Source organism: Sporanaerobium hydrogeniformans (assembly GCF_002735925.1).
GTDB lineage: Bacteria > Bacillota > Clostridia > Lachnospirales > Cellulosilyticaceae > Sporanaerobium > Sporanaerobium hydrogeniformans.
This window is the reverse complement of record NZ_PEDL01000012.1, coordinates 1-57,671: the sequence shown is the minus strand read 5'-3', so window position 1 is coordinate 57,671 and position 57,671 is coordinate 1. Positions and strand designations below refer to the sequence as shown.

Genomic DNA, 57,671 nt, shown 5'->3' with positions numbered 1-57,671 from the left:
TTCTTTGATTTGCAATACAGATTGCGTTTTGTAAAGCCAAGCCGCACATTCAAAGTGTAAATATAAACTACGATAGTCCATATTAATCGTTCCTACAATGCCTAGCTCATCATCTGCAACAAAAGTTTTAGAATGAATAAAGCCAGGTGTATATTCATAAATCTTCACTCCATTTTCAATAAGCTGAGAGTAGTAGGCTCTCGTTACTATATGCACATACCATTTATCTTCCTTATGAGGTGTTACAATCCTTACATCTACCCCACTTTTAGCTGCTAAGGTAAGTGCTGTAATCATTTCATTATCTACCACTAAGTAAGGTGTGTTTATATAAATATAATCCTTAGCCTGATGAATCATATTTATATAAACATTTTCTCCAATTGTTTCCCCATCAAGTGGACTATCTGCATAAGGCTGCACATAGCCATCTGCATCAAAAGCTTCTGGATGATAAATATGAGGCTTATAAAGATCATATTGACTCATTTTATCTTCTCCAACATCCCATGTTTGCAAAAACATCATCGTTAGATTCCAAACCGCTTCCCCTTCAATGCGAATAGCTGCATCTTTCCAGTGTCCAAATCGTTCTTTCCTATTAATATATTCATCAGCTAAATTCACACCACCTGTAAATCCAATATACCCATCTACAATTGTAATCTTCCTATGATCTCTATTATTCATCATCGCAGAAAGAGCTGGAACGAAAGGATTGAATACTCGGGTCTTTATACCGAGCTTCTCTAAACGCTCATTGTACCTATAAGGTAATGTATTGACACAGCCTAAGTCATCATAAATGAGACGAACCTCTACCCCTTCTTTTACTTTCTCTAACATAATATCTAGTAAGCTCTCCCACATTTCACCTTCTTCAATAATAAAATATTGCATAAAGATAAAATGCTTAGCCTTCCTAAGGTCTTCCTTTAAGCTCTCAAAAAAAACTTCTCCAGGAGAAAGATACTTTGTTGTTGTCTGCTTATAAATAGGATAGGTTGAAAAGTTATAAATATAACTAGATTGATTGGCTATACGCTTATCTTGCTGCTCAAGCTCCTTTACAATCTCCTTATCTTGATGCAAGAATAATAGGGCTTGTTCATAAATAGGAACCATACTTTTCTTAACTTTTCTAGTTAGTCTTGTACGACCTGCCCAGATATAAAAAATCCCACCAAAAACAGGAAAAAGCAAAATAGGAATAGCCCATGCCAGCTTATAAGAGGGATTATCCTGACGATTGATTAAATAGAGTACCACTATAAAACTAATAATGACACATAGTGCATAAAAATAAACAAAATAATTACTAAGTTTCCAAATGACCTGTATGAGTATTCCCAGTTGCAATAAAATAAGTAACCCAATAATCGTTAACCTATTAAATATTTTACTGAGTATCTTTTTCATTCATGTTTCCTCCTTACGTAATTGATCTTTTATAGCTTTCACTACATATCTCTTTGTTATCCTACCCCATCTTCTTTTATATTATTGAAAATAATAACATATTTATAAGTGACTGGTCAAATAATAAACTCCTTTGCTTTATTTAAATTGATTATTTAGTTGAAATACTCTTAAAATGATGCTAATATGTATAATTATAAGCTATAATAAATTTTTATTCACAAGGAAGTGATTGTATGGAATCTAAAAAATATAAAGTTTATGTAGATGGTCAAGCTGGAACGACTGGACTTCAAATTAATGAACGTCTTCTTCGCCATCCTTTTGTAGATATTTTAAAAATCGATGAAGATAAACGTAAAGATTTAGCTACCCGAAAGACTCTTATTAATGAAGCAGATGTGGTCTTTTTATGTTTGCCTGATGCAGCCTCTCTAGAAGCCGTATCTCTTTTAGAACCTTCTAATAATCGAACCAAAATCATTGATGCCAGTACAGCGCATCGCCTTCACTCTAATTGGACCTACGGTATTCCTGAGCTTAGTACAGCCTCTAAAGAAGCCATTGCTCATTCTAATCGCACAAGTGTTCCTGGCTGCTATGCAAGTGCCTTTATCTTACCTCTTTACCCACTTGTAAAGGAAGGACTCGTACCCAGTTATTATCCTATTACCTCTCATGGAATTTCTGGTTATAGTGGTGCAGGAAAAGCAGTCATTGCTGAATATGAAGCTTCTGACTGCCAAACACTTTACCCTTATCACAGTAGTCCTCGCCCTTATGCCCTAGGTCTTACACATAAACATATTCCTGAAATGCAGCAAAGGGTAGGTTTAGATTTTGCACCTATTTTCACCCCTATTATCTGCAACTATTATAAAGGGTTAGCTGTTGCCACACCTTTACATACAAGACTCTTGACACAAAAGCTTACGCCTCAAGATGTCCATAGCTTTTTAGCACATTATTATAAAAATCAAAACTTCGTCAAAGTAATGCCCTTTGACAAAGCAAAATGCCTAGATTCTAACTTCTTCAATCCAATTGCTTGCAATGATACCAACATGGCAGAGCTTTTCGTCTTTGGGAACGATGAGCAAATCATGCTTTATACTCGCCTTGATAACTTAGGAAAAGGTGCCTCTGGAGCAGCCATTCAAAATATGAATATTATGCTTGGTTTAGATGAGACCATTAGCCTTATTTAAAGCCCCTTCCTTTTAACTTTATAAAAGCACATAGATTACTTTACAATCTATGTGCTGTTTATTATTTTATCATTTCATGTTCTATAAACAACTTATTTGCTTTATAATCCGCTAAATTCCAACTCTCCCATGTCTTATGCTCCATCTGTTTCTTTAAATCCCGCATAAGATTAGTAGCATTTTCATTGGGCTCAGGACTTTCATTAATCAGCTCTATTACCGGACCCATTGCACTGGTACTCAAATAAAAACAAAAGCTCAGTGTTTCTGTTTTACCGGATTGATAGAGATAAATATTTTGTTTGGCAACAAGGTAATCCACATTTAAATAATTAAGTCCCAGGTACATTACTATAAAGGCTATAACAATACTTTTTATAAGATTTATCTTTTTATACCATAGTTTGATAAATATCAATAAGGTAATCACTATAATAAAACTTAAAAACCAAGCTACATATACTCTTTTTAAAGTTAAGCCATATTCTTGCATATACATTCCCATTTTAGAAAGAGCACAAACAACCAAAAATAGTGTAAAGCCTGTAATAAACCCCATCATTCCCTTTACATATCTTTTCTTATTGCCTTCTACCCATTTACTCATATAACTTAGTATGGAAAGCATAGCAAGATTAAACAAGGTAAGTGGGAGTGTTTCAAAGAAACCTCTTCTAGCGTACTCCGCATATGTAAAATCGCTTGGTAAAATCCCACTAAAAGCAGAAATAAAATAAGCTAGCTGTGAGAAGCAAAAGACCACATAAACTAAGCAGAATAATGTTGCTACAGTTCCTACCACAATAAAGTCTAGACAGGGCTTGGTGGAACTTTCCTCTTTTCTCATTACTCCCTCTTTTTCTTTTTTGTGTTGTAAGCCATAAAAGTAGCTTATAAAAAAGAAAAAGCTAAAGAGCATAAGAGGTAACTTAATAATAAGTTCAGTCCACCTAAGATTTATATGTTCAAAAATGAATTCCAACATCCCATTAAAGGCTGCATCTGCACTTGCCAATAAAATGATCAGTATACCTATGAAAGGGACTGCAATAAGTAGTCCCAAGAAAACTTTACCTACTGCTTGGAACCACTCTTTTTTTTCATCTCCAGCACTTGCTTTTAGCCATTCTTTAGGCATATTCATATAATCAAAGGGTAAATGTACACCTAAATTTAAGACTTCTATAACTCCTTCTATACTAAAGAATTCCTTATCTGTCCGTATAAACAACTGTATATCCTGCACAACTATAAGACCTATTAAGAAAAGTATATTCAGTACCTTAAGTACTGGATTACTAAATAGTACAAAACACAAGGTACATAAAACAATTGGTATAAACCATAGATAGCTCCTGTTATTTACCTTACTGCCTATTAGCCGAATAGCTAGTAGTCGCCAAATGAAATACATAGTAGCACAAATAACTACACTTACCCCCAAGCCACCAAAAAGTAGCCATTCCACTCCTACAAAGGCCATCAAAAGAGCCCCTATTAACATCCATTTCTCTTGCTTTTGCATTCTTATTCCCCCTTATTTCCTTCCTTTATATATTCAAGAAGTTCCCCAGGCTGGCAATCTAACACCTCACATAAAGCTTCTAAGGTGGAAAAACGTATTGCCTTCCCCTTATTATTTTTTAAAATAGATAAATTTGCTAAAGTTACTCCTACCTTGTCTGAAAGCTCATTCATGCTCATCTTACGTTTTGCCAGCATCACATCTAAATTTACAACAATTGGCATATTGCCTCACCTCTTTAGCTTTAAATAGTCAATTCATTTTCTTCCTTGATTTCTATGGCAAGTCCTACCAATCGATAAAGAATAGCCGCAATAAGAGCAACTACAAAGGAACCTATAGTAATCACTACAATCCCGAGGGTAGCATACACAAATATACTAGCAAACAAATAACATACAAAAATCATGAGTGCACAAAGGCTAATCCCTTTAAGACTACGACAGCTGCTTTCTGAAAAAGGTTCACGATTTATGATGTTATGTGTCAAGTTCTTAGTCATCCATAAAATAAGCCAAGCTGGTATCCCTGTCATATAAAGAAGCAAAAGTACCTTTTTGTGTGATACAACCTCGTAAAAGGTGCTTCCCCTAAATAATAAGTCCATTAACCACGGCAAAGTTACTAAAGCAACACTCATTAGGATTAATCCTATCATAACAAGGGCAAAAAGTAATTTACTCAGACCATCTGTTTTTAATTTTCTCATTTTTATCACCTCTGAGGCTATTATACTCAGTTTAAAATTGAAAAGCAATAAATATTTATTGTTTTTCAATAAATATTTATTGCTTAAATAAAATTTATAACTCATTATCTCAACCTTATACTTTGTTTTAAGCTATATCTAACGTTTTACCTGCTTAATGGATAGGCAGCACTAAAAAATCAGATGCTTTTACTGTCTTCATTCTACCCGCTTCAAGGTTTAACTGAATTTCTATTCCTTTATAAACTATAGATATATTTTTCTTACTTTCTCCTATGAAGTCAGCAGAAATCAATTCCCCCTTATCCCACTTCATTGCAACCTCGATATTTCCTCTTGCTTTAATGCCTTTTATATGTCCTCTTTTCCACTCCTTTGGAAGACATGGCAATAAATGAATCTGTCCATTATGACTCTGCATTAACATCTCAATAATTGCCATACTGCACCCAGTATTACCATCTAGTTCATATACAGGGGCAAACGAACCTGCTCCCCTAGTTGGTGGATGCATTACCATAAGATTGGGATTAAGTAACTTGCTTTGCAAACTATAAAGATGCCTATATGCTTTTTCTGGTTGATGTAACCTGCAATAATACAATAGTACTAGCGCTCTAGCCCATCCCGTATCTTCCCAGTTATCACTAGGTTCTAGTCGTTTTTCAAGAGAATACTCTACTGCCTTAGCTAAATCAGGGTTCCTTTTAGGAGTAATTTGACTATAAGGAAAAACACCTAACAAATGACTCGTATGACGATGTTGTTTATCCCTACTTGTATAGTTATGGTTCCATTCTGCTAAAGTACCATCCTCAAGAATTCTATATGGCAATAGTTCTTTTTCTAATTGTTTAATCCTGTCCCTTCTTTGCTGATCCAATCTATTTAAATCATCATGTGCCTCTAAAATATTTACTATTTCTTCATATTGTCTAAATAACTCCCGAATCATCACAAGCTCATAGGTACATCCATTGGAAAAGAAAAACTCCTTATCTCCTTTCATAAAGGAGTTTTCTGGTGAAATAGAAGGACCACAGCTTAACTTTCCTTCTTTATTATAAAATACATACTCTTCAAAAAAATCTATCGCCTCACTTATAACAGGATAAGCATGTTCTTTTAAGAAGGTATAATCTTGTGTATATCTATAGTGTTCCATATAGTCTGATGCCATCCAAATACCTGAGGTGGGGCAAGGAGAGATAGTATTCGACCAATAAGGTGCTGTAAAGCCCCACGCATTTGAAACAAGATCTGCACTCCATCCAGAAAGTCCATAGCTTTTTTGTGCACTCTCCCTTCCTGAAGGAATAACACATTGCTCCATCCACCGAAACAAAGGATGATGACATTCTGCTAAATTACCTGGTTCAGAAAGCCAATAATTCATTTGTGTATTGATATCTAAATGCATATCACATGTCCACTCTATCTGACATGCTACACTGTCATTCCATATTCCTTGAAGATGAGTTGGCAAAATAGATTGTTCCCTAGATGAAGATAAAAGCAAGTACCTACCATATTGAAACAGAAGCTCTGTTAACTTATTGTTTTTCCCTGTTTTCTCTAAATAATGGAGATACTCAGAAAGAGTCTTATCATTCATATCCCCTTCAGTATCTAAGGTTAATTCGACTCTATCCATGTACTTTGAGAAATCCTTGATGTGTTCTTGTTTAATCGCCTCATACTCTGAAAAGGTATTTAATTTACAAACCCCTAATGCTTCCTTTGGGTCCCTCCCATTAAAATCCGTGCACATTGCTACACATAAAATTAAATCTGAATGTGTATCTATAATCAGTTGTCCCGCTTCTTCCCTACATGTTCCTTCCTCTAAAATAACTTTACAATAACCTTGTAAAGTTGTCCCACTTTTCCCATCACTATGAATCTTTTCCCTTGCTTGTACATCAAAATACAGTGTGTTATTATAAGCATTTACTTGAAAGGGCTTATTATCTGCTCTAAATTCTAATGTTATAGCCATTTTCTCTTTGTCTGGATTAAAAATCCTCATACAAAAACATTGTTTAGGGTAAGATAAAAAAGCTTCTGTTTTAATAGCCTTTCCCTCTACACTGTATTCACTTACTGCTAGGGCTGTATTTAAATCCAAACTTCGTTTATAGCTTTCAATTTTTTTATTTGAGTAATTATATCCTATTCTAAGTTGCCCAACTGGTAAGTTACTTCCATAATTATGACGCCTTCCAATAAATTGTTCCGCTACCTGAGAAGCTGTCTCATAGTCTTCACATTCTACTAATCTTCTCATTTCCCGCCAAGCACTTGCAGCAGATGGCTGATTGTTTGCCTCAGATTTAGCTCCTGACCAAAAAGTAGCTTCTGAAAGGTCTAGCAAATCTAACTCATACCCGCCGTATAGCATGACTCCCATAAATCCATTTCCTAACGGAAACCCTTCTTGCCAACATTTTGCTGGTTGATCTGCATAAAGGTAATTTTTATTCCTCAACGAAACTTCCCCCTAATTACTGTTATTTTTCATTTATTAACTCTTCCTCCTATAGTTTACCACTAAGAATCCCCCTAAAATATGGACAATCTAATCCTATGTTATGTAAAATTAAGAATCCTTACACTCATCACTTTTCCGTATAATCTGAAGGGCATACTCCTACAATCGATCTAAAGATACGGCTAAAATAAAATTGATCTTTATAACCTACTAGAGCTGCTACATCTTTAATCAGTATACCTTCATTATTCTTAAACAACTCTTTAGCTTTTTCTATTCTCCTTGTCGTCAAATAATTATTAAAGGAGTCCCCTTCATATTTCCTAAAAAGTTTACTAAGAGAAGTCTGTGAAACTCCAAAATTCTTACAAATACTAGAAAGAGAAAGGTCCTCTACTATATTGGCTTCAATGTACATCTTAATATTTTGTAAAAACTCAGGAGTATCTACTTTTGTCACAATATCTTGTCCTCTTCTAAGATACTTGTTATATATATCTTGTAAACTCTCTAATAAATCATTTCCATTGGTTGCATAATAAAAAGCATCTTCTAGCATAAACTCATCTGTATAGTGTCTATCTGTACTCTTATCATATTTTTGAATACTATATAGAATTTTCCTAGCTATACCTTCTAGAAGAAGTTGTGGATAATGCACTCTATCACATTCTCTTAAAAACTCCATAATATCAATCCATACCTTATCTCTTTGATTTTTTTTCATGTGATATTCTATTTGTTCCATAAACTTATTTTCATCTATCTTATAAATTTTATCTTCTAACTCTTCCTCCCCTATCGTTAATATTTGTGAATAACCAATTGCTGTATTACTATCCAATATACGATATAATTTTTTCACCACATCTGTAATACATTGGGGTTCAAAAGCCTCTTTGTAAATAGCAGTAGTTATATAACCTACCGTATCCTTTACTTTATCAATTTCATGTTCAATAAGTTTTTCAAATTCTTGATAATTGAGTGCTTCTTTGGGACATAGATACAAAGCCTCCATTTCATCTCTTCCATATGTAAACATAATATCTTCTTCAAAAGAAAAAATCTCTATGGCTTCTGTATCAGAAAATCTTTTAGGTAGTCCATTACGACGTACAATAGCTCCATAATAATAAGTACTTGGAAAATGCTTTTTAAGTTCCCACTCCCCTACCTTATCTCCTAAGAACAAACTTCTTATTAATTGATTACGTTTTTGAAAAGCTCTATTTTGAAGTTTTAATTGCATTCTCCCTAAAACTTCCTTTATATCTATTGGTATGATAGGTTTAAGTAAATAATCTACTACTCCTGACTTCAAAGCACTTTGAGCATACTCAAATTCTTGATAACCACTAATGATAATAACATACGTTTCATTTTTCATGGCATGAAGCTTTTTTACCATTTCAATGCCATTCATAATAGGCATCTTAATATCCGTTATTACCACATCTGGTTCATAGCTGCAAATTTTCTCAATACCTTCTTGACCATTTTCTGCGGTAGCTATGATTGTAAATTCTGGGCATTTCATACGAATAATAGTACAAATATGATTGAGTGCCGTAGGTTCATCATCTATTACAATAACTGAATACATTTTAGTTCCTCCCAAGCTCATCTCTACTTTTTAATCTATTATTACTAGCCTATCCTTTTCGCTCCAATAAGTACCTGTGCTCCACTTGTTTTATTTTTTAGTTCAAAAACAAGCTGTTCCCCATATAATAAGTAAAGTCTTGCATATGTATTAATCAGCCCCATACCGCCTATTTCTAGTTGAATGTTACTTGTATGGCTCTCTAAACATTTTTTGACCTCTTCCATCTTTTCTTCTAGCTGTGCTAATATATCCCTTTTAAATCCTTCCCCATTATCTACAATGCACACATACCAATAGTCCCCTTCTTGCCATGCTTTTACTTTAACCTCCATACAACCTACCCTATTTTCAAAACCATGGTTAATGCAATTCTCTACAATTTGTTGTAATACGATTTTAGGAACAATTTGATTCTTCACCTCTGGTTGTATGTCTATTACATAGCTTAGTTTATAATCATATCTTGATTTTAATAGATAGAAATATTGCTCTAGGTACTTGATTTCTTCTTGTAAAGTAGCTTGTCTATTCTTGTTACTGGTCGAATAACGTAACATATCTGCTAAACTACCACACATCTCACAAATGACTTCATCTCCACATATAATCCCCCTGTTTGATATAACATTTAAAACATTATAAAGGAAGTGTGGATTGACTTGTGCTTGAAGTAAGTCAAACTGTGCTTGCACTTGCAATAAAGACTGCTTCTTTTCTTTTGTAATTGCTTCATCTAATCTCGTTAATACTTTTTGATAAGATTTCTGAAGAGCTAAAATCTCGTCATTTGATTGCTCTACACTTATCTCATCTTTCAAGTTTTCTAGCCCCGTATTTTCCATTTGCTCTCGCAGTCTTCTAATAGGCTTTGTTAAATGTCTAGATACAATAACAATATAAGTTAGTGATACTGCAACTAAGCATAGTGCAATCAAGATTATAGTAGGGGTAATATAGGCTGAAGCCTCTTTAATTTCAGAAATATCTTCTGTTACTAAAATGGTGCTTTGAGCCTCTTCACAGTAGACAAAGGCTATCATTTCTTTATTGCCACTTTCTGGATTAGCATAGATAAATTTATCTTTTTTAAGTTTCCTCACTATTTGCTGATAAAATGCGTCATAGTCTCTGGGTAAATTAGAGTAAAATATATTTCCGTTATCCCTAATCACTACAACCCCTAGATTTTCTCTAGCTATTTGAAAAATTTGTTTTAAATCTTCTATCTGTTTTTGTACTTCAATATATCCAAGCTGACTACCTTGTACTTTTTTTACTAAGCTAAATACCTCTACATTACTTTTTAGTCCCCAATTATCTTTGTGCTGGTCGATGATAACAGGGTTACCTTTTGTATTTTCTACCTGCTTTAGCCATGTAATATCCGATGTTGATTGGCTAGGATTGATTATGCGATTCCCCTCATTATTACTTGCAATAATATCTCCTCGTTGATTAAAAAATACTACCCGGTAAAAATGCTTACGGATATAATCCATATTTAATTTTAATCGAATAGCAACTAATGCATCATTCCTATAATTAAGCGCCGCCTCATTGTCACTCTCCTCCACATTAAGCGCCCGAATACCCTGAATAATCTCTATATCTGATAAAATATAATCTGTGATGAGTATCATTTGCTTGAGTGACTCATTTAAATTTTGCTCTAACTGCTCTGCTACTAATTTAAGATTTTTATATTCTACTTGTTCATATTGCTTTATACTGTAATGATTATAAAGAGAACCTAGAATGATAGCTATTACTAGAATAAATGCTGAATACATACAAATAATTTTGGTTTGAAAATGCAATGTAATGCCCCCAATTATTTCTTAAATTTTGAAAAAGACCCGTGATAAACGAGTCTTTTTATAGTATTGCATGCCTTCATACTTAATGCAATATTGCCTATTATTTTATATTACTATAAATTTTTATCCCTTTACAGCACCTGCTACCATTCCAGCTACAATCCTTTTATTAAAAAAGATAAATAAAACTAACATAGGTAATGTAATGATAATAACATCTGCAAATAATAAGTTATAGGAACTTGAATACTGTCCCATAAAGTTATAAAGTGTTAGCTGTACTGTTGCATTTTTCGAACCTGGCAAAAAGTACAAAGGATTTGTAAAGTCATTAAAAATAGTAGCAGCATTTAAGATGACTACTGTGGCTGTTACAGGCTTTAGTAACGGAAAGACAATTTGTGTAAATAAGCTTACTCTCGTACACCCATCAATGTAGCCAGCCTCTTCTAACTCTACAGGTATGGCATTCATAAAACCTCTATAAAGCATAATAGTAAAAGGAATTTGCAGGGCTACTTCTATCAAAATCATCCCCCATAAGGTTTTATAAATCCCTAATCTTTGCATCATCCAAATCGTAGGAAGGATAGCTGGTGGAACCATTAAGCCTGATAAAACAAGTGCATTTAGAAAACCACATAGTTTATCCCTTCTTCTCTGAAGGACATAGCCTGCCATTGAACAAACCATAATCAGGACAACTACCGCCCCAAGGGTTAGCAGAATACTATTCTTAAATGCAGTAAGTACAATACTATTATTGGCCGTAAATACTTCTTTATAATTTACCCATTGTAGGGTTTCTGGCCAGTTCATATTTAGGAGATTTGCTTCTCTTCTTTCTTTTAATGAATTTATAAACATAAATCCAAAAGGAATAATAAAAATAATTAACGCTCCAAGAAGTCCTACTATATCTCCTATAAGATATAACTTCTTTTCGTTTTTCATTATCCATCAACCTCCTTACTTAACAAGAACTTTTGTAATGGGAATGCAAGTACGCCAATCATTATAAACATGATAACATTGCCAGCCGTAGACAAACCATAAAAGCCTGCTCCATATTGTTTATAAACTATAGAAGCTACTACGTCCGTTGCAAAGCCAGGCCCCCCACCTGTCATAGACCAAATAAGGTCAAAGCTCCTCATCCCACCTACGAAAGCTAAAATGATAATGGAATTCATAGCGGGTCTACAAAGTGGAAAAGTAATAGCTTTAAGCTGTTGCCATTTACTTGCCCCATCAATTGCTGCAGCCTCATAATACGTCCTATCTATGGCCTGAATACCTGCTATATAAATAACAGTGGCCACGCCTACCCCTTTCCATACATCTGTTCCAATAACTGAATAAAGTGCCAGTCCTGGATCTCCTAACCAATTAATAGGTCCTATTCCTAAAACGCCTAGTGTAGCGTTAAGTAATCCTTTTGAAGGATGCATGAGCGCAGCAAACGTAATTCCGACTGCAATAGTACTTACAAGGTTCGGAAAAAATATAACAGACCTTAAAATATTCTTTGTTTTAATTTTGCTCGTTAGAAAGTTGGCAATAAAAAAAGCTAGAACTACCTTAAGTAAACAAGTTAAAATAGCATAAATCAATGTATTTTTGATACCAATATTAAGTGAAGCCTCTGTGAGAAACATCTTGAAATTATCTAGTCCTACAAAGGTATAATCCCTAAAATTCCATACGGTTAAACTAAAAAACAAAGAGATTACCATTGGTACTAAAAACATCACTATAAAAATAGTCATGGCTGGGACTAAGAACCAATTTGAATAGATTTTTTTCTTATCCATCGCTTCTCCCCTTTCTCTCTTTAATAGAATTGGCTGCTCTTTAGTTAAGCAGCCAATCTCCTTAATTCTGATTCATCAAACTACTTCCAATTCAATCCTAGTTGGACAGCTTGCTTTAAGCAGTCTGCATCGTATGCATTTGCATAATCTAAAGCTGACTTTTGACCTAAAACAGCTTCTTGACAAATAGCAGGGCAGTTTGGACCTTTTACAGCCGTTTGGAACTCAAGTGCTACTGATGTTTTTCCTGCATCAAAGTAAGCTTGCATATCCTCTTTAACTGCATCATATCCATTTTCTGGAATTTGATAGTTTTTAATACAATAGGGTCCATCTGGTAAAACTGCGCTTGTATAGGCATCAAGTGCTTCTTCTGTCGTATAGAACTCTAAAAACCTTAAAACATCCTCTACTTTATCTGAGTTTTTATTCACATAAAAGGAGGATGGCATCCAAGCAGTAAGTCCGGTATCTGTATCACCAGGTATACCAAATACACCTATATCATTTACTTTATCACCATAAAGCTCATAAATATTTGATAAAGCCTGAGTAAGCATTACCCAGTGACCTGCTTCTGCATTGGCCATAATATCACAGCCATCATCATAGGTTGTTGCTAAGTAATCCGAATTATAATATGGACTTGTTTGCACCAATTTCTCCCAACTCCTAAGTGCTGCTGAATTGGTTGCATACTTCGCCTCTCCTGCTTCAAACTTCTCTGGGAAAGTAGGGTCTCCTGCTAATACATTGTAGTGATCACCGAGATAAAGAACTTGTGCTGTCCAGCTATCTGCAAAGGTTCCAACAATAGCTGTTTTCCCTGCCGCTTTAATCACATCACAATTTGCAATAAATTCATCCCATGTATTAGGTACCTTTAATCCCAGCTCTTCATAAAGAGGTTTAGAATAGAGAATAGCTCCTGCTTGGCTTGAAGAATAAGGCACACCATATGTGGCTCCATCTATACTTACTGTTTTTCTATACGTTTCATCTAAACGGTCAATCCAGTCTTGTGAAGATAAATCTAAAAAGTATTCTGCTGGATTTAATGCGGATAGTAAAGCCCCTGAATTATAAAGACATATATCTGCCATATCGCCTGATGCCAATCTGGTTTTTACAAGAGTATCTCCGTCTGCTCCTCCTGGGCGGGTTTCAATCTCTACACTAATGCCTAATTTTTCTTCTGCTAACTTTGCCACTTCTTGAAATCCTTTTAGGGTAATATCTGTATCTATTAGCATAGTCAATGTTACTTTTTCAGCTTGGCTCGTTTCAGTATCTGCTGGTTGTACCTTATCTCCTGTTTGAGAAGCTTGTGCTGAAGCGCCTTGCTCACTTCCTCCACTATTACCACACCCAGTAAATGTACTTACTACTAATGCTGACCCCATTAATAAGCCTAATAATTTTTTACTTTTCATTGTTACTTCCTCCCTTTATTTTTAATTTATTTCATATACAACACGATAACTACCTGAACCTAGTGTTGCATACGTACACGTTTCCCCTTGATTAAATGTAATACCATCTGTTTCTACTATCTGTTTTGCTTGGTCTAGATATAAAGTTGCTGTTGTATTAGCAGGCACGGTAACCTCTAAACTCACCTTATTATCCTTTACCTCCCAATTAGAAGTAACCTTTCCATATATTGAATCATAGCTAGCCTTCACATAATCCAAATCGCCACCTATATGGGGTGCTATAATCGTGTGTTTATAACCTGGTTTTTCTTCATCTATCTCTAGGCCTGCTACTACACGGTAAAGCCATTCACCAATAGCTCCATACGCGTAATGATTAAAAGAGTTCATGTCCGCACTCCACATACTTCCATCTGGTTTTAAGCCATCCCAGTGTTCCCAAACTGTGGTAGCTCCCATTTTTACTTGATAGAGCCATGAGGGGAAATCATCTTTTAATAACAATTCATAAGCTTCTTTTGTATGACCATTTTTGCTTAGGGCGTGACAGAAATAGGGCGTCCCTACAAAGCCTGTTACAAGGTGTCCATTTTCTTTATTAAGAAGCTTAATTAGTCCCTCTACTGTCTTTTCTTTATAGGCTTCTGGTACTAAATTAAAATGCAGAGCTAAAATATGGGCGGTTTGTGTCTGGGCTGTCATCGTACCATCTGCTTTAAAGAAAAGCTTTTGGAAGCCCTCTACAACTTCTTGATGAAGCTTTGTATAGGTTTTATAATCCTCTTCTTTTCCTAATACCTTGGCTGTTTTAGCTAAGAGCTCTGTAGAATACGCATAGTACGCTGTTCCTGTTAATTCATTAGGTGTTGCACCAAAGTAGCTTCCTTCTTTTGCATCTAATGCCACCCAGTCGCCAAATTGTAGCTTATAATTCCATACTACACCTTCAGCATGTGTACGCATAAACTCTACCCAGCTGCGCATACTATCATATTGCTCTTTTAAAATCTGTTTATCTCCAAAGGTTAAATAAAGTGTCCACGGATTAATGACTGCTGCATCAGCCCATGCCGCGGCTGAATGTGTCCCTTGACTTAATAACCAGTCATGATCACTTTTCCCTGTAAGGATGTCTGGTACTACATGTGGCACACCTCCTTCTGGCGTTTGATCTGCTTTTACATCTCTAAGCCATTTAGAAAAGAAGGTATAAGTATTTACAAGATAGCTAGCCGTTCTGCAAAAGATTTGTGCATCTCCCGTCCAACCTAATCTTTCATTGCGTTGAGGACAATCCGTTGGAATGTCTAAAAAGTTTCCTTTTAATCCCCACAAGATATTATGCTGTAATTGATTCACATCTGGATTGGAGCATTCAAAGCTTCCTGTAGGTGCCATCTTGGAATGGACTACTTGTGCCTCAAAATTGCAAACTTTTATTTCTCCTGGATAAGACGTTATTTTAGCATATTGAAACCCTTGGAAGGTGAAATGCGGCTCATAAACAGCTTCCTCTTCATCCTTGCAATAATAGATGAGGGTTTGTTTTGCTCCTCTTAGGTTATCTAAATATACATTTCCATCTTTATCTAAAACTTCAAAACAAGTAATTTCTACTTTATCTCCTTTTTTGCCTTTCACTTTAAACTGAACCCATCCTGTGAGGTTCTGCCCAAAATCAATAACGGTATCTCCCTGTGGTGTTTTAAAAATACGTTTAGGCTCTATCGTTTCTATAACTTGAACACGTCCTCCACCTTGTGGCTGAAGAACTTTTTTATCAAAATCTATGCTTTCTACAGTTCTCCAAGCTTCATCATTGAAACCTGCTTTATTCCATCCTCTTTGCTCTAATTGTGCATCATAGATTTCTCCATCATAAATCTCTGAAAATACAACAGGTGCATCATAACCTTTCCAGTTCTTATTCGTACTAATTACTTCTGTTGTATCATCTTCATAGGTGAGCTTTATTTGGCAAAGTAATGCTGTCTGTTTACCATAATGATTTCGAAGGCCTACAAACCCCATCTTACCTTTATACCAGCCAGCCCCTAGCATAGCTCCTATGACATTCTCCCCTTCAGTAAGCTCCGTTGTAATGTCATACAGCTGATAGACAAGGTGCTTTTTATAGGAGGTCCAACCCGGTGCCATTTGGTCATTCCCTATCTTTTTACCATTTAAATAAAGATGATAGAGACCAAGTGCTGTAGAAACAACATAAGCACTTTTGATTTTTTTAGGTACCTGAAAAGCTTTTCTTATGTAAGTTCCTTTAGCATTCTCGGCATCTTTTAATGTCTCAGCTGAAATAAACTCTGCTTGCCATTCTTCAGACTGCAAGATGCCTGTGATAAAATATCCAGGTTCACTATAGCCTGTTGTTTCTCCCTTATTATCGGTTACATTCACTCTATAATAATACTTTTGCATGGACTTTAGTTCTAGACCTAATGGGCTGATTTGATGAGATGCTTCACTTTTTACTAAGCCACTATCATAAATTACCTGCTTAAACTGACTATCTATTGCAATTTGTAACTGGTAAGCTTCTTGTAGGACATTACGCCTATCACTTTGCAGTACCCATCCAAACTGGATTTCTTTTCCTATACCATTCGGATTTACTTCATAATTAGTAGTAAGTCTTTTAATCGTTAACATCTCTACTCTCCTCCGTATAAGTTTTTATTAGCTTTCTCCCATTTAGATTACTACTAAAAACTCTTTTATTACATGGATAATCCAGTTATGTATAATGTAAAATTCAGACTAATTATAGAGTATAGGATGTACTTTAGCCATTTTATATATTTATTTAAATCATAAAAAACACAGTGATTAATCTCTCATTAAAATCGAAGCGTTAGCAACTCATTTAATCTAAAGATTTACCACTGTGAAATTCAAACTATTTATACCAACCTTATTTATACTTCTCCCCTATCCGTTACTCTTTTACATAATATGAGACCTATTATAAGTAGAATGGGAAAGATAATAGCTGCTAATAGGCCTGCCTTAAGCTTACCATTCATAGCATTTGAAACCATTCCTACAACTGTTGGACCTGCTGAACAACCAAAATCACCTGCTAAAGCAAAGAAGGCAAACATTGCCGTTCCACCCCGTGGGCATTTCTCACTGGCTAAACTAAAAGTCCCTGGCCAAAGAATTCCTACAGATAAACCACACAATCCACATCCTATAAGACCTAATAGAGGATGAGTGGAAAATACAGCTAGTAAATAGCTAAAAATGCAAAGTATGCCACTTCCCAGCATAAAGTGTTCTAAATCCATTCTTTCACTAAATCGAGAGTAAAATACCCTTGAAATCCCCATTAAAGCTGCAAATAAGCAAGGTCCTGCAAGGTCACCTACTGTTTTTGATACTTGAAGCCCTACTTCCGCAAAGGCTGACGCCCATTGACTCATTGCTTGTTCAGACGCTCCTGCACAAACCATTAAGATAACAAATATCCAAAAAATTTTTCCTGAAAAAAGCTGTTTAATCGAAAAGCTCTCCCCTTCCTCATGAAGGGTATTAATAGGTACTTGTGAAAAATAAATAGCATTAAAAAGTGGGATAATGGCCCATACAAAAGCAAGGATTCGCCAATTCTCTATCCCAAAACCTATAAAGAAAAGTGTAGAAACAATAACAACTAACATATGCCCCCAGCAATAGAAGGAATGAAGTAAGCTCATAGCTGCTGATTTTTTATTTGTAGGGCAAGCTTCCACAATAGGACTAACAAGCACTTCTATAATCCCTCCCCCTATAGCATATAAAACAATTGCACATAAAATCCCTATATAAGGTTCTGCAAAAATCTCCGGAAAAATACCTAAGCCTGCCAGCCCTGCTGCTGCAAAAACATGTGCACCTACTATAGCTGTGCGGTAGCCTATCTTATCTACATAATGGGCAGCTAGCAAATCTACTAATAATTGTATTCCAAAATTAATTGTTACTAACAATGTAATTTTATTAAGTGGGATAGCATAATTGCTTTGAAAGGTCAAAAAAAGTAATGGAATGAAATTATTAATAATCGCTTGTGTGATATAACCTATAAAGCTTGCTACTAATGTATGTGTATAATTTTTCATCTGTTTAAAATCCCTTCCCTTTGCCTTTTTATTCTCATTTATAATTCTTCTTAAATTCTTTCTTTATTAAAAGTGTTTACGATACTCAGTAGGAGTCATCTGTGTATATTTCTCAAAGGCTCGAATATAAGTCAGTGTATTTTTAAATCCTACCGCATTCGCTACTGCATTAATAGATAACTTGGAGTAAGATAGCAGTTCCTTTGACTTGTTTACACGAAATTCACTTATGTATTGATGAAGCGTCACATTTGTATACTCTTTAAAAATTTTACAGAAATAGGACCTTGAAAAATGTACATGTTTACAGATGATATCAATGGTTAATTCTTCCTTATAATTTTTTTGAATGTATTTCAAAATAATATTTACATCTGTTTCATGAACAGGAATGATACTTTTTGCTTCTATAATATCAAAATTGACCTGATAAAGTTGATATAAAATATTATGCACAAGCATACTCTGTGTAACTTGTATATACTCTGTTGAATGTGACTTTAGATTCATGAGCTCGATAAACCAATCCAATACACCATATATGAGTGGGTTAACTGTTATCAAATTGGATTTATTGCGTACTAAATTATAATAAAGCTTCGCATGCGAACCACTGATAATCATATAAAAATACTCCCACTCTGCACTTACCCTATTAAAAATAAGAGGCGCATTGCAAGCTACAATAACGACCGTATCTGGCTGTACATATTCTATTTCTTTATTCCTTGAAAACCTTACTACTCCTGAAATAGAATATAAAATCAGTATATCATTATGATCACCTTGATCAATTAACAACTTCTTTTCATTACAGTAACCATATTCAACAATATAAAAAGGATGACTTCGAGTATGGACAGTTACATTGTTTGTTACTACCTTGCAGTGCTTAGGTAACTCTCTTTTCGGCGTACTCATCTTTGTTTTCTCCATTTATATTTTTTATAAATTTCAAGTCTTATTTTCAAGTTTCTACTACAATTATACACATAATTTTTATATTTCAATATATATTTAATTATTTTTTATATTTTATTATATAATAATATATTCTTAATATTAAATAATTATTTTCGATAACATTTTTTGAGATTTTTTTATCAAATTATCTGAATAGACCTCTTTTACTTGTCCTTATCTCTTTTTTATTTTCGTTATAAAAATTATATTTGAATATAAGATAATAATTTTCGATATTGAATTATGCCCAAAAAAGCTTATACTTACTTTAATATATTGGTCAAAATCACCAACATCTAAGAAAGGAATACTTTATGAGTAACTATATTTTAGAATTAAAAGATGTAGTAAAAACTTTTGGTGGTGTAACAGCCTTAAATAATGTTCAGTTTCAATTAAAGAGAGGCGAAGTGCATGCACTAATGGGTGAAAATGGTGCGGGTAAATCTACCTTTATCAAAGTCATCACAGGTGTACACCAACCTGATAGTGGCATTATGCTATTAGAAGGTGAATCTATTACGCTTCATTCTACTTCTGACTCTGCCAAATTAGGCATTGCTGCTATTTATCAGCATGTTACCGCCTTTCCCGACTTATCTGTTACCGAAAATATCTTTATGGGACAAGAAATCATGACTCCATTCCATACTTATAACTGGACGGCTATGACTAAGAGAGCCAAAGCTTTGATTGCTCCTCTTAGTCAAGACATTGATGTAACAAAACCTATGAATACATTAAGCGTTGCTCAACAACAGCTAGTAGAAATCGCCAAAGCACTTTCTCGGGATGCGCGTATCATTATCATGGATGAGCCTACCGCTTCCTTAACTAAGACAGAATGTGAAGAACTCTACCAGATTGTAGAACGCTTAAGAGATGATGGCGTTTCTATTATCTTTATTACACATAAATTCGAAGATATGTATCGTCTTGCAACGCGTGTTACTGTATTTAGAGATTCTCAATACATAGGAACTTGGGATGTGGATAAAATTTCTAATTCTAAGTTAATTGCAGAAATGGTTGGACGAGAGCTTGATCAAATGTACCCCCATAAAACCTCCAAGATAGGAGATGTGGTACTTGAGGTAAACAAACTTTCTAAAGAAGGTTACTTTAAAGATATCTCTTTTAAGGTAAGAAAAGGAGAGATACTTGCTTTAACAGGTCTTGTCGGTGCCGGACGCACAGAAGTATGCCAAACCTTATTTGGCATTATGACTGCTGATAGCGGTAGCATTCTATTAGAGGGTAATGAACTAACCATTAAAAGTCCAATAGATGCCCTTAAAAATGGAATAGGACTTCTTCCAGAAGATAGACAACTTCAAGGCTTAGTCTGTGAATTACCTATCTATCAGAACGTTTCTGCTCCGGTCCTAAAAAATTTCTTAAAAAAGGGATTACTAGACCAAGAAGCAGAAATCGCTAATGCAATTGAACTTTGTAGCAAGATACAGGTTAAGGCTAAGGATATTGTTGCTCCTCCTTCCTCATTATCTGGCGGAAACCAACAAAAAGTTGTTTTCTCAAAATTGTTAAGCTGTGATTTAAAAGTGCTGATTTTAGATGAGCCAACTAAGGGTATCGATGTAGGAGCTAAATATTCTATTTATGAAATCATGAATGAACTTGCTTCTAATGGCTATGCCATTATCGTTGTTTCTTCTGAAATGCCTGAGGTGCTAGGTACTGCTGACCGTATCGTAGTTATGAAGTCAGGTCGTGTAACAGGTGAATTTGCAATTGCCGATGCTACTCAAGAAAAGATATTAGAAGCTTCTCTTATGAAGCATTCAGATACAGAACAGGGGGCTTAACATATGTCAAAACAAAATAAATCATCTATTTTATATCCATTTACAAGTTATAAGCAGTTTGGACTACTTATCTGTTTAGGTATCCTACTAGCTGCAGCAGCTCTACTTACCCCCTCTATGTTTACTTTAGACTCCATCATCTCCATGCTTCGTAATAATGCAGTTTATGCACTTTTAGCTTCTGGAATGATGCTTGTTATCCTAACAGGAGGGATTGATTTATCCGTTGCTTCTACCCTTGCTCTAACGGGTGTTGTTACCTCTGTACTGATGAATAAAAACCCCTCTATTCCTGCTATCTTCTGGGTCATTCTTGCGGTTGTAGTAGGTAGTCTTTGTGGGTTTATCAATGGCTTTTTAGTAGGAAAGTTAAAAATGATTCCTCTTATTGCTACTTTAGGAACCATGTATGTCTACCGTGGCTTGGCGTTTTTGATGAGTGGAGGAAACTGGCTTTTCCCTCACCAATTTACTGAAGGTTATGTTGCCTTTGCAGATAAAAGAATTTTGGGTGTACATAGTATTATATGGTTTACAGTTATTGTTTTTATTCTAGGAGGAATTTTCTTAGGCTATACCCGCCCTGGCAGAAGAATTTATGCCATCGGAACAAATCAGGACTCTGCTGTTATTTCTGGTATTAAACCTGCCAATATTAAAATGCTCGCTTATTCTATCGCAGGTGCTTTAGCTGGTCTTGCTGGAATGCTTTATACTGCCAACTTCTCTATTTGCTACTACGGCATGGGAGAAGGTTTTGAAATGCAGGCTATTGCTATTTGTATATTAGGAGGGGTAAGCATTACAGGTGGTAAAGGCCGCATAGACGGCGTTGTTATTGGTACCCTTATTATGAGCATTATCTCTTACTTTATTAGCTTGTTGCCAGGGCTTAGTGTATGGCAAGACGCTATCCAAGGTGCAATTATCATTATAGCCGTTGGTATCAATATCTATGTCCTAAAAACGGGTGAAAAAAATATCCTTAAAGAAAGAGGTAAATTAATATGAGTAATCCAAAACTAATTTCAAGAGATTTAACTGTTAAGGATACCTTTAAACTCTCCAAATTTCTTATAAGTTGGGAAATGATCTTGATTTATATATTACTTATTATCAATATTGCCCTAATTATTTCTCAACCCTCATTATATTTTGCTAATGGTACCCTTTCATCTATTATTCAATCGGGTATGGATCTTTCTTTTATGGTACTAGCTATGATTTTTGTATTAATGATAGGTGCTATTGATGTTTCTGTGGCTTCTATTATGATAGTCTGCTCTATGGTCACAGGCCTCATGATGGATGCCAATTTTCCCTCCTTTCTTTGTGTAATTTGTGGGATTTTAGCAGGTGGTATTTGTGGGATTTTTAATGGTTTACTTATTGCAAAGCTTAAAATGCCTGCTGTTATCGTCACTATTTCTACCTCTATGCTCTTTAGGGGAATTGTAAAAATTATTTTAGATGTAAATGTTTTAAAAAACTTTCCCAAATTCTATTCAACTGTAGCATGGGAAAACTTATTGGGCATCCCTATTTCACTGATTTTCTTTCTTATTGCAGCAACAATATTTGGGATTATTCTTCACCATTCTAAATTCGGCCGTGAACTCTACATGATAGGAAACAATCCAACAACCACTCTCTACTCTGGAATAAATGTTGATGGTATACAAATTCTTGTATTTACTATTATGGGGCTAATGGCTGGTATATCTTCCATTTTCTTTGTAGGCCGTATGGGCGGAGGTGTAAGTTCCACAATGGGAACAGGCTATGAACTTAACGTCATTGCCATTTGTGTACTTGGAGGCATCTCTACAAATGGTGGTAAAGGAAGAGTTTATGGCCCAGTAATTGCTACTTTGATTATGGCTTTTCTCATTTATACATTAGGACTTATGGGCGTAGATGCTAACTCAAGAAAGATTCTTATTGGGCTTATACTCATTCTAGCTATATTAATCCCTCATATTAATAAGGAATCCATAAAACAATTCAAGCAAAACTTATCAGGTAAAAGTAAAAAAGCTTCCGTAACAAAATAGGTATATTAAGTAGCACGTACTACTTTATATAAAAAATCCAAATTTTTAGGAGGAATCAAAATGAAATCTTGGAAAAAATTCTTAGTATTAGGAACTTCTGTCGCTTTAGCAATAGGCACTCTAGCTGGCTGTGGTTCAAAAGCTTCTTCATCCGGAACAGCATCTTCAAATAACCTTGCTGGTAAACATGTATTTATGTTCAAAAGTACAGGAAACACTTTTGGAGATTTAATGTATGAAGGATTCCAGGAAGTAATTACTGCGGCTGGTAAAGAAGCTGTATACAAAAGTCCTGCCGAAACGACTGTTGCAGCCCAGGTTCAATTAATTGATGAAATGATTACACAAAAAGTTGCTTCTCTTACTATTTCTACTAATGGAGACACTGGGTATAATGATGTATTAGCTAAAGCTGAAAAAGCTGGTATTAAAGTGGTATCTGTAGACTCCAAACTCAATCCTGAGCTTCGTACCACACATATTGACCCTACTAGCCAAGAAGGAATTGGTAGTTCTTTGATACAATGTGCTACTTTAATTGCTCTCGGTCAAGAATACCCCTCTGATGGCAATATAGCAAAGGCTGCTGAAACTGCTTTAGCAACTTATTCTGGTAAAGAAATTAAATTCGGTGTACTTTCTGCTTCTATTGATACCCCTGTACAAAATGGTTGGATTGCTATGATGGAAAAAGAATTACAGCTCCCTATGTATCAAGGTAAGGTAAGCCCATCTTTAGATAAAAAATATGGAAATGATGACCTTACTGAAAGTACTACACAAGCTCAAGCATTTGTGGCAGAAGGCAAAGTAGATGTTATTATTTCTCCTACAACAGTAGGTATGGCGGCTGCTGGTCAAACATTAAAATCTTCTAATAGTTCTATCAAATTAACAGGCTTAGGTCTGCCAAGTGAAATGCAAACATTTATGCCCAAAGAAGCATCTGATAATTCCTTCGACTTTGTATGCCCTTACATGATGCTTTGGGATGTTATCGATTTAGGTCGTGTTTCTGCTGGTGCTGTCTTAGGCGCTCTTGATGGTTCCTTTGACGGAAAAGTAGGAAGCAAATTTTCTTTAAAAGCATTTGGTGAATATCCTGAAAGAACTTTCGAAGCTATACAACATCCAGCTGACGATGGCTCATTAGTTTATGAAGGTATGCCTTATGTATTCCACAAAGGCAATATGAAAACTTGGATTAGCAAATTATAATTTTTGTACTATAAATTGAACCCCCTTCTTAAACCAGTTCTTGTTTCTTACATAGGAACTGTTTTAAAAGGGGGATTTCTAAGTGGCGAAGTGGGCTAGGCGCTATCTGCCCTGAATATTATATATAAGTCTACTTTTTATAGTTTTATAGCGTTTGCTCAAAGTCAAAAACGCCATCAGGATCATATTTGTTTTTTAGTTGACTTAATTTTAAATAGGCTTCTGCCCAATAAGCCTTTTGATAATTTTGTATTTCACTAGCCGGAAAGTTTACAAATGATCCACAGGTTTGTTGTTCTATTCTTTTAAAGCGTTCCTTAAACCAAAATTGATTTGCTATACTATAACTATTATCTTCCCACACCGTTTGAAAACCAAGTATATAGCGACTATCCCTATAGCTAAAAGCTACCTCTTCTTTTTTAGGTTTTAACATCTCTCCTCCCATTCCATAACAGGATAAGGCCGTATAAACTGCTCCTTCTGCCAATTCCTCTATACATTCTAAGAGGTTCTGTATCTGCTTGCTATTGAACTTCTCTTTTACAAAACGCCCTGAAGATTTATAGTGCTCAAAGTCGGGGTGTGCATCTTGAATCCAGCGATTTACTTCTAATACAGACATAGACTGTACTAGGACTTGAAGCTTGTAGCCTAACTTAATAAAAGGTTCTATGATCTTGTGTGCCTTCTCAGTATTGTCATAACAAATCCCTATCAAAAGCATACCTAAGCCCTTAGTTTTGGAATGATAAAAACTTAACTTGAAGTTTGCTTCATGACACATACTCTCTATTTGATTTTGCCAGAGCTGAAACATCTTTATCTGATCTAATCTCGTTACATGGCTATACTCTATTCTTATAAGTGTTGCTTCTTGTTTTTGAGGTGATAAGGCAAAGGTCATACTCGTTATAACGCCAAACTGTCCACCACCACTGCCTTTAAGTGCCCAAAGCAACTCCCTATTCTCTTTCTCATTAGCAATGATTAGCTTTCCTTCATAGTTAATTAATCTTGCTTCTACTATACAATCACAAGCTAATCCATACATCCTGCCTGAGTAACTCCACCCCCCACCCAGGGCAAAGCCTACTACCCCTACTGTAGGACAACCTCCTCCCGGAAAAGGATAACCTCTTGCTCCTAAAAACTCGTAAAGCTCTCGATTTCTAACTCCCCCTTCAATCGTAATTTTTTTTGCTGATTCATCTAGTAGGATGCCTTGCATCTTGCTTACATCTATCACTAAAACATCATTACCTGTAGAGTAGCCCTCATAATGATGACCTCCACTTCTTATACGAATAGGTACTTGATGCTTTCTTGCCCAAAGTATGCTGTTTTTAACATCCTCCTCATTATTGCAATAAACAATTGCTAAGGGATAGCTCTGAATGGCTCTATTCCACATTGTCCTAGCTGTTTCATAATAAGGATTTTCTCGGGTAATTACTTTTCCACTTAACCCTTCTTTATCTAACGTTAATTTCATCATTTATTACCCTCTTTTATTCATTTACTTTAATTTGTGTCCAAATACTATCGTATAGCTGTCTTACATCAAGTGGGAGTGGGACATATAATTCACTTAACTCCATCATTTCTTTTGTCATATACGCATTAGGATTATTTCTCACATGCTCTGGTTGTTCTAATCTCGCTTCTTTGTTGGGTGTTGTATAGCCGATTTCATCAGCTATTCTTAGTGCACTTTCTTTGCTGCTTACAAAGTTAATAAACTTTTCAGCCCCTTCAACATTTACTGCATTTTTAGGGATACATAAACTATCTATCCAAAAGTTCACCCCTTCCTTGGGCAAAATATAAACAAGATTAGGGTATTCTTCTTGAAGGTTAAGCCCTTCACCAGACCAAATCATATTAATAGAAGTTTCTCCTGTTGCTATCATTGTTGTACCATTATCCACACCATATTTGGGGTCAACTCGTTTTCTTTGCTCTAATAGAAGCTTTTTAGCTTCTTCAAGCTCTTCTGGGTTGTCCGAGTTAAGAGAATAATTTAGCTTCTTTAAAGCTACTCCTATCGTATCCCTATAGGTATCAAACATAAACACCTTATCCCTATACTGTTCATCCCATAATATATCCCAACTATCTACCTCCTGTGTCACCACATTTTTATCGTAGATTATTCCTATCGTTCCAAACATATAGGGTATAGAATATTGATTACCTGGGTCTATACTTAAGTCCAAATACTCCTCATCTATTTGCGTAATATTAGGTATATGCTCCTTGTTAAGCTCTTGAAGTAAACCTTCCTTAATCATTGTTGGCATAAGTGCATCTGAAACTAAAATAACATCATATTTAAGGTCACTCCCAGCAATTTTTAGATACATAGTATCCATATCATCAAAGGTATCCATCTTGACCTGTATACCATACTCCTCTTCAAATTGCTTTAAGGTCTCATCATCTATATTCGCTCCATAATTAAAAAAGGTAATGGATTCTGAACGTCCTTTACTACACCCCGTCATTAACATCCCTGCTACAAGTACAACCCCTACTAAACTTACTACTTTTTTAAACTTATTCATTTTACTTGTCCTTTCATTGTGCTGATTCTATTTGTCCTATGTATAATATAGCATATGTTGTATTAAGATAATAATGCTTATCTATCCTATAAAGAGAAAGAGGTATCCCTATACAAGTCTTTGAAAGCTTGCACAGGGATACCTCTTTTTAAATACTTTTCATACTTATTTTCTGTTCTTTATCTTATCTTCCATCTGTTCCATGCCCTGCAATGCTTTACCTAGCATATTTTGAGCACCCTTTTTAATATCCTTTACACCTTGAACAGCTTTTTTACCTACATACTCACTACCAGCAATAGCCTTATGTCCAAGCTCCTCCATACCATCTAAGGCTTTATAACCTAGCTCTTCTGCATCATCCATTACTTTGTGAGTAAAGCCTTCTATCTTGTTTTGCATTTCTTCAAATTTTTGTTTTTTATCATCCATTATAATCACCTCTTAGAGGTATTATTTGCGCATTTAGTAATACTATGCATGCATTTAAATAGCTTATCTTAATTACACCCAACTCCTATTAGCTTTCTGCTAAAGCTTTATCAATTTCCTCTTTATCAAAACCAATAATCACATGTTCATTAATCGTTGTAACAGGTACAGATCTTTGACCTGAAACTTGCAGAACAATGTCTCTATCTTCCTTTGCATCTGCTACAGTAACTACTTCATAAGGTACATTTTTACTATCCAAATATTTTTTTACTTTATTACAAGGTCCACACCACTCTACTGAATATACTTTTATCATTTCACTCTCTCCTTTTATTTTGTAATATATTTTTCTGCCTGAAGGGCAGCTATCGTGCCATCTGCTACAGCTGTTGTAATCTGTCTAAATTCCTTTTCTCTTACATCACCAGCTGCATAAACTCCTTTAATATTCGTCTCCATTTTCTCATTGGTTGGAATATATTTAGAAGGTGTCAAGTGAATACTCTCTTTAAATAAGTCTGTTTTAGGCTCAGTGCCAATATAGCCAAAAACTGCTTTAAGCGCTATTTCCTTTACTTCATGAGTCTGTGTATTTTTGATCCTTGCACTGTCTACAAATTTCTCACCTTGGACATCTACAAGATCCCAATTATACATAATCTCTATATTAGGAGTGTTTTCTACTGCTTCTAATGCTTTAGCTTCTCCTTTAAAGTAGTTGTGTCTTCTGATAATAATTACCTTTTTGGCTAGCTTTGACAAAAAAACAGCTTCTTCTAAGGCAGCATTCCCACCACCTACAACAGCTATGACTTCATCTTTATAGCTGGCACCATCACATACTCCACAGTAGTGAACTCCCTTACCTAAATATTTTTGCTCACTTGGAATAGGAAGCTTCTTAGGATTCGCACCTGTGGCAATAATAACAGCTTGAGGTTTATAAAGGCAATCACCGGTCTCAATAAGTTTCTCATGGTCTTTTAAAGAAACCTTTTCTATAAAATCAAATTCATCAATTTGGGCACCTGCCTTGACTGCTTGCTCTTCCATTTTATCTGCTAGTTCATTTCCTTTAATCTCTTCAAAGCCTGGATAATTTTCTATTGTATAACTAAGTCTTACTTGACCACCTATAATGTTATTCTCTAAGACGAGGGTCTGAAGTCCTGCTCTGGCTGCATAGATAGCAGCAGTCAAACCTGCAGGTCCTGCGCCGATAATCATAAGATCGATCTCTTTAATGGGCTTCATAGTCTCCTCCTTATAAATTTCGACTTTACTAACCTAAATATTCCGCATACTGAGGAGTGCCTAGTGCAAAACCTCCTGCCACTTCATGAATCATGCCTGTTACAAAGCTTGAATCCTCTGATGCATAATAAAGTACAGCTTTAGCTATATCCTCTGGTTTACCTACCCTATTGAGTGGGACATGGCGTAAAAAAGATTCCCTAAAGGCATCACTCATATTTTCTAGTGCTGCCTTTGTACCTATTAAACCAGGCAACACAGCATTGCAGCGTATATTTTGCCTTGCATATTGTAAAGCAATATTCTGTGTAAGAGAATTAATCGCTGCTTTTGATACACAGTAGGCTGTTCTTGATATATCGGGTACCACGGAACCTATGGTTGAAATATTAACGATACTTCCTCCACCACTTTTTTCCATATAAGGAATGGCAGCTTTTGAAGGCAAGTAAACACTTTGCACATTATCTTTAAGTATTTTAAAGAACTCCTCTGTATCACCTTGTGTAAGGTTTTTATCCTTTTTAACATCTGTTGCACCATAATTATTAACTAATATGTCTAGCCTTCCTTCTGCTTCAGCTACTTGGTCTACCATAGAAGTATATGTGCCTTCTTCTCTGGCATTAAAATAAACAAACTTAGCAATCCCACCTTCTTCTTTAATTGTTTCTATTGCTTCACGTGCTAGCTCCTCTGAGCGAGCTGCAAGATAAACGATTGCTCCTTCTTTGGCTAAAATCGTAGCCGATGCAAGCCCTATTCCTTTTGTAGATGCCGTAACAATGGCTACTTTACCTGCTAATTTATTCATCTGAGTCACCTCTTTTAATGTCTATAAAATTTTAGTCCTTTATAGCGTTTACTCGTCCTACTTTTATTATTCTTATCGACTTTCAACTTGCTTTTAAATTATATTTTGTACTTTGTATATTTTTATCTTAATCTAAAATGGCCTATTACTCAATTAGGCACTTTTTTGTAACTATCCCTTAGCTTCTTCTTTCGATACCTGTTTTATGCAACAACTTCTATCTAGGCTTCACATACTTTATTTATAAACCTTGCCTTAATTTTTTATAATAAAAAAAGAGGTTTCCCTCTTTTAGTCGTAAACTTTTAATTTCATAACTATCTTAGTATATTCCTCTCTTTGACCAACATGTACACAAGCTTTATGTGCATCTTCTGGCCATAAAATATAACACATTCCTTCTTTTATCTTGATTTGCGTCCCTATTCCTTCGTACAGTGAAATATCTTTGTCCTCATCATAAGCTTTTTTACATACTAGTTTACTTCTTTCATTCCATTCCAGTAATTCTTTTCCTTGTACTAAATACTGTATATCTATGTATTTTTCATGTGCCTCAAACATTACTTCTTCAATGGGTTTAGTAATCCCCCTTTGAATCATATAAAACCCATGTTCAAGTTCATATCTACCTACCTGATAACTTTTAAGTGAGTCAAAAAGTGTAATTACTTCTTCTAAAGCAGGTATGAGCTGCCTATAGCGATAAAGATGTTCGATCTGTGTTAAAACCATCTTCTCCTCCTACTAAGCTTTTGCTTTTTTAAATAATTTTTTTATAAAAGGTGCATAGAGCGGTGCTAAAAGTGATAATAGGGAGATAAACAAAAATATGGCACAAATAGGTCGTGTTATAAATATAGCTAAACTTCCATCACTCATAATTAATGAACCTCTAAAGTTGGCTTCTGCCATAGCTCCTAATATAATACCAATAACAATAGCCGACATAGAGAACTGCATCTTATTAAGAAAATACCCTAAAAATCCAAAAAACACCATTACAAACACATCATTAATTGAATTATTATAGGAATACGCCCCTACAAAAGTAAGCGTAAATACAATAGGTAATAATATTTCCTTAGGGATATTAATAACCTTTGTGAATATACGGATAAGTGAAAAACCAAAAAAACCCATTACTATATTGGCTAGTAATAAACCTATAAAAATAGCATATACAGAAGAAGCATGTTGTGTAAAAAGTAGTGGACCTGGTTGTAAGCCTTGTACCATAAGTGCCCCTAACATAATAGCTGTAGCACCATCCCCTGGAATCCCTAAAGTTAACATAGGAATCATTGCCCCTCCAGATACAGCATTGTTTCCTGCTTCCGGTGCTATGATCCCTTCTGGTTCACCATTTCCAAAGTTATCTTTATATTTTGACCATCTCTTTGCTTGATCATAGGAAATAAAAGAGGCAATATCTCCACCTGTGCCTGGTACACACCCTATAAAAGTCCCAATAAACGAAGACCTAATAAGAGTTACAAACACCCTTTTAATATCTGAAGGGCTAGGAAATACCTTATTAATAGTTACATCATACTTTTCATAGGGCTTTTTATAGCACTCCTCCATAGTGGCTAAAACTTGAGAAAAGGCAAATAAGCCAATAAGTACTGGTACAAAAGAGAGTCCCCCCATTAAGTAAGTTGTGCCAAAAGTAAATCTTACCTTACCACTCATAGCATCAATACCTATGGTGGAAATAAATAAACCTATTACACCCCCTATTATTCCTTTTAAGATAGAACCTGAAGAAACGCTAGTAATGATACTAATTCCAAAGATAGCTAAAGCAAAATACTCTGGTTTCGAAAATTGCAACGCTACCTTTGCCAGCTGTGGCGCAAGTAATATAAGACAAATGGTACTAAAGATACCTCCAAACATACTACCAAATGTAGAGAGCCCAAGTGCACGTCCAGGCTGTTTATATTTAACTGCCATAGGATAACCATCCAAGGTAGTTGCTGCCGATGCTGGTGTCCCTGGTGTCTTTAATAAAATGGCTGAAATAGAGCCTCCGTAAATGGCTCCGCAATAAATACCTAAAAGCATTAATATTCCACCAATTCCTTGAAATGCAAAGGTAAGGGGAAATAATAGTGCAATACCCATATTAACAGATAAACCCGGCATTGCACCAATGAGTATTCCAATAAAGGTTCCAAATATAAGACCGATTATATTTATAGGCACAAAAATCTGCCCTAGTGCAGCTAATATCTCACTCATTGCCTAACCTCCTAGTTCATAAATATTGGCATTGGTAATTTTGTCTTTAAGAGTATACCAAATACGATATAGATAAAAATAACTGTTACAAGTGGCATAATAATTAATTTCTTTTTATCTCTTACTTCCATTAAGTACATAGTACTTGGAATAAAAAGCAATGTAGATAGGTAAAATCCTGCTGTTTTTAATAAGATACAATAAATAACAATTATCCCCATCATGCTATAAACCCGCTTATTTGCTGGTGAATTTAAAACAACCGGTACTTCTTCTAACCCTTTTCCTTTGATTAAACTTGTTCCAAAAAGTGCTACCGCTAAAACAACTAATATCCCGCCCAATACACCCGGCCAAAAGCCTGCACCTGGTCCACTTGCATTAAACGCAAATCCTAACTGACTTGATAAAAATATAAGTATCGCTCCTAAGATAGCTGTAATAAGTGAAATGATATAGTTCCACTTGCGCATATTATCCATAAGGTTATTCCCTCCCTCTCTTAACTAGATACTATAAGGGGGAAATCTTCCCCCTTATGTTATCCTATTGTATATCCAGTTTTTTTAGTAATTCTCCATACATCGCATGATCTTCTTGCATCATTTCATAACAATCCTCTCCAATAATAGCCTGAGGATCAATTCCTTGATTAGCAAAGTAATTTTTGAATTCTTCTGATTCACAAGTTACCTTAGCTGCTGCTCTTAATTGTTCCACTATTTCTGATGGTGTATCCTTTGGTGCAACTAAGGCTGCCCATGCACGAATTGTCATATCATAACCTAACTCTTTGAAGGTTGGTACATCTGGGTAAATAGCTGAGCGATTATCTGCCATAATACCAAGAATTTTAAGACTACCTGCTTCTACCTGACTTTTAAAACTAGAAGGGTCTGCCATGGTTGCATTAATGTGTCCACCTGTTAAAGCTGCTGCAATATCTGCTGTCCCATTTGGATAAGGAATGTGTTTTAATGAAACATCAAATTCTTCTTCAAAAGCAAGGGCTGCACTATGCCAAATAGCCCCTACCCCAGAGTTCCCCACTTGAATTTGATCTGGATTTTCTTTGCAGTATGCTACAAATTCATCTAAATTATCATAAGGTGCATCTGCTGGTACTACAAGTGCCGCTGGTGCAGCAATCGGTGCACATATTGGTATGTAATCTTCAAAGGTTACATTGGCTTTGCCTTGATGTGGAAACATAGCTAGTTCCACTGTCACTAGACCTAATGTATAGCCGTCTGCCTTAGCCTTAGCTGTTTCAACCATTCCTGTTACACCACCACCATCTGGTTTATTGGTTACCACGAAGTTAACACCTTCTAAGTTTGGTTTCATGTACTGTACTAATCCCCTTGCAGCAGTATCTGTTCCTCCACCTGGCGCCTTTGGCACAATAACGGTTACGTCCCCTGCTTTTGGATAAGGCTTTTGCCCCCCACATCCTACCATTGCTCCTGATACTAATGCTGTTACTAGACCTAATAATAAAATTCTCTTTTTCATAATTACCCTCTCCTTTTATAAATATAATTTGTTTGCTTTTTGAGTTATTCTTCTTAACATTTTTACTTCTTCTTTAAAGGTTGTCAGTAATTCCTTTTCATCCTTTACACGGCATTTTGTTGTAATATTTAGACCTTCTAGTTGTAAATAATATTTTGCATTAACAGGATAGCATTGGCGTTCGATTAGTGCACTTATAGAAAGCATATCTGATAGCTCTGTTAAATCCTCATGGCTATAGTCTGCACACAGCTTAGTATAAAGCTTACCTTGCATGTTTGCCATAACACCACTATAGCCTGTTGCGCCTGCCTCTAGAGATTGAAGCAAAGTAGCCGTATTGGCATTATAAAGTTTTAGGTTTGTATTCTTGCATACTTCTAGTTTAGCTTTAATACTTTCTATATCGCAGCTCGTATCTTTAAGGAAATAAAAACGCCCTGTCTCTGCACACCATTTTGTTATTTCTTTTGATAAAATCCTTTTATAAGGATAGGGACACTCATAAAAGCCTAACTTCATATCCATTGGCAAATGCTCTAATAATTTTTTAAGATTTTCCATCCAAATTTCATCAGACTCTGTTTCTTTAGCTAAGCGATTAGTAATAAGTATGACTGCATCAACACCTGTTTCTCTCATTCCTTTTAACTCTTCTACTTGAGCTTCAAAATCATCTGAAACATGTCCTGAGGCGATAACTGGTAAATTTCCTGCTTTTTCTTTAACAAATCGTGCAATTTTCATGCGCTCCTCTAAGCTGAGGAAAAACATTTCACTGGATTGACAGACTGCAAATAATCCGTGAACCCCTTCATCTTTGTACCATTCAATAAGTTCTTCTAGTCCTTTATAGTCGACCTTTCCCTCTATCGTAAAAGGTGTCAGCATAACTGGCCAAACACCACCTGGAAAATTGTTGTTCATCATTGTGCCTCCTCTAAGCTAAATTCCCAAAATGCAATAGATTTTCTATCATATGTATAAGTAACATAAATTTTATCCTCACTAGAAATAATAGATGGGTAAGAAAACTCACCTTCTTTATCTTCTAATATAACCTGTTCTGTCCAGCTTTCTCCATTATCCATTGATACAGCTAATGTAAGGGGTGAACGTATGCCCCAATTTTCTGCTATTGGATTTGAACATAATATGAGCGTTCCATTAGAGCACTTAACTACATCTATGCCACTATTATTATTTGGGAGCTGTGTGGCATAAGCTTTACTCCATGTCCTCCCATAATCTACTGAGTCAGCCCTATATATCTTTTTTTCTGTACTTCTTAACAACATATGGACTCTGCCTTTTTCTGACTCCCATAACGTCGGCTGTATAACACCTCTCCCAAAAAAAGATTGTTCAGAAACTTCAATGTTACTATTCGTAGCAGTGTTTTCTCCATGATATTCAACATCTATAGTAATAGGTTCACTCTTCTCCCATGTTTCACCTTTATCCTCCGAACGGTCGGTAAATGCACTCCAAATCCCTTCTTCTATAGATGCTCCTGCAAGCATGCTTCCATCTGACAAGGTAATTATTTTACATCTAACAGGACCTCTACCTCCCCTGTCATTAGCAACCAACTCAGTCGCTTCACTCCAGGTTTCTCCATAATCCTTTGAAACTCTTTTGTTAGTATACCATGTTTGAATCTCTCTACCTACTTTATAAAATAAGGCTACCCTTCCATCTTCATGCTGATAGATTACTGGATTCCAGTGTGGCTGCTTTATATCGTGTGCAACTTTTTTGGGTTGGCTCCAAACTCCTTTTGTATTCTTAGACATCCATATAGCTACATCATCAGACCCTTCTTTTTCTCCTGCAAACCATGCTACTAATAAGCTATCATCTTGTAATTTACATATGTTGGATGCATGGCATACTTTAAATGGCATTTTATCTAAATCAAATATTAAATCATATTTTATTTTTTTCAAATAGAGAGCCACTCTTACACCTCCTCTAATTCATAACCTACTCAAAAAGATTGTCGTTCTTAATTAAAGAACAATGTTCTTTTATAAAAGTAAAAAAATAAGCTTTTTCAGCTATTCATTAAATCGTTCTTTAATTAAGTATATTGTTCTTTATTTCATAACATTAATATAGCATATTGAGTTTTTATAATCAATAATAACAATTTATAATATAACAAAATATTTTTTGTTTATTTTGTACATATTTTATGCACGAATATGTAAAAAAAAAGAGATTATTCCCTTCTTTAGAGAGAAATAATCCATTCCCATTACAGACGCTCTTGTATTTTTTTTATATATTTACCTAATATCTGTGCTAACTCTTCAATCCTTTCATTTTCAAATCTCAAAGAAGGACCGCTGATGCTAATGCTAGCTTCTACTTTTCCTTGCCTATTAAAAATAGGCATAGCTATACATTTAATACCATATTCATGCTCCATATTATCTATAGCATATCCTCTTACCCTAATTAATTGTAATTCCTCTTTTAATTTATCTTTATCGGTTATAGTCATTTCAGTATAAGCTACTAGTTCTCTGCTAATATACTCTTCTATCTCATCTATTGGTAGATGAGCTAATATAGCCTTACCTATACCTGTGCAATACATCTTAGCACTTTCACCCATAATTGTTCGCATTAAGTTAACTGATTCTGCTGGGTACATGGCTTCTAAATAAATCACTTCATCCTCATTAGGAATGGCTAGGTATACCCTTTCATTAGTCAAATTTGCAATTTCCTGCAAATAAGGCATTGCAACTTGCTTAATCGAAAAACGATCACCTAATGCTCTACATAATGAAAATATACCCAGACCTAGTCGATATTTACCGGATTCTTCGTCTTGCTCCAAATAATCCATACTTTTATAGGTTGTTAATATACTATGCACATTACTCTTGTATAATCCTAGCATGCTGCTGATTTCTGTAACTCCTAAAGAGTTCTTTTTAGTAAAGCAATTTAATACCTCTATTGCTTTTTGTAAGCTTTTTACTTTTATTTCACCGTTTTCTTTCATAATCGCACCTCCAATGTTCTCTTTTAAAGAACGACGTTTTATTAATCATACAATTTCCTTATAAAATTTGCAATATGTTTTAGTTCATAAAAATAACCAAGCTTCATCCTACCTGAAGCTTGGTTATTTTTATGTTTCTCTTTTTAAATGATTAGGATTATAATGTTACCCCTTGCTTAAAGATTGCTAAGTCTCTACATCCTGCCTTTTCAGACTTAGTTTGTTCACCAGAGGCTACTTTAAGAACATATTCAAAAAATTCTTTACTGAGTTCTTCCATTGTCTTATCTTTGACAAGACTACCTGCATTAAAGTCAATCCAACCCTTTTTCTTATTAAAGAGGGCATCGTTTGTTGAAATTTTAATAGTTGGTACTGGTGAACCAAATGGTGTTCCACGCCCTGTCGTAAAGAGTACAATATGTGCTCCTGACATAGCAAGTGAGGTTGCAGCAACAAGGTCATTTCCTGGTGCTTGTAAAAGGTTTAATCCTTTTTTACATACCTTTTCACCATAAGCTAATACATCTACAACTGGAGCTGTCCCACCTTTTTGTGTACAGCCTAACGATTTATCTTCAAGTGTAGAAATACCACCTTTTTTATTTCCTGGAGATGGATTTTCATAAATCACTTGATCATGACGCTTGTAATAATCTTTAAAACCATTAATGAGTCCTACTGTTGCATGAAATACTTCTTCGCTCACGCAGCGATTCATAAGGATTGTTTCAGCACCAAACATTTCTGGCACTTCTGTAAGAATGGTTGAACCACCTTTTGAAATCAGCATGTCAGAGAATTTACCTACAAGTGGATTGGCTGTAATACCAGAAAGCCCATCTGAACCGCCACATTTCAGTCCAATTACAAGCTCACTTGCATCCACTTCTTCTCTTTTAAACTGTGCTGCATAAGTAATGAGTTTCTCCATTACTTTTACGCCTTCTTCGATTTCATCTTCATACTCTTGACATTCTAAAAATTTAACACGCTCTTCATCGTACTCACCTAAAACTTTTTTGAATTCTGGAATATTGTTATTTTCACAACCAAGGCCAAGTACAAGTACTGCTCCCGCATTGGGATGGTTTACAAGAGCAGCAAGGGCTTTTTGAGTATTGAGCTGATCATCACCCATCTGTGAACAACCATAAGGATGGTTGAAGGTATGAATAGAATCCACTTTCCCTTCTGCAAAGGGTGTCACTGCTTTAATAATTTGATCAGCAATGGAGTTTACACAACCTACTGTAGGAATAATCCATACATCATTACGGATACCTACCTTGCCATCTTTACGTACATACCCCATAAAAGTAGCTTTTTCTGTTACTTCAACTGGTGTAACATTAGGTTCATACGTATATTCTAATACTTCACCTAATCCTGTTTTAAGGTTTTGGGTATGAATCCATGCACCTTTTTGAATAGGTGCTGTCGCAACCCCGATAGGATAACCATATTTTTTAATAGGCTCTCCTTCTTTAATAGATACAAGGGCAAATTTGTGCCCTTGTGGAATATCTTCAATTAGTTCTACCTTTTGTCCTGCCACCTCTATTTGTATACCTTTTGAAAGAGGAGTTAGTGCAATAGCTACATTGTCATTTTCATGGATTTTAATAAACTCTAACATATTATTCACCCTTAACTAATTCTTCTAGTACTTTTCTCATACCATCTGTACGAATCACTGCAAGATAAGATGCTACTGCTTCTGCAAAACCATCATATTTTGTAAGGTCTTCCCCAAAGAAGGTTTCGTTAGCTGCAAAGCCTTTTACGAAATCTTCTACTGAAAGTGTGGTTGAGTTTGCCGCACAATATTCAAGTACTGGCATATCGTCAGAAATCTTATACTCTTCTCCATTACGGTTACCAATAAGTGCACCCTCTCTGATTTCAGTCCCTGTGTAGAAAGCCATAAGTGCTGCAAAGGAGAATACAATGTTTTCTGGTAATTTACCAAATTTCTCAATATAGCCTTTCATGCTTGGAAGTACACGTGCTCTCCATTTAGATACAGAATTAAGAGAGATTGCAAGTAAAGCATGATCGATAAATGGATTTTTGAAACGTTCAATAGTTGCATTCGCAAAAGACATAAGCTCTTCTTCTGGTAATGTAAGTGTAGGGATAATTTCATTAAATAAAGTATTACTCATAAAGGATACAATTGTCTCATCATGCATACAGTCACGAACAATATCTTCTCCAGCAAGATAAGCTGCAAGCACCATAGAAGTATGTGCCCCATTTAAGATACGTACTTTACGTTTTTTGTAAGGTGTATGATCGTCTGTAATCATAATAGGTAGATCTGTCCCTTTGATTGGAAGTTCCTCATAAAGACTTTGTGGTCCTTCAATTACCCAAAAACCAAATACTTCTGCAGTATCAATTAATTTATCTTCATAACCATTTTCTTCACAGAGAGCTGCTGCTTCGTTTCTTGGGTAACCAGTTACAATACGGTCAACAAGTGTACTACAGAAGATGTTCTCTGCATCCAACCAAGCTTTGAAGTCATCTCCTAGGTTCCAACTATCTGCATATTTTTCAACACATTTTTTAAGCTCTGCCCCATTGTTGTCAATGAGCTCACAAGAAAGAATAACAAAACCTTTTCCTTTTTCTGTGCCAAAAACTTTAAAACGCTCATACATCAACTTTGTAAGTTTAGCAGGGAAGCTAGATGGCATTTCATCTTCTAACTTATCTTCTGCAATATAGGTAATACCTGCTTCTGTTGTATTGGATACAATAAAACGAAGGTCTGGATTTTTAGCATTTTCTAAGAAAGCAGCTGGTTGTGCATAAGGATTAATAGCTCTACTAATACAACTTATTAGTCTTCTTGCATTTACTTTTTCACCATTTTCAAAACCACGTAAGTAGAGTGTGTAGAGTCCATCTTGTTCATTTAACATATCGGCAAGACCTTGTGCAATTGGTTGAACTACTACCACTTTACTATTAAAGCCTTTTTTTTCATTGAGTACATCTATAAAGTAATTAACAAATCCACGAAGGAAGTTTCCTTCTCCAAACTGTAAAACTCTCTCTGGTGCATCTTTTAAAATATAATCTTTACTTCCAAGCTGTTCTAGAGTTTGATAATTTAAACGTTCCATTTTTGTTCCTCCATTTTCACCTAATAAGGGTAGTTTATCTTATTGTTTTTACATTTACTTCTCTATCTACACCCTATCTAAACACCTATCACTTTGTTCAAACAGGACGAGGTATTCTTATTTGGATAAACTAAACTAAAACAAATTATTATACTATAATTTATTTTTTTAAAAACCTTCAAACTGTTTAGCATCGTTTTCCTTATTATTATAACTGTTTTGCCCTAGATAATAAATAGTAATTAGTAATGTTTTATATAATTTTTTTTTATAACTTTCTTCCAATCTTTATTTATTTTTTATAATAGCTTTGGTTCTTTTTGTAGGCTTCCTTTTTCTAGCATCTTCTGTGGGCATGGAGCTCATGCTTTCTTTAGACAGACTTAAAGTTCCTATAAAATAAGGCTATCCGACCAAACGCCGGATAGCCTTATTTTTTCATCCTTTTATTTACTTAATAAATAACTTAGCTGTGTCAATAGGTTCTTCAATCATTTTTGTTTCATACATAAAGTCTGCTACATTTTGAAATGCCTTATAGTCTTCTTGTGTTGTTCCAATATCAAAATCATATTGTGTAAACATTTCCTCAACAGCTGCTTTATCTAAATCAAGTTCTGCTGCAACAATCTCCATTGCTTCATTATGATTTTCGCTAATGTACTTAATAATACTCTCTTGAGCATTCACAAATACTTCTAATTCTTTCTTATATTGATTATAGAAATCTTCTCTAACGGCTACGGCAATAACGGCATCTGTTAATCCTTTTCCGTTTGTCACTAAGTTATAGTCTTGTTGCTTTGCTTTATAAGCAGTAGGCCCTGCAAGTAATGCAACATCAACACTCCCTCCATCTAATGCTGCTTTTGCATCTGCAATAGACATATTCACATAATGGATATCTTCAATTGTCATATCGGCAGCTTTAAGATACGCTACTAATAGTTGATGCAGATTTGTTCCAACAGGTCCTGCAACTGTTTTACCTCTTAAATCTTCAGCAGATTGAATAGTTTTATCACTTGAATACATGCAAAATGCTTCTGGTGATCTACTGTACATATTTAAAATTTTGATATCTGCATCGTTAGCTGCAGCTAAAACAACCGAGGTTCCCCCAACAGCATATAAGATATCCACATCACCTGAGGCTAATGCTTGAGTTTGATCTGCTCCAGATGTAATCTCTGCATAGTTCACTTCAATAGCTTTACCATTTTCACTGAATGCGTCTACAAATACATTTTTATTCTTTTGAATAATACTTGGTACATTAAGTGGTGAGGTTACATGGGTAATTGTTAATTCATCTAGTGTTGATTGAGATAAATCTATAGTTTCTGCTATTTCTGTAGTTTCAGCTACTACAGGCTGACTACTCTGAGCGGGTGCGCTATTACTTAAACCACACCCTACCATAGATGTCATCATAACCCCCACTGCTAATACGGATAGTACTACTTTCTTTGTTAACTTCATTACTTTTTTCCTCCATTTATGTTTTATTAAATGATTCTTAAATCATCTATAATCTGCTTTTTTAATGCAACAAACTTTTGATCTAATAGATCTCTTTCTTGTTTTTTTTCATTCATTTCATAGCATGACTTAATTCTTCCTTTTTCTAAAATCACTATTTTATCTCCAAGTATTAAAGCCTCATCAATACTATGGGTAACAAATAGAATGGCACACCTGGTCTTTTGATGAATTTTTATTAGTTCTTTTTGCATTTGTTCTCTTGTGAAAAAATCTAAAGCTGAAAAAGGTTCATCCATCATAATAAACTCAGGATTATAAGCGAATGCTCTTGCAATCGAAACCCTTTGTTTCATACCCCCTGATAATTGACTGGGATAGGCACTACAGAACTTTTCTAGACCTACCATTTCAATAATCTCATCTATTTTTTTATGATTGATTTGTTTCTTTTTAAGGCCAAAGGTTATATTCCTTTTGACATCTAACCATGGCATTAAACGATCTTCTTGAAAGACATATGCCTTTCTTTTTAAACGAACACCGCGAACCTCTCCTTTTTCAACCTCTTCTATACCTGATACGAGTCTTAATAGGGTAGTTTTGCCACACCCACTTCGCCCTAAAATAATCGTCATCTTATTGGCGGATATATTTAAATCAATGCCATCTAAAACTTTAAGCTGTTGGTTTTTAACTTCATAAGACTTACTTACATTTACTAACTTAATCCCATCCATTTTTCTCTGACCCTTTCAACACCTTACCGATTATAAATGCAAATAACCTATCCGTGATATAACCTACCACACCAATTACTAAAATACCGACAATTACTTTGTCTGTCCTAGACATTTGTTGAGCAAATAAAATCATATGACCTAATCCAGCTGAGGCAGCAATCATTTCTGCACTAATAATCGCTCGCCAACTATATCCAAGCCCTATCCTCATACCCACTAATATGTCAGACATAGCATAGGGCAACCTAATCTTAAAAAAACTATTTACTTTGGAATACCCGTAAATCTCCCCAACCTCTAATAGCTTCTTATCACAACTTATAAAGCCTTTAACTGTATTTAAATAAATGGGGAAAAATGCAGTTAATACGATAATGCCAATTTTCGTTGTTTCTCCTATTCCAAACCATAAAATTAACAGTGAGATCAAACTTAGTGGTGGTACATTCTTTAAAAACTGAAGCACGTTTTCATAATAGTCGTTCCACTTAGGTAAAATAATTCTTATCATAGCAAGTATAAATGCTGCCAGTGTTGCTATAAAAAATCCTTTCAGAACCCTTATATAGCTAATATGAATATCTTCAAAAATTTCACCTGTTTGTACCATTTTAAAGAGGGTATTTAGCACCTTAACAGGTGCTGGCAATATATAAGAACTCACTACTCCCATCTTCGATACAAGTCCCCATACTGTAATTAAGCTAACTACTGAAATGGTTGTTTTAATCATTTTATTCTTATTCATTGACCAATACTCCATCTCCATTATGGCACCCATTTTGACAATAGAGCATTTCAACTAATTCATCTTGCTTGTATAAATTCATCTTAAAATAACTTTCTATATTCTCTTTTCCTGAAATACTGCTTATTTTAGCCTCTAGGGTTTTAAAATAACCTGGTGGGATGGGACTTGCACCTAATACTTTGACTTGGACTGGTCTATGTAAATTTATTTTTTTTAAAAACACTTTCCAACTTATAAACTCTGTATCTTCTAACCCTATTTTATTTCCATAGCTTGCTAAGCTCTCACAGGGCGTAGTAATTATCTTTTTCTGATTTCTTAAATCTTCTCTACCTGCTAGTTCTATTGCACAATGTATCAAAATAGGTTCAATTGCTGGTACCAATAATTTTTCATGATTTAGATAAGGGTTTATTACTTCCATAACTTTAGGGCAGCGCTTATCTAACACTGTTAATTTAGTTTGCTTAAGTATTTCATTATACTTTTGTTTTACTAACTTATGCCAATCTGTTTCTACTTCTACCCTTTGATAACCATTCTGAAGTAATGTCTCATCTAGTTCCTCCTTTACATACATCTGATCTATAACAGGATTGATAAAAATATATTTCATAGCTCCCCCTTCATCACTAAATAGGTTTTCTCTTGCTTTATTTTTAACAACTCTGTTCATTATACACTAATTAATATTGATTTTCAATATCAATATTGCACTCTTAAAAAGAGGGCTATTCACCCTCTTTTTATGGCAAGGTTCTTCTTATCATTACCTAGCATCCGTTTTATAAATCACTTTTAGTAAGAACTTCAAGCATATTGGTAACAAATACTTTTAGATAGTCTCCACTTTTATCCCCATGCTCTTCAATAATTTTGACAATTTCACTTCCTACAATGATCCCATCAGTATAGTCTTTAAGCTCCAGAGCTTGTTTAGGCGTGGAGATTCCAAAGCCTAATGCGGTAGGAATCATGCAATGGGCTTTAATACTTTCAAACATGTCTCCTAAATTAGTCTCTATATTTTCTCTCGTCCCTGTTACACCTAGAGAGGATACACAATATAGGAAACCTCTTGCATCTTGGCAAATAGCCTTAGTTCTCTCCTTGGAGGTTGGTGTAACTAAAGAAATCAAATCTACTCCCCTTTCCCTTGCATGACAGGCAAATTCTTCTTTTTCTTCTAAAGGTACGTCAGGTATAATCACACCATCTATCCCTATATCTTGACACTTTTTAAAAAAGTGGTCTGTACCATAGTAGTGAATAGTATTGGCATACATTAAAAAAACAAGTGGTATGTCCGTCTTTTTTCTCACTCTACTTACCATCTCAAAAATTTTATGCAGGGTAACTCCTTTAGCCATAGCTCTTAGGTTAGCTCGTTGAATCACGGGGCCATCCGCTACAGGATCAGAAAAAGGAATACCCAACTCAATAATAGTACTCCCTGCCTCCTCTAAAGCATAAATAAAGCTTTCAGTGGCATCTATATGAGGGTCTCCTGCTGTAATAAACGGTATAAAGGCTTTATGACCTTCGACTTTCATCTTATCAAATACTTTTTGAATATTACTCATGAAGCTTCACCCCTCTATATCTTGCAATAGCTGCTACATCTTTATCTCCTCGTCCCGACAAGTTAATGACTAATATTTGCTTGCTTTTCATTTGCTTTGCTAATTTCATGCCATAAGCCACTGCATGGGCACTTTCAATGGCTGGGATAATGCCTTCTACCTTTGAAAGATACTCAAAAGCCTCTACCGCTTCGTCATCAGTAATAGGAACATATTGTGCTCTTTTCGTATCATAAAGCCACGCATGCTCTGGTCCAATACCTGGATAGTCTAAGCCTGCTGAAATGGAGTAAACAGGTGCAATACTTCCTTCTTCTGTTTGTAAAAAATAAGATTTCATACCATGAAAGATACCTTCTTGCCCTTTAGTAAGGGTAGCTGCATGCAAACTAGTTGATACACCCTTCCCCCCTGCTTCAACACCAATGAGCTTAACATTTTGGTCTTGAAGAAACTCATAAAATGCACCTATAGCATTGCTACCTCCTCCCACACAAGCCACTATTGCATCTGGCAAACGTCCTTCTTGCTCTCGTATCTGTATCTTGATTTCTTTACCTATAATGCTCTGAAAATCTCTTACCATCTCTGGATAAGGATGCGGCCCCATAACAGAGCCAATACAGTAAAAGGTATCCTCTACAGTCTGTGTCCAATCTTGAAGTGCTGCATTTACTGCATCCTTTAAAGTTCTTGTGCCTGTTCTAACAGCAGTAACCTTTGCTCCTAAAAGTTCCATCCGATAAACATTAAGTGCTTGCCTAACAGTATCTTCTTCTCCCATAAAGACTTCACACTTCATTCCCATAAGTGCTGCTGCTGTGGCAGTTGCTACTCCATGTTGACCAGCTCCTGTCTCTGCAATAATACGTCTTTTTCCCATTTTTTTTGCAAGCAAAACTTGCCCAAGTACATTGTTAATCTTATGAGAGCCTGTATGGTTAAGGTCTTCACGCTTTAAATAAATTTTAGCGCCTCCCAAAGCCTTGGTCATCTTCTCTGCATAATATAATAACGAAGGTCTCCCAGTATAGTCTGCAAATAGCTTTCTAAGTGTCTCATTAAAAGCTACCTCTTCTTTGTAATAGCCATAAGCCTCTTCTAATTCTTTCACTGCACCCATTAAGGTTTCTGGTATATACTGTCCTCCATGAATGCCATATCTGCCTTTTGGATTCATTTTCTCGCCTCATCCCTTATTATTTCAAATAACTCCCTTATTTTAACAGCATCTTTAACCCCTTCTGTCTCTACTCCACTACTTATATCTATAGCGTAAGGCCCAAAGCTTATGGCTTCTTTTATGTTCACCTTGTTTATTCCTCCTGCTAAGAAGTAAGGTCTTTTTATTTGCTCTAATATTTTCCAATCAAAGCTTTTACCACTTCCTCCATAAGCATCCTTGGTATACGTATCAAGAAGAGGATAATCAATAAAGTCACTCTCTATGATTGCCTTTTCCGTATCTGATAAAAGCTCTTGATTATTAAGTCTTATAGCTTTTATAATAGGAATCTGTCGCTTCTTTTTAAGGGCTTTTATATATCCTAAATCTTCATCTCCATGAAGCTGAACATTGTCAATGACACCTTGGTCTATATAATGTACTAAGCTCTCAAGAGGTTCATTGACAAAAACGCCAACTACCCTAATCTGAGGGTCTAACAAGCCTTTTAAGTAAGAAGCTTTCACTAAATTAATTTGCCTTTTACTTGGGGCTAATATAAAGCCAATATACTCTGGCTTAAATTTATTCACAACTTCAATATCCTGAGTTCTTTTTAATCCACAGATTTTCAGTTTAACCACTACCTTTATCCCCCTTCCTAAAAACATTTGACTTTTATTTTTTAATCTTAAGCTTCTAAAAGTTTTCTTAAATGAGCTACTCGGTTACTTGCTTTAACCACACTTTCTCCAATAAGCATTACCTTTGTACCTATTTCTCTTAAAAATTTTATATCCTCCTGTGTATGAATACCACTTTCTGCTACAAAAAGTCTATCATCAGGAATAAGCCTTCTTAATCTTTTTGAAACTTCGAGGCTCACTTCAAAAGTTTGTAAATTACGATTGTTAACACCTATTATTTCAGCACCTACTTCTAAAGCCATTTTTACTTCTTCTTCATCATGCGTTTCCACTAAGCAGTCTAGACCTAAGCTTCTTGCTAACTTTAAATACTCCCCAAGTATCTGAGGTGATAAAATCGCTGCAATAAGCAAAATAGCATCTGCTCCAATGGCCTTTGCCTCATAAATTTGAAGTGGATCAATAATAAAATCCTTTCTCAAGAGAGGAAGTTTTACATTTTCTTTAATTTTGCTAAGGTAACTGTTATTCCCCCCAAAATAGTTAGGCTCTGTCAATACCGAAATAGCTGTCGCCCCTCCCCTTTCATAATCTCTAGCAATAGCTACCGGATCAAAATCTTGGCAAATAACTCCTTTTGACGGAGAAGTTTTTTTTACCTCTGCAATAATGTGGATACCTGTTTTTTCCTTTATCAAAGCCTCTTTAAAGCCGTAATAAGACACTTGACTTTGCCCAATTTGCTTTATAAACTCGCTTAGAGACACTTTTGCCTTCAGATCTTCTACTGCCTTTTTACGCTCCTTGATAATTTGATCTAATATCATTTTCTTGCCCCCTTATACGTCTTCACTTTAACCTCTCTTCTATATCGCTATTGATGCAAAGCTCTGGGTTGTTTCTACAAACTCTTGTAATTTAGCTAGTGCCTTACCACTATCTATCATCTCAGCTGCCAACTGGATACACTCTGTAAGACTTTTATTATCTAAAGCAATATAAAGAGCCATGGCTGAGTTTAGGAGGACAATGTCTCTTTTAGCCCCTTTTTCTCCCTTTAAAATCGCCAGGGCAATCGCCTTATTCTCTCCTACTTGCCCCCCCTTAATCTCTTCTGGTTTTGCCATAGTTAACCCTAAATCTAGGGGGTTAATGGTATAGCTTTTAACTACTCCGTCTCTTACTTCACTTACCTTTGTTTTACCACAAATAGAGACTTCATCTACTCCATCCTCACCGTGCACAACTATAGCCCTTTTCACGCCTAGGTTACACAACACCTTAGCCAAGGGCTCTACTAGCTCTTCTGAGTAAACTCCCATTACCTGAAGGTTGGCATATGCTGGGTTTGCAAGTGGTCCTAAAATATTAAAAATGGTTCTTACACCTATCTCACGTCTTGCCTTACCTACATATTTCATCGCACTGTGATAAACCGGAGCAAACATAAAACAAATCCCTGTACGTTTAAGTACCTCTTCATTTTGTTCTTTTGTCAGTTCTAGCTTTACGCCTAGTGCTTCTAATACATCTGCACTTCCACATTTACTAGAAACACTGCGATTACCATGCTTAGCTACAGGCACGCCCGCTGCTGCGATTACTAATGAAGAGACACTTGAAATATTAAAGGTATTGGTCCCATCTCCTCCTGTTCCAACAATATCTAACACATCTCCTTCTGTTTTTAATTTCAGACATTTTTCACGCATCCCTTTAGCACTTCCCGTTATTTCTTCAATGCTTTCTCCTTTCATGCGAAGCGCTGTTAAATAGCTTGCTATTTGTGCATCTGTTGCCTCCCCACTCATAAGTTCCTCCATGGCTGCTGCAGCTTCTTCTATAGTTAAATTTTGTCCTTCAATTACCTTTTTAATATAGTTATTCATCATCCCTTTACACCTCCAAGAAATTTTTAATTATTTTCTTACCTTCAGGAGTTAAAATCGATTCTGGATGAAACTGTATGCCAAAACTAAGATGTTCTTTGTGTCTAAGTCCCATGATCTCTCCTTGATCATCTTCTGCTATAATAACAAGCTCTTCTGTCAAACTTGAACGTTGGACAATAAGTGAGTGATACCTTCCTACTGTTATACGCTTAGGTAAATCTTTAAAAAGTGGGCAATTTGTATCGATGCTAATCTCATTGGTTTTCCCATGTAAAATAGTATGAGCTTTTACTACCTTACCTCCAAACACTTCTCCTAAAGCTTGGTGTCCAAGGCACACACCGAGTATAGGTATTTTCCCTGTAAAGTAACAGATAGCCTCCACTAAAATGCCTGCATCCTTTGGGTACTTAGGCCCTGGTGAAAAAATAAGGTGTGAGGGGGCAAGGGCTTCTATTTCTTCTAAGGTGATTTTGTCATTTCGTACTACCTTAATATCAGGATTGAACTCTCCAGCAAATTGATAAAGGTTATAGGTAAAGCTGTCATAGTTATCAATTATCAAAATCATACAATCTCCCTCACTTTCTTCATGGCTACAAATAAAGCTGTGGCCTTATTGACACTTTCTTCATATTCCAGCTCTGGATTTGAATCTAGCACAATACCTCCCCCTGCTTGCACATAGGCAATACCATCTTTCTTCACTACAGTACGAATAGCAATACAAGTATCTAAATTACCATCAAATCCGATATATCCAATACCTCCACCATAAATACCTCGTCTTTCCTCTTCTAGCTCCTCTATAATCTCCATGGCCCTTACTTTAGGTGCTCCTGAAAGTGTCCCTGCGGGTAAGATGGCTTGAATGGCATCTATACTAGTAAGTTCTTTTTTTAACCGACCATTTACTGTACTTGTAATATGGGTTACATGAGAAAACTTTTTAAGCACTCTATATCCTTCCACTAACACACTCTTAAAATCGCTGATCTTGCCAATATCATTTCTTGCCAAATCTACTAGCATAGTGTGTTCTGCTAGTTCTTTAGGGTCACTAAGCAATTCTTTATCAAGAAGCAAATCCTCTTCCTTTGTCTTTCCCCTTGGTCTTGTTCCTGCAATGGGCATCGTTGTGACCATACCATTTTGCACCTTTACCAAGGTTTCTGGTGAGGCCCCAGCTAGCTGCAAATCATCAAATTGCATTAAATACATATAGGGTGAAGGATTGACGGTACGAAGTACACGGTAAACATCAAATAAATTACTTGTCATTTTTGCTTTAAAAATCTGTGAAAGAACAACTTGAAAGATATCTCCATTTGCAATATACTCCTTCGCCTTCTCCACCCTTGCCATAAAGGCTTCTTTGGTAGTGTTGCTTTTAAAGATAAGTTCTTCATCAAACTGTACCTTTCTCCTTTTAATAGGTTTACCAATCAGATTGGCAAGCTCCAAAAGCCTTTCTTCTGCCTCTTTGTACGCTTCTTCTAAATCCAAGGCCTCCCCATCTATATTTGCTATTAAAAATAATTTTTGATTGAGATGATCAAACGCAATGATTTGATTAAAAAACATTAGTTTTATATCTGCTACTTGTAATTCATTCTTGTTTTGAAAGGGAATATTCTCCATATATCTTACAGCTTCGTATCCAAAATAACCTATAGCTCCTCCTGTTAGTGGTGGTAAGCTTGCATCTTTAGGTGCTTTATACTGGCTCATAATCTCTTTAAGCCGATCTAAAGGGTTACCCTCTAAACGTTTTAACTCTTCTCGTGTTGCGAAAAAGCTACATCCCTCTTTTACATAAAAGCTAGCATGAGGGTTAAATCCTATAAAGGTGTAACGTGCGATTTTTTCGCCTCCTTGAATGCTTTCAAGCAAAAAGTAGCGGTCATACCTTTCTTTAATACAACTTAGAACAGCTATGGGTGTTTGAAAGTCCATATACATTTCTAAGCTAACAGGAATCTTATTATAGCTTTCCCTTAACTTCTTTACTTCTTCTAAACTTTTACTCAGCATTTTGTTTCCTCCTTTTTATCACTTGATGGTTATTATTGTTATAAAGTCTCTTCAAGTGGCAAAAGGTAAGTGATTGTAATAAAAAACGCCCACCCTTAGCCAAATAGCCAAGGGTGAGCGTATAGTTAGTCTAAGCCCACGGTACCACCTTGATTCACATGATTAAAAACCATGTGCACTTTATGCAGAATGCCATCACATTCCTCATCCTTAACGGGGATGTTGCGTCACGAGATACTTAGCTTACAGCTTTTCATCGTGCCCTCAGGAGTCCATTTATCTAATTCGTTTCCTACTGGTTTCCACCATCCCAGCTCTCTGTAAGTTCGTAATCAGTTTTATCTCTCCATCATAGGTTTGAAAGGTTTTATTTAGTTAGTAATTATAATATTATAATTTAATAAATATTTCAACTATTTTTTAAATTTTATTTTTAATATTTTGTGTACCACTTATAGTTACTTATTGTCATATACTTTTATTCAATATCTTTTGTAAAATAAAAAAGAGGGATTCTCCTAAATTAGTCGAAGAATCCCCCTTATACTATTTATTTTTTTGTGCCATAAAATCAGCTAATTGTTCCCTCGTTGGAAGTCCTTCATTATCACCTACATGCATCACCTGAAGTGCACCAATAGCATTGGCACGATCTGCGCAAACAGTTGTTGGAAGTTTTTCTAAAATCCCACTGATGTAGCCTACAGCAAACCCATCTCCTGCACCTACTGTATCCACTACCTTCTCCACCTTATAGCCATCAAAATAATTTTCTTCTGTTTGAGTTTTTACATAGCAACCTTTTGGCCCACATTTGATAACAACTGTTTTTACCCCTTTATCTAAATAGAAATCAGCAATATCTCGTTCATGGTCATAGCCTGTTAAGATTTTACCTTCTGAAATCCCTGGGAGTACCGTATCACATCTGCAAGCAATTTTATTAATAGTTGATACCATATCTGCTGAACTATTCCATAAGCTTGGTCTAAGGTTAGGGTCAAAGGAAGTTGTTAAATGATTATTTTTGGCTTTTTCAATTAAATAAAGCATAGTAGATCTTGAACGATCCGATAAAGCTGGGAAAATACCTGTTAAATGAAAATGGTCAAAGCCCTTCATATCAATGTCTTCTACATCTTCTACCTTCAAGTTAGAAGCTGCTGACCCATTACGGTAATAAGCTACATCCGGGTCACCTTTTGAAGTTTTCGCTTTTAATTGAAAAGCTGTTGGAAAGTGGTCATCAAAGCAAATTAAATCTGTATTAATTTTTTCTTTATCCAAAAAATCTTTTAGATATCTACCAAAAGGGTCCTTTCCTAATTTAGTGATATAGCATACATCATGCTCTAACCTTTTTAATCCAATTGCCACATTCATTTCTGCACCCGCTGCTGAACGCTTAAAGTCCGTAACTGTATCTAAGGTTCCTTCTTGTGATGCAATAAATAACGCCATCGGTTCTCCTACCAAAATTACCTTTGCCATTTTTGCTTCCTCCCTAAAAATTATCAGCTAATATATTTTCATTTAAGTTTTTGTTTAAGTTTTAGTTAATTCTATTATATATTATATTTTTTTATATGTACAGCTTTTTTATTCATTTTTTTTAGATTTTACTCCTATATATATTAATTTTTATCATATTTATGGAAACACATCTAATTATTTTTTATTGTTTTTGATAAATCTTTATTTTATATAATATTCCCCATACTTAAAAGTTCTATACGCTCACTTAAAAAGAGAAAAAAGAGACGAAAACCCAAAGGTCTTCATCTCTTTCTTATAAAATTTAGGAAAGTTTAGCTATTAAACTTATCTTTGAACACGACCTGAACCATCTCCACCAGCAAGTGCTTCTACTTCTGCTACAGATACACGGTTAAAGTCTCCTTCAATAGTGTGTTTTAAACATGAAGCTGCTACTGCAAATTCAATTGCAGCTTGTGGAGCATAGTTGTTTACTAGGCTGTAGATTAGTCCGCCGCCAAACGAATCTCCTCCACCTACGCGGTCAACGATACGTACTGCGTATTTTTTAGAGAAGAAGAAATCTTCACCATTGTAAAGCATTGCTGCCCAATTGTTATCACTTGCAGAGATTGATTCTCTAAGAGTGATTGCTACATATTCAAATCCAAATCTATCTTTAAGTTGTTTAGCTACATCTTTATAACCTTCATGGTTAACTTCACCTTTTGTTACATCTGTGTCTGCAGCATGGATACCAAATACATCTGCTGCATCTTCTTCGTTAGCAATACATACATCTACGTATTCCATAAGACCAGCCATTACTTGACCAGCTTTTTCTCTTGTCCATAATTTTTTTCTATAGTTAAGGTCACAACTTACTTTAACACCTTTTGCTTTAGCTGCCTTACAAGCTTCTAAGCAAATAGCTGCTGCATTGTCACCAAGAGCTGGTGTAATACCTGTAAAGTGGAACCAAGTGGCACCTTCAAAAATTTCATCCCAGTTAAAGTCTGCTGTTGTAGCTTCTGAAATAGAAGAGTTTGCTCTATCATAAATAACTTTAGAAGGTCTTTGAGAAGCACCTTTTTCTAAGAAATAGATACCAACTCTTTCTCCCCCACGAGCAATATGTTTTGTTTCAACACCATATCTACGAAGGTCATTGATTGCTGCTTGACCGATATCATGCTTTGGAAGTTTTGTAACGAATTCTGCATCTAAACCATAATTAGCAAGAGAAACTGCTACGTTTGCTTCTCCTCCACCATAAGTTGCTTGGAATTGATCTACTTGTGTAAATCTTAAATATCCATTTGGTGCAAGTCTTAACATGATTTCTCCAAAGGTAACTACTTTTTTACTCATTATATTCTCTCCTTATTGATAAATGATTTCTAATCTATGTTATTATTTTTAAAAGTTATTATTTTTTTTGTAAAAGATGGATAGCAAAACCGCCAAATTCTTGTTTTAAGTAAATAGCAACAAGTTTACCTTTTGCATCATATTTAGCTGAATCTTCATCAAATTCATAACCTCTAGCTTTAAGGTAGTTTACTGCTCTATCAATGTAATTGGTTTTATAAGCAATATGTCCTTTTTCGCCAAGATATGGTGTTTTCATTACTTCGATACCAGTACCTGCAAATAAAGAACTGTTACCATCTTTCACCTCAAGATTAAATAATTCCCCTAAACCTTTTGCTACTTCTGTTGCCGCACCTGCTTCTGGCATATTGATACCTACGTGAGCAAGTTCAAAGCCTAACATTTGAGTTACAGCTTCTCTTGTAAGCTCTGTAATTTTAGCAAAGTCTCCTTCTGCTACAAGCTTAGGATCTACCATCCAGCTACCACCACATGCAATAATTTTGTCAAAAGCTAAGTAGCTATTTAGATTTTTAGCATTAATACCACCTGTTGGCATGAATTTCATAGTTGTATAAGGACCAGCCATGGATTTGATAAGGTTAAGTCCACCTACTGCTTCAGCTGGGAAAATTTTAACAGTATCAAGACCAAGCTCAATAGCTTGTTCAACATCTGATGGATTTGCACAACCTGGTGTGATGAGAATACCTTTATCTACACAGTATTTTACTACTTTAGGATTTAGGCCTGGGCTAACAATGAATTTTGCTCCTGCTTCTACTGCTTGGTCAACTTGCTCTGTAGTCAAAACTGTACCTGCACCTATTAGCATATCTGGAAACTCTGTTGCCATTTTCTTAATAGCTTCTTTTGCACAAGCTGTTCTAAAAGTTACTTCTGCTACTGGAAGTCCACCCTCACATAATGCTTTTGCTAAAGGAACTGCATCTTCTACTCGATCTATTTTTACTACTGGCACAATTCCTAACGCGTTTATTTGTTTTAAAACATCATTCATTGTTTTGCCTCCTTCATTTCTCTCACAATGGATTAAAAAATTTTATTTGGTTTATCCTTATTATATAATATTTATTTTTAGATGTATAGTGACTTTTATTATTTTTTTTTTATGTTTTTTTATAATTATCTTGTATTTTTATGGTAAAATAGTCAGATAGCCTAAAAAAAAATATTTTCGCTAGTAAAAAATAAAAAAATATGCAAAAACCTTTCCACTTTTCTGTTATAATATCAAATAGATAATAACCCAGCTTATTAGGAGGTAACTATGAAAAAAATTACGGATAACTTACCCTTATTCTCACAAATTCTTGATTTAATAGAAAATCACTTCGGATCTAACTGTGAAGTTGTTCTTCATGACAATACACTAGAGTATGAGCACACTATCGTCGATATAAGAAATGGTCACATTACTGGAAGAAAAATTGGAGATTGTGGTGGAAACTGGGGCTTGCAGGTAATGAGTAAAACTTCAAATGATACACATGTCTATAATAAAATTATTCACACACGTACAGGTAAAATCATTCGTGGCTCTTCTACCTTTATTAAAGATGATGAAGGAAATAATATCGGTTCCATCTGTATTAATCTAGACATTACAGATTCTCTTAAATGTGAAGAGTATCTCAAGCAATTTAATCATTATACTTCACCTACTCCTTCTCCTAACGAGCTTTTTGCAACAGATGTTAACCAACTTATGGACAACCTTATTCATCAATGCGAAAATATGTTTAACAAACCTAGTAATCAACTTACTAAAGATGAAAAGATGGAAATTATTCGCTTTTTAGATAATAAAGGTGCCTTTCTTATTACACGTTCTGGTGATAAAGTATGCGAATTTCTAAATATTTCAAAATTCACACTATATAATTATCTAGAAGCTGTACGTCAAAATGGTTCCCATAATTAAACCTATTCATTCTTAGATATTAAATTTGGCATGAATTTACTAAAAGTCATAAAAATACACTTTATTAAATATGAACAAAGTGTATTTTTATGACTTTTTTATGTTTGTTTTATTATTTTTTGACAACATTTTCTTTAAATTTATGAATTTAAAGTATATTTTGTTTGATTTATTTTTCATTTAATATTATTATCTTAATATAATTATAAATTTTTAAATATATTTTTATAGTTCAAAAATGTTACTTGAAGGAGTTCTTTAACTAATGGATCGAATATTTCTATTTCCTTATTCTTCTTCCTCTAAAAGTCGCATACATTTTTTTGTATTATTAAGTATCTATTTATTCTTATCTTATGCCTATAAATATGTTGATGATATCTTTTATGTTACTATTTTATATCAGTTTCAAAATCTGTCTGCCATTATTATTGCTTTCCAGTGTACTCCTATAGGTTTTTTATTCATTGCTCTTCTTATTCTATTGGAAATCATTCATTCTTTAGGTATTTATTTTATAATAGGTGACAGTCATTTACTTATCAGCCTTTCTTCACGTCTTATCACACTCATTGCATGTTTTTTAATTAGCTCAAGTCAAGCTAAACAGCTTTATTATAAAATGCAACAAGAAAAGCTTATTTATACTGATGATTTCACTGGTCTTTATAATCATCGTTTCTTTCTTAAAGAGCTTTCCATCCAAGTCGAAAACTGCCTAGAGAAACACTCACACCTTGGACTTATTTTACTAGACATTGATAATCTAAAGCTCGTTAATGATAATTTTGGACAGGATGCAGGAGATAGTGTTATCTCCTCTACAGCGAAACTTTTGCAAGGTATTATCACATCCCCCCTTACACTTTATCGCTACCAAAGTGACGAATTTGCTGTCATCGTTCCTTTTAATCGTTCAAATCAATTAGAAGATATCGCCCAGCATTTAAAAAAACAGCTAGATACTCTTAAAAATGATTTTATTCATGCACCTCTTGCTAGCTACATAACTTTCTCTTTAGGTTATTCTTCATTACCCTCCTTAGCTAAAGATAGTCATTCACTCATTAAACAAGCAGAAGCTGCACTCTATCATAGTAAAAATGCAGGTAAAGATGCTATTCATATTTATGAAGATATCCTTAAAAACTTTAACCAAGACGTAACAACCGAAAACAAACACCTTATTAGTATCTTTAAAGCACTTTTGGCAAGTATTTCTATGAAAGATCAATATACCCTCGGTCATTGTGAGCGTGTGGCTTCCTATGCAGCCAAGCTTGCCTCCCATATGCAACTTGACTCCGAACAAATCAATGCCATTCATTACGCGGGACTCCTTCATGATATTGGCAAGATAGAGATTCCATCTATTATACTCAACAAAACAGCCCCCCTATCTGAAGATGAATACGCTCTTATTAAGAAGCATCCTATTTATAGCTCAAATATCCTCGAACCTCTTTTAGGGATGGACGAATCGATTGACTATGTAAGGCATCATCATGAGCATTTTGATGGAAGTGGCTATCCCGATGGTTTAAGTGGTACCTCTATTAGTTTAGGTGCTCGTATACTAGCTGTGGTTGACTCTTTTGATGCTATGATCTCTGAAAGGCCCTATAGTAAAGGTATGTCCATAGAAGAAGCACTCCTAGAACTTAAAAGATGTGCTTACTTGCAATTTGACCCTTTTGTCGTAGAACATTTTATAACACTTATGACAGAGTAAAGGTTTTATAACTAAAAATAGACTGCTTTGTTGACAGCAAGAAAATTCTGTAGTATTTTAGTTAAAGATGTTTGAAAACTTAATACTCATGAGGGAGTAGTTTGCAATACTTATTGTGATATTATCAACATCATGACCTCTAGGTCTGGTAATATCTTAAAAAATGAGACTCATGAATAGTATAGCGTATACTATTCATGAGTCTTCTTATTGTAAAGCGTTTTATTTTTTTAATAACTGTGCACACTAGAAAGTAAGCGCTCTCGTCACACATCATTTATATTTTTTAAGGAGGCTTTTTTTATGCTTTTTCTAATTTATGCCCTGCTTGCAGCAGCGGTTATTTTCCTTTCCATTAAAGCAGCTAATTATGTGGATTTATTGGACAAGAAGACCCACTTATCTGGTGCTTTTATCGGAGGTGTATTGCTCGCTGCAGTCACTTCACTGCCCGAGTTATTCACCACCATCTCTGCAACTCTTATTGTGGATAACCCCAGTCTTGGTATGGGAAACATACTAGGAAGTAATTTATTTAACTTAGCCGTAATAGCCGTACTTATCCTCATTGCAAGTCAAGGCTTTTCGAGTTCCTCTGTATCTAATAGCCATCTTTATACTACTATTTGCACATTAGGTATTTATTTAACTATTATTTTATCTCTTTCCCTGCCTATTGATATTGAAATTTTAACTATAAGCCTTGTTTCTATTGTCATTACCCTCTTTTATGTTGCAGGTTTAAAAGGAATGGCAGAGGCCCCCTCCGAAGGGTCAAATGAAAAAGATGACAGTTCTCTAACTGTAAAACAAGTAGTTATTCGTTTTATCCTTTGTAGTTTAGCACTCATTATTACAAGTATAGTGGTTACTTATGTTGCAGATCAAATCGCTATTACCTATAACCTAGGTGCTGGTCTCGTAGGTGCTATTTTCTTAGGTGTAGCCACATCCCTTCCCGAGCTCACTTCTTGTATCGCCTTGGTGAAGGTGAAGAACTTTAATATGGCTATCGGCAACATTGTTGGCAGTAATCTCTTTAACTTCCTTATACTAGCTTTTGCTGATTTACTTTACGTTCCAAGTTCTGTTTATATCTTTACTGATAAAGGCACTCTATCTTTACTTATTTTCGGATTTGTAGCTAGCCTTCTTATGGGCTTTATTCTTTTCTTAAAAACAACAAAAAACAAATTTAAACAAATGACACCTGTATATGTTGTCTGTTCTTTTGGCATTGTACTTTGCTATATTGCATTTTTACTTTAAACTTTATAATTAAAGGATTTATTGTACACTTCATCTTTTGATTTGTACAATAGATCCTTTTTTGCTTTTAGATAACTTTATAAATTTCAGTTTATCTGGGTACTCTTAACATCCTAAAAGTCAAGAAAAAGAAGGGGTGCCTCTGCAGCCGCAAGAAAGAAGGCTTTTCTCCGGTTTCTGGGTCCTCGCCTTGGCAAACTCTAGGCTCAGTCCTGTAGACTAACGGTCCTACCTATCGCAAGAAGAACGCTTGCGATAACGTCCCTAAAGACAGCCTACAGGCCTTCACCAAGACTTTGCGAAAGTCTGTGGAGGAAACCTGCGAAAAGCCTTCTTTCTTGCTCTGCACTGTGTCACGAAAGTTTAAATTTTTCATAGTCCTT

Annotated in this window: 50 protein-coding genes (1 of these 50 running past the window's edge); 8 read left to right on the top strand and 42 right to left on the bottom strand. The window is 35.2% G+C overall.

The genetic code is table 11. The features are described from left to right. Positions 1–1,419, bottom strand: partial view of a cardiolipin synthase gene (gene cls, locus CS063_RS11390; protein ID WP_099449822.1) — the 5' portion only. Its footprint begins 117 nt before the window's first position; 1,419 of the gene's 1,536 nt are visible here — the first part of the coding sequence; it begins with the start codon at positions 1,417–1,419; the stop codon falls past the left edge of the window. 236 nt (positions 1,420–1,655) lie between these two features. Here cls and argC point away from each other — a divergent pair, with 236 nt between their 5' ends. Then, entirely contained in the window at positions 1,656–2,627 is a 972-nt protein-coding gene (argC, locus tag CS063_RS11385; protein ID WP_099449821.1) for an N-acetyl-gamma-glutamyl-phosphate reductase, read from the top strand. 61 nt (positions 2,628–2,688) lie between these two features. Here the strand turns inward: argC and CS063_RS11380 are convergent, their stop codons facing one another. The 12 genes from CS063_RS11380 to CS063_RS11325 form a co-directional block, all read right to left on the bottom strand. Continuing rightward, positions 2,689–4,152: a DUF4153 domain-containing protein gene (locus tag CS063_RS11380; protein WP_099449820.1), complete on the bottom strand. Its 1,464-nt coding sequence runs from the start codon at positions 4,150–4,152 to the stop codon at positions 2,689–2,691. A gap of 2 nt (positions 4,153–4,154) precedes the next feature. Next, positions 4,155–4,376 carry a helix-turn-helix domain-containing protein gene (locus tag CS063_RS11375; protein ID WP_099449819.1) on the bottom strand — a complete coding sequence of 74 codons (222 nt, stop codon included), beginning with the start codon at positions 4,374–4,376 and terminating at the stop codon, positions 4,155–4,157. A gap of 20 nt (positions 4,377–4,396) precedes the next feature. Beyond that, positions 4,397–4,861, bottom strand: coding sequence for a DUF2975 domain-containing protein (locus CS063_RS11370; protein ID WP_099449818.1), 465 nt, complete (start codon positions 4,859–4,861; stop codon positions 4,397–4,399). 154 nt (positions 4,862–5,015) lie between these two features. After that, a complete protein-coding gene (locus CS063_RS11365; RefSeq protein ID WP_099449817.1) occupies positions 5,016–7,349 on the bottom strand; it encodes a glycoside hydrolase family 95 protein in 2,334 nt (777 codons plus the stop codon). Positions 7,350–7,479: 130 nt separating this feature from the next. Then, positions 7,480–8,958, bottom strand: coding sequence for a response regulator transcription factor (locus CS063_RS11360; RefSeq protein ID WP_180270768.1), 1,479 nt, complete (start codon positions 8,956–8,958; stop codon positions 7,480–7,482). A gap of 44 nt (positions 8,959–9,002) precedes the next feature. Beyond that, a complete protein-coding gene (locus tag CS063_RS11355) occupies positions 9,003–10,778 on the bottom strand; it encodes a cache domain-containing sensor histidine kinase (RefSeq protein ID WP_099449815.1) in 1,776 nt (591 codons plus the stop codon). Between the two features lie 123 nt (positions 10,779–10,901). Further along, positions 10,902–11,732 carry a carbohydrate ABC transporter permease gene (locus CS063_RS11350; RefSeq protein ID WP_099449814.1) on the bottom strand — a complete coding sequence of 277 codons (831 nt, stop codon included), beginning with the start codon at positions 11,730–11,732 and terminating at the stop codon, positions 10,902–10,904. Continuing rightward, the gene (locus CS063_RS11345; RefSeq protein ID WP_099449813.1) at positions 11,732–12,592 is read right to left on the bottom strand and encodes a carbohydrate ABC transporter permease; all 861 of its coding nucleotides are present in this window, start codon (positions 12,590–12,592) and stop codon (positions 11,732–11,734) included. Before CS063_RS11345 ends, CS063_RS11350 begins: the two co-directional genes overlap by 1 nt. 80 nt (positions 12,593–12,672) lie before the next feature. Beyond that, positions 12,673–14,025: an ABC transporter substrate-binding protein gene (locus tag CS063_RS11340; protein ID WP_099449812.1), complete on the bottom strand. Its 1,353-nt coding sequence runs from the start codon at positions 14,023–14,025 to the stop codon at positions 12,673–12,675. Between the two features lie 21 nt (positions 14,026–14,046). Then, positions 14,047–16,695 (bottom strand): glycoside hydrolase family 78 protein, encoded by a 2,649-nt coding sequence (locus CS063_RS11335; protein WP_099449811.1) that lies wholly within the window; start codon positions 16,693–16,695, stop codon positions 14,047–14,049. A gap of 266 nt (positions 16,696–16,961) precedes the next feature. Beyond that, entirely contained in the window at positions 16,962–18,146 is a 1,185-nt protein-coding gene (locus CS063_RS11330) for an MFS transporter (RefSeq protein WP_099449810.1), read from the bottom strand. A gap of 66 nt (positions 18,147–18,212) precedes the next feature. Then, positions 18,213–19,067, bottom strand: a complete 855-nt coding sequence (locus CS063_RS11325) for a helix-turn-helix domain-containing protein (RefSeq protein ID WP_180270767.1) — start codon at positions 19,065–19,067, stop codon at positions 18,213–18,215. Positions 19,068–19,423: 356 nt separating this feature from the next. Between CS063_RS11325 and CS063_RS11320 the strand changes: the two genes are divergently transcribed. From CS063_RS11320 to CS063_RS11305, 4 genes are read left to right on the top strand one after another with little or no spacing between them, the layout of a single operon-like run. Beyond that, complete coding sequence (locus CS063_RS11320) at positions 19,424–20,935, top strand: sugar ABC transporter ATP-binding protein (protein WP_099449808.1); 1,512 nt, start codon at positions 19,424–19,426, stop codon at positions 20,933–20,935. Positions 20,936–20,938: 3 nt separating this feature from the next. Next, the gene (locus CS063_RS11315; RefSeq protein ID WP_099449807.1) at positions 20,939–21,946 is read left to right on the top strand and encodes an ABC transporter permease; all 1,008 of its coding nucleotides are present in this window, start codon (positions 20,939–20,941) and stop codon (positions 21,944–21,946) included. Next, entirely contained in the window at positions 21,943–22,989 is a 1,047-nt protein-coding gene (locus tag CS063_RS11310) for an ABC transporter permease (RefSeq protein WP_099449806.1), read from the top strand. The genes CS063_RS11315 and CS063_RS11310 overlap by 4 nt, the downstream gene beginning before the upstream one ends. A gap of 60 nt (positions 22,990–23,049) precedes the next feature. Next, a complete protein-coding gene (locus tag CS063_RS11305; RefSeq protein WP_099449805.1) occupies positions 23,050–24,207 on the top strand; it encodes a substrate-binding domain-containing protein in 1,158 nt (385 codons plus the stop codon). Between the two features lie 145 nt (positions 24,208–24,352). Here CS063_RS11305 and CS063_RS11300 read toward each other — a convergent pair whose 3' ends face one another. The 29 genes from CS063_RS11300 to CS063_RS11160 form a co-directional block, all read right to left on the bottom strand. Beyond that, on the bottom strand, positions 24,353–25,705 hold the full coding sequence (locus tag CS063_RS11300; RefSeq protein ID WP_308415497.1) for an FAD-dependent oxidoreductase: 1,353 nt from the start codon (positions 25,703–25,705) through the stop codon (positions 24,353–24,355). Between the two features lie 13 nt (positions 25,706–25,718). After that, positions 25,719–26,774: an ABC transporter substrate-binding protein gene (locus tag CS063_RS11295; RefSeq protein ID WP_099449804.1), complete on the bottom strand. Its 1,056-nt coding sequence runs from the start codon at positions 26,772–26,774 to the stop codon at positions 25,719–25,721. Positions 26,775–26,939: 165 nt separating this feature from the next. Next, entirely contained in the window at positions 26,940–27,206 is a 267-nt protein-coding gene (locus CS063_RS11290) for a hypothetical protein (protein ID WP_099449803.1), read from the bottom strand. A gap of 88 nt (positions 27,207–27,294) precedes the next feature. Next, positions 27,295–27,525, bottom strand: coding sequence for a glutaredoxin domain-containing protein (locus CS063_RS11285; RefSeq protein WP_099449802.1), 231 nt, complete (start codon positions 27,523–27,525; stop codon positions 27,295–27,297). Positions 27,526–27,539: 14 nt separating this feature from the next. Next, complete coding sequence (gene trxB, locus CS063_RS11280; protein WP_099449801.1) at positions 27,540–28,463, bottom strand: thioredoxin-disulfide reductase; 924 nt, start codon at positions 28,461–28,463, stop codon at positions 27,540–27,542. Between the two features lie 28 nt (positions 28,464–28,491). Next, the gene (gene hdhA / locus CS063_RS11275; RefSeq protein ID WP_099449800.1) at positions 28,492–29,277 is read right to left on the bottom strand and encodes a 7alpha-hydroxysteroid dehydrogenase; all 786 of its coding nucleotides are present in this window, start codon (positions 29,275–29,277) and stop codon (positions 28,492–28,494) included. 291 nt (positions 29,278–29,568) lie between these two features. Further along, positions 29,569–30,012, bottom strand: a complete 444-nt coding sequence (locus CS063_RS11270) for a YhcH/YjgK/YiaL family protein (RefSeq protein ID WP_099449799.1) — start codon at positions 30,010–30,012, stop codon at positions 29,569–29,571. Between the two features lie 12 nt (positions 30,013–30,024). Beyond that, entirely contained in the window at positions 30,025–31,524 is a 1,500-nt protein-coding gene (locus tag CS063_RS11265) for a tripartite tricarboxylate transporter permease (RefSeq protein WP_099449798.1), read from the bottom strand. 11 nt (positions 31,525–31,535) lie between these two features. Further along, a complete protein-coding gene (locus CS063_RS11260; protein WP_099449797.1) occupies positions 31,536–32,006 on the bottom strand; it encodes a tripartite tricarboxylate transporter TctB family protein in 471 nt (156 codons plus the stop codon). A 64-nt stretch (positions 32,007–32,070) separates the two neighbouring features. Beyond that, positions 32,071–33,039 carry a Bug family tripartite tricarboxylate transporter substrate binding protein gene (locus tag CS063_RS11255; RefSeq protein ID WP_099449796.1) on the bottom strand — a complete coding sequence of 323 codons (969 nt, stop codon included), beginning with the start codon at positions 33,037–33,039 and terminating at the stop codon, positions 32,071–32,073. Between the two features lie 15 nt (positions 33,040–33,054). Beyond that, the gene (locus tag CS063_RS11250; protein WP_099449795.1) at positions 33,055–33,966 is read right to left on the bottom strand and encodes a dihydrodipicolinate synthase family protein; all 912 of its coding nucleotides are present in this window, start codon (positions 33,964–33,966) and stop codon (positions 33,055–33,057) included. Then, positions 33,966–35,000 carry a sialidase family protein gene (locus tag CS063_RS11245; RefSeq protein ID WP_308415496.1) on the bottom strand — a complete coding sequence of 345 codons (1,035 nt, stop codon included), beginning with the start codon at positions 34,998–35,000 and terminating at the stop codon, positions 33,966–33,968. The genes CS063_RS11250 and CS063_RS11245 overlap by 1 nt, the downstream gene beginning before the upstream one ends. A 299-nt stretch (positions 35,001–35,299) precedes the next feature. Beyond that, complete coding sequence (locus CS063_RS11240; protein WP_099449794.1) at positions 35,300–36,058, bottom strand: IclR family transcriptional regulator; 759 nt, start codon at positions 36,056–36,058, stop codon at positions 35,300–35,302. 157 nt (positions 36,059–36,215) lie between these two features. After that, on the bottom strand, positions 36,216–37,697 hold the full coding sequence (locus CS063_RS11235) for a UxaA family hydrolase (RefSeq protein WP_099449793.1): 1,482 nt from the start codon (positions 37,695–37,697) through the stop codon (positions 36,216–36,218). A gap of 1 nt (position 37,698) precedes the next feature. Next, positions 37,699–39,195 (bottom strand): tagaturonate reductase, encoded by a 1,497-nt coding sequence (locus CS063_RS11230; protein ID WP_099449792.1) that lies wholly within the window; start codon positions 39,193–39,195, stop codon positions 37,699–37,701. Between the two features lie 450 nt (positions 39,196–39,645). Continuing rightward, on the bottom strand, positions 39,646–40,677 hold the full coding sequence (locus CS063_RS11225; protein ID WP_099449791.1) for an ABC transporter substrate-binding protein: 1,032 nt from the start codon (positions 40,675–40,677) through the stop codon (positions 39,646–39,648). A gap of 26 nt (positions 40,678–40,703) precedes the next feature. Continuing rightward, on the bottom strand, positions 40,704–41,417 hold the full coding sequence (locus CS063_RS11220; protein WP_099449790.1) for an ABC transporter ATP-binding protein: 714 nt from the start codon (positions 41,415–41,417) through the stop codon (positions 40,704–40,706). Beyond that, entirely contained in the window at positions 41,404–42,168 is a 765-nt protein-coding gene (locus CS063_RS11215) for an ABC transporter permease (protein WP_099449789.1), read from the bottom strand. The genes CS063_RS11220 and CS063_RS11215 overlap by 14 nt, the downstream gene beginning before the upstream one ends. Beyond that, the gene (locus tag CS063_RS11210; protein WP_099449788.1) at positions 42,161–42,787 is read right to left on the bottom strand and encodes a hypothetical protein; all 627 of its coding nucleotides are present in this window, start codon (positions 42,785–42,787) and stop codon (positions 42,161–42,163) included. The genes CS063_RS11215 and CS063_RS11210 overlap by 8 nt, the downstream gene beginning before the upstream one ends. 169 nt (positions 42,788–42,956) lie before the next feature. Continuing rightward, on the bottom strand, positions 42,957–43,754 hold the full coding sequence (trpA, locus tag CS063_RS11205; protein WP_099449787.1) for a tryptophan synthase subunit alpha: 798 nt from the start codon (positions 43,752–43,754) through the stop codon (positions 42,957–42,959). Next, positions 43,747–44,934 carry a tryptophan synthase subunit beta gene (gene trpB, locus CS063_RS11200; RefSeq protein WP_099449786.1) on the bottom strand — a complete coding sequence of 396 codons (1,188 nt, stop codon included), beginning with the start codon at positions 44,932–44,934 and terminating at the stop codon, positions 43,747–43,749. Before trpB ends, trpA begins: the two co-directional genes overlap by 8 nt. After that, positions 44,931–45,563, bottom strand: a complete 633-nt coding sequence (locus tag CS063_RS11195) for a phosphoribosylanthranilate isomerase (RefSeq protein WP_308415495.1) — start codon at positions 45,561–45,563, stop codon at positions 44,931–44,933. Before CS063_RS11195 ends, trpB begins: the two co-directional genes overlap by 4 nt. 47 nt (positions 45,564–45,610) lie before the next feature. Next, positions 45,611–46,393 carry an indole-3-glycerol phosphate synthase TrpC gene (trpC, locus tag CS063_RS11190; protein WP_180270766.1) on the bottom strand — a complete coding sequence of 261 codons (783 nt, stop codon included), beginning with the start codon at positions 46,391–46,393 and terminating at the stop codon, positions 45,611–45,613. A gap of 39 nt (positions 46,394–46,432) precedes the next feature. Continuing rightward, the gene (gene trpD, locus CS063_RS11185; protein WP_099449784.1) at positions 46,433–47,458 is read right to left on the bottom strand and encodes an anthranilate phosphoribosyltransferase; all 1,026 of its coding nucleotides are present in this window, start codon (positions 47,456–47,458) and stop codon (positions 46,433–46,435) included. A 4-nt stretch (positions 47,459–47,462) separates the two neighbouring features. Next, entirely contained in the window at positions 47,463–48,029 is a 567-nt protein-coding gene (locus CS063_RS11180) for an anthranilate synthase component II (RefSeq protein WP_099449783.1), read from the bottom strand. Further along, complete coding sequence (trpE, locus tag CS063_RS11175) at positions 48,026–49,492, bottom strand: anthranilate synthase component I (RefSeq protein ID WP_099449782.1); 1,467 nt, start codon at positions 49,490–49,492, stop codon at positions 48,026–48,028. Before trpE ends, CS063_RS11180 begins: the two co-directional genes overlap by 4 nt. Positions 49,493–50,038: 546 nt before the next feature. Beyond that, entirely contained in the window at positions 50,039–50,983 is a 945-nt protein-coding gene (locus CS063_RS11170) for a sugar kinase (protein WP_099449781.1), read from the bottom strand. Between the two features lie 330 nt (positions 50,984–51,313). Beyond that, a complete protein-coding gene (locus CS063_RS11165) occupies positions 51,314–52,339 on the bottom strand; it encodes a sugar kinase (protein WP_099449780.1) in 1,026 nt (341 codons plus the stop codon). Between the two features lie 58 nt (positions 52,340–52,397). Continuing rightward, complete coding sequence (locus tag CS063_RS11160; RefSeq protein WP_099449779.1) at positions 52,398–53,363, bottom strand: bifunctional 4-hydroxy-2-oxoglutarate aldolase/2-dehydro-3-deoxy-phosphogluconate aldolase; 966 nt, start codon at positions 53,361–53,363, stop codon at positions 52,398–52,400. 270 nt (positions 53,364–53,633) lie between these two features. On the opposite strand from CS063_RS11160, the gene CS063_RS11155 reads away from it, so the two are divergent. The 3 genes from CS063_RS11155 (at position 53,634) to CS063_RS11145 (ending at position 57,288) form a co-directional block, all read left to right on the top strand. Further along, positions 53,634–54,287 (top strand): helix-turn-helix transcriptional regulator, encoded by a 654-nt coding sequence (locus CS063_RS11155; protein ID WP_099449778.1) that lies wholly within the window; start codon positions 53,634–53,636, stop codon positions 54,285–54,287. Positions 54,288–54,552: 265 nt separating this feature from the next. Further along, positions 54,553–56,019, top strand: coding sequence for a bifunctional diguanylate cyclase/phosphohydrolase (locus CS063_RS11150; protein WP_099449777.1), 1,467 nt, complete (start codon positions 54,553–54,555; stop codon positions 56,017–56,019). Positions 56,020–56,322: 303 nt separating this feature from the next. Next, on the top strand, positions 56,323–57,288 hold the full coding sequence (locus tag CS063_RS11145) for a sodium:calcium antiporter (RefSeq protein WP_099449776.1): 966 nt from the start codon (positions 56,323–56,325) through the stop codon (positions 57,286–57,288). The last annotated feature ends 383 nt before the right edge of the window (positions 57,289–57,671 follow it).

Excerpts from the sequence above, each read along its gene's own strand:
- trpA (WP_099449787.1), bottom strand. The coding sequence starts at position 43,754 with ATGAGTAATATTCAAAAAGTATTTGATAAGATGAAAGTCGAAGGTCAT.
- CS063_RS11270 (WP_099449799.1), bottom strand. The coding sequence starts at position 30,012 with ATGGTTTTAACACAGATCGAACATCTTTATCGCTATAGGCAGCTCATA.
- CS063_RS11250 (WP_099449795.1), bottom strand. The coding sequence starts at position 33,966 with ATGAACAACAATTTTCCAGGTGGTGTTTGGCCAGTTATGCTGACACCT.
- trpB (WP_099449786.1), bottom strand. The coding sequence starts at position 44,934 with ATGAATCCAAAAGGCAGATATGGCATTCATGGAGGACAGTATATACCA.
- CS063_RS11340 (WP_099449812.1), bottom strand. The coding sequence starts at position 14,025 with ATGAAAAGTAAAAAATTATTAGGCTTATTAATGGGGTCAGCATTAGTA.
- CS063_RS11220 (WP_099449790.1), bottom strand. The coding sequence starts at position 41,417 with ATGGATGGGATTAAGTTAGTAAATGTAAGTAAGTCTTATGAAGTTAAA.
- CS063_RS11210 (WP_099449788.1), bottom strand. The coding sequence starts at position 42,787 with ATGAAATATATTTTTATCAATCCTGTTATAGATCAGATGTATGTAAAG.
- CS063_RS11165 (WP_099449780.1), bottom strand. The coding sequence starts at position 52,339 with ATGAGTAAAAAAGTAGTTACCTTTGGAGAAATCATGTTAAGACTTGCA.
- CS063_RS11315 (WP_099449807.1), top strand. The coding sequence starts at position 20,939 with ATGTCAAAACAAAATAAATCATCTATTTTATATCCATTTACAAGTTAT.
- trxB (WP_099449801.1), bottom strand. The coding sequence starts at position 28,463 with ATGAAGCCCATTAAAGAGATCGATCTTATGATTATCGGCGCAGGACCT.
- CS063_RS11225 (WP_099449791.1), bottom strand. The coding sequence starts at position 40,677 with ATGAAGTTAACAAAGAAAGTAGTACTATCCGTATTAGCAGTGGGGGTT.
- CS063_RS11375 (WP_099449819.1), bottom strand. The coding sequence starts at position 4,376 with ATGCCAATTGTTGTAAATTTAGATGTGATGCTGGCAAAACGTAAGATG.
- trpC (WP_180270766.1), bottom strand. The coding sequence starts at position 46,393 with ATGATATTAGATCAAATTATCAAGGAGCGTAAAAAGGCAGTAGAAGAT.
- CS063_RS11235 (WP_099449793.1), bottom strand. The coding sequence starts at position 37,697 with ATGTTAGAGTTTATTAAAATCCATGAAAATGACAATGTAGCTATTGCA.
- CS063_RS11290 (WP_099449803.1), bottom strand. The coding sequence starts at position 27,206 with ATGGATGATAAAAAACAAAAATTTGAAGAAATGCAAAACAAGATAGAA.
- CS063_RS11160 (WP_099449779.1), bottom strand. The coding sequence starts at position 53,363 with ATGAATGATGTTTTAAAACAAATAAACGCGTTAGGAATTGTGCCAGTA.
- CS063_RS11310 (WP_099449806.1), top strand. The coding sequence starts at position 21,943 with ATGAGTAATCCAAAACTAATTTCAAGAGATTTAACTGTTAAGGATACC.
- CS063_RS11360 (WP_180270768.1), bottom strand. The coding sequence starts at position 8,958 with ATGTATTCAGTTATTGTAATAGATGATGAACCTACGGCACTCAATCAT.
- CS063_RS11320 (WP_099449808.1), top strand. The coding sequence starts at position 19,424 with ATGAGTAACTATATTTTAGAATTAAAAGATGTAGTAAAAACTTTTGGT.
- CS063_RS11215 (WP_099449789.1), bottom strand. The coding sequence starts at position 42,168 with ATGAATAAGAATAAAATGATTAAAACAACCATTTCAGTAGTTAGCTTA.
- CS063_RS11285 (WP_099449802.1), bottom strand. The coding sequence starts at position 27,525 with ATGATAAAAGTATATTCAGTAGAGTGGTGTGGACCTTGTAATAAAGTA.
- CS063_RS11345 (WP_099449813.1), bottom strand. The coding sequence starts at position 12,592 with ATGGATAAGAAAAAAATCTATTCAAATTGGTTCTTAGTCCCAGCCATG.
- trpD (WP_099449784.1), bottom strand. The coding sequence starts at position 47,458 with ATGATGAATAACTATATTAAAAAGGTAATTGAAGGACAAAATTTAACT.
- CS063_RS11330 (WP_099449810.1), bottom strand. The coding sequence starts at position 18,146 with ATGAAAAATTATACACATACATTAGTAGCAAGCTTTATAGGTTATATC.
- CS063_RS11300 (WP_308415497.1), bottom strand. The coding sequence starts at position 25,705 with ATGATGAAATTAACGTTAGATAAAGAAGGGTTAAGTGGAAAAGTAATT.
- CS063_RS11325 (WP_180270767.1), bottom strand. The coding sequence starts at position 19,067 with ATGAGTACGCCGAAAAGAGAGTTACCTAAGCACTGCAAGGTAGTAACA.
- CS063_RS11180 (WP_099449783.1), bottom strand. The coding sequence starts at position 48,029 with ATGATTTTGATAATTGATAACTATGACAGCTTTACCTATAACCTTTAT.
- trpE (WP_099449782.1), bottom strand. The coding sequence starts at position 49,492 with ATGCTGAGTAAAAGTTTAGAAGAAGTAAAGAAGTTAAGGGAAAGCTAT.
- CS063_RS11150 (WP_099449777.1), top strand. The coding sequence starts at position 54,553 with ATGGATCGAATATTTCTATTTCCTTATTCTTCTTCCTCTAAAAGTCGC.
- CS063_RS11230 (WP_099449792.1), bottom strand. The coding sequence starts at position 39,195 with ATGGAACGTTTAAATTATCAAACTCTAGAACAGCTTGGAAGTAAAGAT.
- CS063_RS11170 (WP_099449781.1), bottom strand. The coding sequence starts at position 50,983 with ATGGCAAAGGTAATTTTGGTAGGAGAACCGATGGCGTTATTTATTGCA.
- CS063_RS11305 (WP_099449805.1), top strand. The coding sequence starts at position 23,050 with ATGAAATCTTGGAAAAAATTCTTAGTATTAGGAACTTCTGTCGCTTTA.
- CS063_RS11155 (WP_099449778.1), top strand. The coding sequence starts at position 53,634 with ATGAAAAAAATTACGGATAACTTACCCTTATTCTCACAAATTCTTGAT.
- CS063_RS11335 (WP_099449811.1), bottom strand. The coding sequence starts at position 16,695 with ATGTTAACGATTAAAAGACTTACTACTAATTATGAAGTAAATCCGAAT.
- CS063_RS11380 (WP_099449820.1), bottom strand. The coding sequence starts at position 4,152 with ATGCAAAAGCAAGAGAAATGGATGTTAATAGGGGCTCTTTTGATGGCC.
- CS063_RS11350 (WP_099449814.1), bottom strand. The coding sequence starts at position 11,732 with ATGAAAAACGAAAAGAAGTTATATCTTATAGGAGATATAGTAGGACTT.
- CS063_RS11240 (WP_099449794.1), bottom strand. The coding sequence starts at position 36,058 with ATGAAAGAAAACGGTGAAATAAAAGTAAAAAGCTTACAAAAAGCAATA.
- CS063_RS11145 (WP_099449776.1), top strand. The coding sequence starts at position 56,323 with ATGCTTTTTCTAATTTATGCCCTGCTTGCAGCAGCGGTTATTTTCCTT.
- CS063_RS11255 (WP_099449796.1), bottom strand. The coding sequence starts at position 33,039 with ATGAAAAAGAGAATTTTATTATTAGGTCTAGTAACAGCATTAGTATCA.
- CS063_RS11370 (WP_099449818.1), bottom strand. The coding sequence starts at position 4,861 with ATGAGAAAATTAAAAACAGATGGTCTGAGTAAATTACTTTTTGCCCTT.
- CS063_RS11265 (WP_099449798.1), bottom strand. The coding sequence starts at position 31,524 with ATGAGTGAGATATTAGCTGCACTAGGGCAGATTTTTGTGCCTATAAAT.
- hdhA (WP_099449800.1), bottom strand. The coding sequence starts at position 29,277 with ATGAATAAATTAGCAGGTAAAGTAGCCATTGTTACGGCATCTACAAAA.
- argC (WP_099449821.1), top strand. The coding sequence starts at position 1,656 with ATGGAATCTAAAAAATATAAAGTTTATGTAGATGGTCAAGCTGGAACG.
- CS063_RS11295 (WP_099449804.1), bottom strand. The coding sequence starts at position 26,774 with ATGAATAAGTTTAAAAAAGTAGTAAGTTTAGTAGGGGTTGTACTTGTA.
- CS063_RS11260 (WP_099449797.1), bottom strand. The coding sequence starts at position 32,006 with ATGGATAATATGCGCAAGTGGAACTATATCATTTCACTTATTACAGCT.